The following is a 56,685-nucleotide window of genomic DNA, read 5'->3' as shown; positions in this document are numbered from 1 at the left end:
GCTCGGCCGCCGCGCCGGCGCGGGCGCCGCCCGTGAGCGGCTGATCCGCGCTCAGCTGCGCGACAGGAAGGCGGCGAGGACCTCGATGTCAGCCTCGCTCAGGCCCTGCGCGACCTCGTTCATCGCGGGGTCGTAGCCCGGCCGGGCGTTGCTCTTGTAGCCAGCGAGCGCCTTCAGCAGGTAATCCTCACGCTGCCCGCGGATGCGCGGGATCGCGTCCCGCCCGGCGAGGTCGGCGCCGTGGCAGGAATTGCACTGGTGGCGCCCGACGAGCGCTCGCGCCCGCTCAGCGAGGGTTGAGTCAAGCGCAGTCTCGCCTGGTGAGGGTGCCGGCAGTCTTGAGAGCTCCTCGGCAAAGGAACGGAGGTCATCGTCCGAGAGGCCGGCCGCCATCTCGTTCATGGGCGGCGCAACCCGCTGGCTCTCACGAAACTGGTAGAGCTGCGTGACGAGATAGTCGGCCGGCTGGCCGCCGAGGGAGGGCACGCCCGGCGTCTCGGAGCGCCCGCTCTCACCATGACAGCCGAGGCAGGGGGCGAGACGCTCACCCACGGGTTCAGCGAGCGCCGGGCTGGCGGTGCTCGCGAGCAGCGCAAGCGCAAATGGAAAGAGCCGCATCGTCTGTCCAAGTGAGAGGGGCCTGCACGCGGGCCGACCCACGTGCAGGATCGCAGTCACGGCTGGTAGCTGATCCTGTAGATGGCGCCATTGTAGTCATCCGAGACCAGCAGCGCGCCATCCTGCGCCACGAGCACGTCGACCGGCCGCCCAAGGTAGCGGTTGTCCTCGATGAAGCCGGTCAGGAATGGCTCGATCGACGCGACCTTGCCGTCCGGCCCGAGCTTCACCGCCACCACGTCGCCGCCGAGTTTTTTTGTGCGGTTCCACGAGCCGTGCCGGGCCACGAAGATCGCGTTGCGGTAGGCCTCCGGGAACTGCGTGCCGGTGTAGAAGCGCAGGCCGAGCGCGGCGGTGTGCGGCCCGAGCAGGGCCGCGGGCGCGGTGAACTCGGCGCAGGAGCGTCCCCAGCCGTATTCCGGGTCCGTGAAGGTGCCCTGATGGCAGAACGGGAAGCCGAAATGCTGTTTGCCGGGTTCGGTGAGCACGTTGAGTTCGTCCTCCGGAATGTCCTCCGAGACCCAGTCGCGGCCGTTGTCGCTGAACCACAACTGCTTGGTCGCCGGGTTCCAGTCGAACCCGACCGTGTTGCGCACGCCGCGGGCCACCACCTCGACGCCGCTTCCGTCGAGGTTCATCCGCCGGATCTGCGCGTGGGTGTCGGGTGGCATCAGGATGTTGCCGGGCGAGCCAACCGGCACGTAGAGCTTCTCGTCTGGGCCAATGGCGATGAATTTCCAGCCGTGCGCCTCGTCCTTCGGCAGGTCGTCGTAGACCAGAACGGGCTTGGGCGGCTCGTCGAGGCGCGCCTCGATGTCGTCGAAACGCCAGACCTTCGACAGTTCGGCGACGTAGAGAGCGCCCTTGTGGAAGGCGAGGCCGTTCGGCCGGTGCAGCTTCGAGGCGATGACCTTCACCTCCCGCTTCCCGTCCCGGTCACGGATGGCGTAGACCCGGTCGAGGAGCCGTGTGCCGGCGAAGACCGTGCCTTTGTCGCCCTGGCGCAGCGAGCGCGCGTTGGCGACACCGCTCGCGAAGACCTCCACTTTGAAGCCCGCCGGCACCTTGAGCCTGTCCACCGGCAGCTTCGCCGCCGGCGTCGGCAACGGCGGGCCCGCGACCGGGGCGAGCTTCGCGGCCTCCCCGGACTCTGGGCGGCCGTAGAGGGCCGAGCCTCGATCCTGTGTGGCGGCGGGGGCCGTGGTGTTTACAGGAGCGGTGGGCGCACTGCCGGGGGTTGGGGCTCCGCTCGGCTGCTGTTGCGCGGAAGCACCGTGCAGCGCAGCGACGAGCGCAGCGCCCACGAGCGTCGCACGCAGGCCGCGCGATCGATTGATCGGCATCTCTCCTCCCTGATGTTCGATACCGCCGAGGCGCGGCTTGCGGGTGGTTGTAGTGCGCAAGCGCCCGCTGTCATGGGGCTGTCATGGGGGAGTGTGACGGGCGCGCAGGGACGAGGCTCCGGCACCAGTTGGTCGAGGCACACTGGCGGCACACGCCGCCCCCGCGGCGCACTCCGTCCGCACCCGGGGCACGAGGCCGGACCATCGACACCTCACCCCCCTCCCCGCGCACCCGACACGGCTCGACCGTGTGACCTTCGCCTGAGGAGCCGGCGCCCGATCCCTTTGAGCGGACTCACGTCCCTCTTCGCCGTTGCGCCGGCCCGCGTCATGCGCGAGTGAAGTGCCGCGGTCAGCACCCGTAGCTCAGCTGGATAGAGCGTTGCCCTCCGAAGGCGGAGGACCCGTAGAGCTGGTGTTCAAGGCGCCCCCTACCCTATCAAGGACTTAGCACTTCGCGAGCTCGTCTTGAGTTCATGGAAGCACGCCAGCGGCACAATTGGGCTACATCGGGCCGCGGGCAGCGAGGCGGACGCGAAGATCTTGCTCGCGACATAGCCCGCGCCCGTAGGCGGATGTGATCGACGTCATCCCGGACGTGCGCCCCGCGACCCCGCCGCGGAACACGAAGCCCTAGGAAAACCGAGGCTGCGCGTGGGGAACGCCTTCTGTGTCCACGACGATCCTGACCCAGTCCTTGGCGACGTTGCCGTTGGCGCACACGAAGGCCTTGGAAGCCCATGGAAAGCCGCTGGCTGTGCTGGAGCATCGCCCGCCTGGGGGGGATTAGGGACAACGACTCCCGAGCCTCTACGGCGTTCTGAGCGCCCCTCAGGCTCGCGAAGGCGAGCAAACCTCGCAGGCCACGAGATTGGCCCTTACTCCTCGTCGAGCTGATCGCGTATGTCGAAGCACGGCGGGCATCTGGCGTTCCGGTTGTGGCACTTGTGGCTCTCGGCCTTGAACGAGAGCGAGCGGCTATCCGGCAGCGTCACGACGAAGCGGTCACCGACGATCTCGACCTGCGCGTCCGGGTGGAAGAAGTCTTCATAGAGCTTCATGCCTCACCTCCTCATCATCGAGGTCAGGGTTGGTCGCCCGCAGCCCCGGCGACCTCGTTCGTCCGATCGCCGCGCCGGCCGCCCGGGGTGTGCATTGAGATCTACACAGCGGCCTTCTCGCATCGGAACAACGTCTGAAGCGCCTCAACGTCGATGGGCCAGCCCCGCACCGGCATTATCTTGGCCGTATGCAAGAGCGGCCCTTCATGCCTCTCGGCACCACGCGGAAGGCGGCGATTCGGCAATCCACCTGTTCACAGTGCAGCCGGGCGATGCTGATCAGCAGCATCAGCTTCGTCGAGGCGATCACCCCGTGACTGTGAGGCTCGAGAGCTGATCGGTGTCGAAGCGCCGTCGCAAGGCCGCCAGGGTTCGTGGGTCTGGCGGTCCTGAGCCCGCTAGTCCGGCCAACTCCTCGAAGTAGGCCTCGTGACCGGGCGGGGATACCGTCATCAGCAGCCGCGCCGGCACCGCACTCGGGTTGCGGATGTCGTGCGGGACGCCGGGCGGAATGAAGAGGTAGGCGCCACGACGGGCCGTCACCACGCGATCCTCAACCTGCCATTCGCAGGCACCGTCGAGGACGTAGAAGGTCTCCTCCTGCACTCGGTGCACGTGCAGGCCAGTGCTGAAGCGCGGCGGCACCACCCAGTCGAACATGCAAGCGTAGCGGGACTCCCGAGCGGTCACCAGGACTGCCATGGGGTGGCCCGCCACCGTCAGGCGAGGTGCCTCATCAGGCAGGTGGATCACGGGGACTGCATGCATCACTCTCATCCTCTCACTGAGGGGGCGGTGGTCAGCCGCGGAAGGCAGCGTGTCACTCGCGCGCGCCCAAGTCGTGAAGGCCGTCGGAAAGAGTTGCGAAAGATCCGCTGTCTTGGCTGAATCTCGGCATGGCGCTGTGGCTGGACTTCGGGCCGTTCCGGCTCGACACCGAGATGAAGCTGCTTCTGCGCGACGGCGCGCCCGTGGCCCTCGGCCCGCGTGCGGTTGCGGTGTTGCAGGCGCTGGTAGCGCGCGCCGGCGCGCCCGTCTCGAAGGAGGAGTTGTTCCGCGTCGCTTGGCCGGACCTCGCGGTCGAGGACAGCAACCTCACGGTCCAGATCGCCGCGCTGCGCCGCGCATTAGCCGGTAGCGAGGACGGCGCCCGCTGGATCGAAACCCTGCCGCGACGCGGCTATCGCTATGTCGGGCCAGTTGGCGCCGCCCCGTCCATGCCGCCGGTGATGCCGAGGTTCCCGGACCGGCCCTCGGTCGCGGTTCTCCCCCTGCGCAACCTCAGCGGTGATCCGGCAGAGGACTACTTCGGCGACGGAATGGCGGAGGACATCACCGCCGGTCTATCGCGCATCAAGTGGCTGTTCGTTACCGCCCGTAGCTCCGGCGCAGTCTACCGCGGCCGGGAGATCGATCCGTGCGAAGCCGGGCGCGCGCTCGGGGCGCGCTACCTTCTGCTGGGTAGCCTCCGTAAGGAGACCGCCCGCATCCGGGTCGCCCTCCGGCTGGTGGAGAGCGAGGCTGGTGGTGTTGTCTGGGCCGAGGCCTACGACCGCCCCCTGGAAGGCGTGTTCGCGCTACAGGACGACATCGCGATGTCGGTGGTGGGCGCGATCGAGCCGAACCTCCGGCAGGCCGAGGCCGAGCGCGTTCGGCGCCTCCGCCCTGAGAGCCTCGATGCCTACGACCTCGTGCTGCGTGCGCAGTCCGACGTCTTCACGGGCATGCCGGCCGAGTCGTCGCGTGCCCTCGGACTGCTCGGGCGAGCTCTGGAGCTCGAGCCGCGCTACGGGCTAGCGCACGCCTTCGCGGCGATGTGCCACCACAACCTGTTCCTCCGCGCAGGTCTTTCGGAGGTGGATCGCGCGGCCTCGATCCGGCACGCGGAGAAGGCGATCGCCCACGGGCGCGACGACGCCCTCGCGCTCACATTCGCGGGTTTCTCGCTGGCGATGGACGCGCATGACCGCCGAGCTGGGTCGGCCGCCTTCGAAGCGGCACTCGCGGTCAGCCCGTCCTCTGCCACCACCTACATCCTTGGCGGGGTCGTGCACGGCTGGGCGGGGGATGCGGAGCGGGCCATTACCTGGGGCGAGCGAGCGTTGCGGCTCAGCCCCTTCGATCCCTGGGCCTTCGCCGCCTATCACGCGCTGGCGCTCGGCCACCTCGTCGCAGGTCGAGCTGAGGCCGCGGCGGCCGCGGCCTACAAGGGTGTCCATGCGAACCCGGTGCACAGCATCTCGCACATGATTCTCGCGGCGACGCTGGCGCGGCTTGGCAGTCTCGACACCGCCCGCGCCGCGGCAGCGCGCGTGATGGCGCTCCAGCCGGTGTTCCGGTTTAGCCGTCAGCTGGCAGGCGTGGATTGCGCGCCGGACCTGGCTGCGGCGCTCGGCGAGGCGCTGCGCGCCTGCGGCCTGCCGGAATAACGGCGCGTCCATCCCAGCGGGCGCCTCCTCCTTCACAATTCAATACGGTCGAATTCTCTTTGTGAACTGCCCTAGGGCGTCTCGAAGCGGATCAGCAGCACGACGCTTGTTCTCGCCCTTTGGCAGCTCCAATCCTTCCGCCATCGCCTCCCTCCAAATCAGCCTGGATCTCAATGCAGGCGGCGCCGTTCTAAGATCCGCTTAGTTGGCGCACGCGCCGCGGGAAGGGAGTCTGACGTGGAAGCGACGGCTCAGACGGCCGAGATCCGCTCCCACGTGCCGCGCTTTCCCGCGGCTCTAGGGCGTCTCTGCAAAGGGGTTCACACGGGTGGGGTGAGCGCCCATGTGGGCGGGATGCGACGCTTTGAACTGACCGATGCGCAGTGGGAGCAGATCGCCCCGCTGCTGCCGCCGCAGAAGCCACGCACGGGCCGGCCGGCCGAGGATCACCGGCAAGTCCTCAACGGCATGCTGTGGATCCTGCGCACGGGCGCGCCCTGGGAGGATCTGCCGGCGCGCTACGGCCCTGTCGGAACCGTATCGAGCCGGTTCTATGGCTGGCGCAAGGCGGGCGTGTTCGACCGGGTGCTGCAGCGCCTGCAGGCGCAGGCGGATGCTCGCGGCGACCTCGACTGGGACCTGCACGTCGTGGACGCGACGGTGGTGCGCGCCCACCCGCACGCCGCCGGGGCACGCCGGTCCGGCGCCATCGGGGGGTGAGGGGACGGTTGAGGGCGTAGGCGAGGCGCTCGGGCGCAGCCAGGGCGGGTTCTCGACCAAGCTGCATCTGCGCGCCGAGGGCGGAGGCAAGCCGATGGCGGCTGTCCTGACGGCCGGCGAGCGGCACGAGCAATTTGCGCTGGACGCGTTGATGGACAAGGGCGCCGTGCGGCGCCGGGGACGTGGCCGCCCCCGCCTGCGTCCGCGCCGGGCAGCGGGAGACCGAGGCTACTCCAGCCCACCCGCCCGCCGCCGGCTGAAACAGCGGCGGGTCGAGCCGGTCATCCCGACCCGCAAGGATCAGCCGCGTCAGCCGGACTTCGACAAGGCCGCGTACCGGGAGCGCAACAAGGTCGAGCGGCTGATCAACCGGCTCAAGCAGTATCGCCGCATCGCCACCCGTTACGAGACGCGCGCCGCCAACAACCTCGCCATGGTCACCCTCGGCATGACCATGCTCTGGCTCTCATGAGTTTGCAGAGACGCCCTAGTGGATCGCCGCCCACGTCGCCGCGGAGGTCGCCTGTGCTGCCAACCCCTCCGCCAATGTCGCCCGTGCCGCCACCGGCAACACCGCCCTGATCGGCACCGAGGTCACTCCCAAGATCGCCGGTGCCACCACCGGCGAGGTTCGTGCGACTTCCCAGCCCGTCAATCGTGGCGCAGAGCGCCTCTCGCGATAAGGAGAGCGTTCGTGCTGGCCGGCCGGTCGCTGGCGACTCGGATCAGGGCCCCACAACTCGTGACGCGAGCCTGGTCTTGCAGTTCGGCCCGCTCCATCTCGTGCGCGAACAGGAGCACGCCCATGCCGCTGACCATCTCCGTGTTCTCCGACGTGATCTGCCCCTGGTGCTACGTCGGCAAGCGCCGGCTCGAACGCGCCCTTGACCAACTCGGTATGCGCGAGACCACCGCGGTTGAGTGGCTGCCCTTCGAGCTTAACCCCGACATGCCGGTTGAGGGCATGGAGCGCGCGCATTACCGTGCCCGGAAGTTCGGGGTCGAACGTAGTGCCCAACTCGACGCGCAGATGGCCGAGCTTGGACGGCAGGAAGGCATTCACTTCGCCTTCGAGCAGATGCTCCGGACGCCGAACACGCGACGTGCCCACATGCTGATCGCGTTCGCCACGCAGCACGGACGAGCGGGGGCGGTCGTAGACGGCCTGTTCCGCGCCTACTTCGAAGCAGGCCGAGACGTCGGCGACCCTGATGAGCTCCTCAATGTCGGTGTCGCGGCAGGCCTTGATCGTGCCCTCGTCGACGAGGCACTCAACAGCGAGCAACTTGCGCAGTTCGTGGAGCACGTCGAGCAACAAGCGGCCCATATGCAGGTCACCGGCGTGCCGTTCTTCATCGTCCACCGCAAGTGGGCCGTCTCCGGTGCGCAGTCGACCGAGCAATGGATCGAGATCCTCAGCGCTGCGTGAGCAGCGGATCAGGCCGTGCGCAAGTCGATCCGGGTGCCGGACACGCCGTTGAGGAGCCGCCGCAGGTGAAAGCTCGCGAGGTGATCATCGGCGTTGAGGCCCACGAGCGAGGCGAAGGCCGGCAGGGCGCCCGGATCGCCCGCCGCGAGCTTCTCGAAGGCCTCGCCGTAGCGCGCGGTGCCGGGATCCGCGAACGCCGCCTCCGAGAGCGGCTCGAAGGTGCGCAGGGCCTCCGTCCTGCCCCGCAGGACGAGATCGCCGATCGGACGGCCGCGAAAGCCCTCCGCCCGCTCGGCCACCGCCGCGCTCACGCAGAGGCGCGTGCCCAGCACCTTATTGGCGGCCTCCAGCCGCGCCGTGATGTTGATGGTGTCCCCGTAGGCCGTGTAGTCGAAGAAGCGGCCCCCGCCGAAATTGCCGACGATGGCCGGTCCGGCGTGCACGCCGATGCGCGTCGACCCGAGCACGACGCCGCGCTCGGCCCAGCGCGCGCGGAAGGCTTCTGCCGCCGCATCGAGGGCGAGCGCGCACGACACCGCCCGCGTGGCGTGATCCGGCTGCTCGCCCGGTGCGCCGAACAGGACGTGGATCGCGTCGCCGACGATCTTCGCCACCGTGCCCTCGTGCGAAAAGACGAGGCCGGTCATCTCCGCGAGGTAGCCGTTGAGGAGTTCGGCGAGGAGAGCGGGATCGAGGCTCTCGACGAGGGTCGTGAAGCCGGCGATGTCGGTGAACAGCGAGGCCACGTCGCGCCTGTGGCCGCCAGCCAGGGCCGACGCGTCGGCCGCCAGCCGCTCGGCGAGGTTGGGTGAGAAGTAGCGCGACAGGCTCGCATGCGCCCGCTCGGCCGCGGATTGCCGCCGGCGCGCCTCGCGCAGGGTGCGGACGTGGAGCACGGTGCGGTCGACGGTGGTCTCGAAGTCGGCGAAGTCGATCGGCTTGGTGAGGAAGTCGAAGGCGCCGCGGTTCATCGCCGTGCGGATGTTGGCCATGTCGCCGTAGGCCGAGACGATCACGGTCGAGAGTTTCTCGTCCGCCTCCTGGAGCTTGGCGAGCAGCGTCAGTCCATCCATCCGCGGCATGTTGATATCGGAGACGACGAGGTCAACGTCCGGGTGTTCGGCGATGACCGCCAGCGCCTCGAGGCCGTCGCGGGCGAACAGGAAGCGGATCGCGCCCTCGCGGATGCGGCGGCGGAACTTCTGCGCGATCAGCGCCTCGAGGTCCGACTCGTCGTCGACGACGAGGACCTTCGTCGGCGAGGTCACGCCGGTCATGCGGCCCGGCCGATTTCCAACAGCCGCCGGTCGACCTCCGCCCGCAGGGCCGAAAAGTCGATCGGCTTGGTGAGCAGGCCCGCCGCCCCGCCCTCCGTCGCGCGCCTTCGCGTCTCGGCGTCGCCGTAGGCGGTGATCATGATCACCGGCACGTCGGGCCGGGCGCTGCGCACGTGCGGCAGGAGGTCGAGGCCGGTCATGCCCGGCATGTTGATGTCGGAGAAGATCAGGATCAGGGTCTCCTCGCCCGGGGCGCTCAGGCGCGCCAGCGCCTCGTCGGCCGATTGCGCGAAGGCGAGCGCGAAGCGGCCCGCCCGCAACTCGCGGCGGAACTGCTGGCGGAACAGGTCGGCCACGTCGGGTTCGTCGTCGACGACGAGGATCAGGACGCTCATGCCGGGCTCTCCGCCGCAACGGATCCGCCGCGGGGCAGGAGGATGCGGAAGACCGCGAAAGCCCCGGGCTCGGTCTCGACCTCGATGGTGCCGCCGTGCTGCTTGACCACGATGTCGTGGCTGAGCGAGAGGCCGAGGCCGGTGCCCTCTCCGGCCGGCTTCGTGGTGAAGAAGGGGTTGAACATCTTCGTCCTCACGGACTCCGGAATGCCAATGCCGTTGTCGCGAACCAGAATCTCGATTTTGTCGCCGCGGTCGCGCGTCGCCACAAAAAGGCTCGGCTCGTAGCCCGTTGGGTCAGCCTCCGCCTTGCGTTTCATCACGGCGTGGAAGCCGTTCGAGAAAAGATTCAGGAGCACCCGCGAGATCTCCTGCGGGTAGAGGTCGGCGCGGCCGGCGCCGGGATCGAGGTCGCGAGCGAGTGTCACGGTGAATCCCGGCTTCTCCGCCCGGGCGCCGTGGTAGGCGAGGTTCAGGCTCTCTTCCACGAGGGCGTTGACGTCGACAAGCCGGCGCTCGCCCGAGCCCTCCCGGGAGTGCAGCAGCATGTTCTTGACGATCGAGTCGGCGCGCTTGCCGTGCTGGACCACCTTCTCGAGGTTGCCCCGCAACAGGCCGGTCAGCGCGTCGACCTCCTCCCGGACCGGGCCGTCGAGAGCGGCTGGGGCCAGCGCCTCGTTCAGTTCGTCGATCAGCTCCGCCGCCAGGGCCGCGAAGTTGTTCACGAAGTTCAGCGGGTTCTTGATCTCGTGCGCGATGCCGGCCGTGAGCTGGCCGAGTGAGGCGAGCTTCTCGGTCGCGACAAGGCGGTCCTGGGCCGCCCTCAGGTCATCGAGTGACTGGGACAGCTCGCGCGTGCGCTCCTGGACCTCATCGAACAGGCGAGCGTTCTCGATGGCGATCACCACCTGGTCGGCGAAACTCTCCACGAGGTCGATCTGCCTCTGCCCGTAGGGTGTGGCGTCCGGCTTCGCCAAGGCGAGGACGCCGATCGCCTCGCCCTGGCGAAGCAGGGGGACTGCCAGCACCGACTGCCAGCCTCCGAGGTCGACAGACTCGCGAAGTCGGAAGTCGGCATCCTGATTGATGTCGGGCACGTGAATGGTGTGCCCCGACAAGGCGGCGCGTCCCGCGATGCTCGTTCGGTCAACCGTCAGCGGGTGGTGAGCGTGCCACGCGATGAATTCCGGTCTGCCGCCGAAGCTGGCGGTTAGGTGCAAGAGGCCTCCGTCGCGCCTAAACAGGATACAGCTTGTCGCGTCGCACAGCCTTACTGCCGATTCGGTCAGCGTTCCGAAGACATCTTTTAAACTGAATCCTGACTGACGGACAATTCTCAACCCCTCCGCCATCGCTGTTTGTTGCCGAAGCGCCTGACTAAGCTCCTCAGTTCTGGCATTAACCTCCCTAAATAGGCGAGCATTTTCGATTGCCACGAGGGCTTGATCGGCGAACAGCTGAACAAGCTTGATCTGGTTGTTCGTGAAGGGCGTCGGCTCCCGTCGCGTGAGTGAGAATACTCCCTCGATCACGCCGTTGCGGAACATAGGGATCCCGAGTAGCGCACGCGAGTTGCTCAGCCCCGATCCCAGCCGCGTTTCGCTCGCACCTGGGAAGGCGTAATCGGGATCAAGGAGCTTGTCGGGGATGTGGACGACGGATCCGGCCAGGACGACCTTCGGAACCAAGGATTTGTGCCAGAGCCGCCGCGGGTTAGCGGCCATGAAGGCCCTGAATTCGGGCGACGTGCCCCAGCTCGCGTCGGCGTAGAACGCGTCCCCGATTTCGTCGGACCTGCGGAGGAAGATCGTGCTGTCGTCGGCCTCACACAGTTCTGCCGACGACTGGGCTATAGCCTCGAGCACAACAGTGAGGTTAAAATTTGAGTTGCTGATCGCCTTCAGCACGTTGGAGAGTGCGGCCAGATGGTGAAGAGCCTGATCCCGCTCGCGGATCGCCTTCGACAGCGAATCGGGCAGTGGAGAGCCGTTGTCGGAAGAACGCATCGGGGACACAAGCGCACCTGATGGAGGCGATGTATCAAGCGGACACTTCAGTGAAGGCGTCAATAGGGAACGAGCTTCTCGAAACCGAACGCCACCTGGTCTACGTCGGCTGCACGCGCCCGTGACCGGCTGCCATCGCCGGTATGCGACCCAGTTTCGGGCTTCCTCAACGACCTTCTGGCGCACTCTGCGTGACCCGGCTCGAAGCCACGTTTAGCCTCCGCGCCGCTCCCGTCGCGCTGAATCACCGTCCGGCCTCGTTACGACGACGGCCATCGGCGCGCCCTGAAGGTGGTCTCGTCGCCGTTCCAGAAGGCGATCTCGCCGTGGATCGTGTCGGAACCGTCGAACTCAGCCCAGCCGTCGCCCCACACTTCGTCACCCTCGTCTGAGCCATGAAACCGGAAGCCCACATCCGTCTGGCTGTAGGAGCAATCGAGGCTCGCGACGACCACCCCGAAGCGGAACTCGCCCGTGCCGCCTCGTTCGAACGCGATGAAGGCCGGCTCAATCATGTCGAGATAGTCGTTGTCCCAGGTGCCGGTCTCGGTGATGCGCCACCACCCCCGAAACCGCTCGCGGATGCTGCTCATGCGACCTATCTCCTGACCGGCATGGAGGACGGACCATGGCCAATGAGCGCGCGCCGATGCTGCGGCCCGACGACGCGAGTCACTTGAACGGTCGCGTTGCACGCGTCCTGAAGTCCTACCTGGACCAAGCACTCTCCGCGCCGAGCGCGGCGATAGACGGCTTCGTCGGCATGATGATCGAGGATGCCGGAGGGGATCAATACGCGGAATTCATGGCCGATCTCGAGCGCATCAAGGTAGCGAACATGCAGTTGTCGCTCCTGATTGCAGAAGCCGGCTCGTCGGGTGTCCTGCTCACCGCGGATGCCGAGAACCGCGCGCTCGTCCTCAGCCGCCTGAAGCACGACCTTCGCACGCCCCTGAACGCGATCAAGGGCTACAGCGAGATGTGGATCGAGGACATGTCGACACTCGAAGGCCGCCCCTTCGTCGCCGATCTCACGCACATTCGGGACTGCACGGACCAGATGCTCGCCCGGATCGAGCAGCTCACCCAGGTCGGAGAGCTGCGCGGCGAGTCCGACGCCGAGGTGCCGATGGCGACCTCGGCCGCCATCGCGGAGTTCCTGCGCGCGGTCTCTCCGGCCGCAGCCGAGATGGACGCGCCCCGGCTGACCGGCCGGATCCTGGTGGTGGACGACGACCCGACGAACCGCGACCTCCTCCGGCGTCGGCTCGCCCGCGAGGGCCACGACGTCTCGCTCGCCGACGATGGCGCGACCGCGCTCGCCAAAGTCGCCGCGGAGGACTTCGACCTCATCCTGCTCGACATGATCATGCCGGGCATGTCGGGCTTCGAAGTTCTCTGCCGCCTCAAGGCCTCCGAGACGTCCCGTCACGTTCCCGTCATCGTCATCTCGGGCATCGACGACATCGGCAGCATCGTGCGCTGCCTGGAGGCCGGGGCCGAGGATTACCTCCCCAAGACGTTCAATCCAACGATCCTGCGCGTCCGAATCACAACCTCGATTGAGAGAAAATTCCTGCGCGAGCGGGAAGAACGGCTCCTGCTCAACGTTCTTCCTCGGCCGATCCTCGCGCGAATGCGCAACGGAGAGGCGGCGATCGCGGACCGCTTCGCGCAGGTCACGGTCCTGTTCTGCGACCTCGTGGGGTTCACGCCGCTGGCCGGACGGCTCACGCCCGGCGGCACCGTCGATCTCCTCAGCCGGGTCTTCTCGGCCTTCGACCGGTCCGTCGCGCGCCGCGGCGTCGAGAAGATTAAGACGATCGGCGATGCCTATATGGCGGCGGGCGGCATCCCGGAGACGACGCCCGATCACGCCCGGCGCATCGCCCTCCTCGCCTTCGACATGATGGCGGATGTTGAGGAGGTCGGGCGAGCGCTCGGCGTGGAGCTTGCGGTGAGGGTCGGCATCCACTCGGGCGAGGCCGTGGCGGGCGTGATCGGGCAGAGCCGGTTCGCCTACGACGTCTGGGGCGACAGCGTGAACATTGCTGCCCGCATGGAATCGCACGGGCAGGCCGGGCGGATCCACATCTCGGAGAGCACCCGCCGGGCGCTCGGCGGCGATTTCTTCTGCACTCCGCGCGGCGTCACGCACATCAAGGGCAAGGGCCCGATGGAGACCTACTTCCTCGATGGAGCCTCGCACGCTGGCAACACCTGACGCCGTGCGGCGTCTGGCCGACGGCGCGGCGACGGCCGCCGCGCGACGCGCCGGACAGGTGCCCCGGCCCGCGCGGGGCGGAGCCGGCGGCCGGAACGCGCCGTCCGGGAGCGCGGTCAGCCCTCCGCCGGCTTTCCGGCAGGATCGAGCAGCGCGTGCATCTTGCCGAGGAGACGGGGAAGGTCGACCGGCTTCGTGTCATAATCGTCGCAGCCGGCGGCGAGCGCGCGCTCTCTGTCGCCCGACATCGCGTGCGAGGTGAGCGCGATCACGCGCAATCCGGCCGTCTTCTCGTTCGCCCTCAGCGCCCGGGTCGCCTCGAAGCCGTCCATCGTCGGAAGGCTCAGGTCCATCAGGATCAGGTCCGGCATCTCCGCCGCCGCCGTGTCCACCGCCTGCTGGCCGTCCTCCGCGAAGAGAACCTCGAAGCCGCTGCGCTTCAACCGCCGACTCAGCATGTCGCGGTTCAACTCGTTGTCCTCAACCAGCAGGACGCGGGTCATGTGACCTCCTCTGCCGCAGGTCGCTCGCTAACCGCCCCGGCTGCCGGCGGCCCGTTATGGCCGAACAGCGTCTCGTGAAGAACCCATTTCAGATCGAGCCTCCCGGCATCCGCCTTCGACACCACGCCCTCGGTCATGGTGACGAGCTCCGCACGCTCCGCCTCAGTCAACGACTTAGCGGTCAGGACGATCACCGGGATCTCCCGGCTGTCGGCGCAGGAGCGCAACTCGCGCAGGAACTCGAAGCCGTTCATCACCGGCATCATGAGGTCTAGGAGAACGAGCCGGGGCTGCGGGTGGGTTGCGAGCCAGTCCAGGGCCTCTCGACCATTGCCAACGATCTCCGCACGGCAGCCCAGGCGCTCGACCGTGCGGGCGGTCACGGCCTGCATGGCGCCGTCGTCCTCGACGATGAGGACGAGTTCACCCGCGCCCTGCAGCCGGTGCGTCCGGATGGCGGCGGCGAGCTGGGCGCGGTCTACGGGCTTGCTCAGCACCGCCGAGGCGCCGAGCGAGAAGCCGAGCCCGCGGTCGGCCGCGATCGAGACGAGGATCACCGGGATCGGCGTCAGGTCCGGATCGGATTTCAGCGCCTGCAACACGGCCCACCCGTCGAGGCGGGGCATCATGATGTCGAGCGTGATGGCGGCGGGCTGCCTCTCGCGAGCCACCTGAAGCGCGTCCTCGCCGGACTCGGCGTAGATCGGTCTGTAGCCCTCGCGAATCAGGAGCGAGCCGATGATGTGGCGCGAGGCCGCGTCGTCATCGACGACGAGGATCGTCGGCCCCGGCAGGTCGGCCTGCTTGCCGTCGGGCAGGGTCCTGGCGGCCGCCTCGCCCGCGCGGCCCTCCGCGGGGGGGGCCTTGACGGGCGGATGCGCGGGCAAGGTGATGACGAAGGTGCTGCCCGCGCCGAGCGCGCTCGTAACCGCGATGTCTCCCCCCAGCATGCGGGCGAAGCTGCGCGTGATCGCGAGGCCCAGGCCCGTCCCGCCGAACTTCCGCGTCGTCGAGTTGTCCGCCTGCTGGAAGGCCTGGAAGAGGCGGCCGACCTGCTCCGGCGAGAGACCGATGCCGGTGTCGCTGACGGCGAAGCAGAGATTGCCGGCCCGGTCGGGATCCGGATCGACCGACAGCGTCAACAGACCACCCTTAGTGAACTTTGCAGCATTGCTGAGCAGGTTCAGAAGACTCTGCTTCAACTTCGTGACATCCGTGACCATCCGGGACGCCCCCGCTGCACAGGCGACCACCAGCCGATTGTCGTTTCGCGCCGCAACCGGCTCAATCAGCAGGCGCACATCCTCCAGCAACTCAGGAATATTGATCTCTTCGAGGAATACCTCCATCTTGCCGGCCTCGATCTTGGAAAGATCGAGAATGTCATTGATCAGGTCGAGGAGGTGCTTGCCGGCTCCCTCGATCTTGGTGAGGTCCGCGGCCGCGCCGTCATTGCCATCGTCGGCCGCATCCTCCCGCAGCATCTGGCTGTAGCCGATGATCGCGTTGAGGGGTGTGCGCAGTTCGTGGCTCATGTTGGCCAGGAACTCCGACTTCACCTGGTTGGCCCGCTCGGCTTCCGCCCTGGCTTGGTCCAGCTCGATCTCGCGCTGCTTGAGATCGGTGATGTCCATCACGAGGGTTACCGTGCCCCCGTCGTGGGTCCGGTGCTTGGCGATCTGGAGCCAGCGCCCGCGCACCCGTGTCTCCGTCGTGCTCCCAGACCGACGATGCTCGGCGAGGCGTTGGGCGATCCACGCGTCGTGATCCAGGTCCGCCTCGGCGTCCGACTCGTCGCGCCGCGCCGCGACCTGCTGGATCAGTGTCTCGAACGGCAGCCCCATCGCGGCAGCGGCGGACTGGCCCATCAGCATCTCGCTGTAGCGCGCGTTCGCCATGACGAGGCGGTCGTCGCGATCGTAGAGGGCGAAGCCCTCCTGCATGCAGGCCACCGCGTCCTCGAGGATGAGCCGCTGGTGCTCCGCTTCGCGCGTCAGGCGCTCGCGCTCCGCCTGAGCTGTCCGAAGCAACGCGATGACCCGCACGATGCCGCGGATCTCCGCGTCCCGGGTTTCAGGCAGCGGCACGTCGAAACGCCCCTCGCTGATCGCGCTCAGGGACTTCACCACCTGTCGCAGCGGCACCAGGATGGAGTGCAGCACCAGCGCGGTCAGCCCGATCCCGAACACGATCGCCAGACCCACCACGATGAACGAGACCCGCGTCGCCGTCATCGTCCGCGCGAGCACGAGGTCGCGCGCGCTGTGGGCCTGCCCGGAGAGCTGATCGTCGAGCTGAGCGAGGATGCGGTCGACCGCGATGCCGTGACGCCGCGCCTCAGCGACCAGGGAATTGCCGATCACGCGCTGGTCGTTGGTGTAGGCGTCGACCCCCTTGTTGGCCGTTTCGGCGAAAGCCGCGACCTCCGTGGCGATCTGGGCAGCCGTGGTCGGGTCGGTCTTGGCCAGGACAGACAGCTGCGCGTCGAGCTTCTTGCGCGCCTCGGCCGCGTTGCGCTCGGATTGCGTGAGCAGGCTGACGGCGAGGTCGGTCGTCCAGTAGCGCAGGTCCGCGAAGGCATTGCGGACGTCGTTCGCGACCTCGATGCGAACCATGGCACGGTCCGCGCGGGCGGCCGCCTCGGCCGCCCGGTTCAGGGCAGTGCAGAGATAGAGGTTGGTTCCGATGATGCCGGCCATCAGGATGAAGGCGAGGAGGATCAGCCGTGTCCTGATGGAGATGTGATCGAGGAGGTGCGTCGGACTCACCGCGAGCCTCATCGTTGCGGCACTCTCCGCCGTCCCGGCGCGGCGAGCGCCGCCGTCACGAGCGCCTCAGCCTGATGCTGATGACGCTGCCGAGATCGCCCACGCGCGCGCCTTCCTTGGGGTATCCCGTGATGTCCAGGTCCCCCTTCGGGCCGCCGTGGCAGCTCAGGCACGAGGCGGTATAGTATTCCGGCACGGCGATGCGGAAGAGCGGTCCATTCTGGTCGTCCATGATCATCTCGTAAGACTTGCCATGCGGCCAGTCCGGGGCCTGGAAACGGTCCTTAATCACCTCCGCCTCCCAAGCGTCCGGCCGAACCTTGCGGTTGCGGACCAGGCTCAGGGGCGCCGTGACTTTCATGTCTGCCTCGCCTTGGGCCCGGCGCGAGAACGCCTCGCTGACGAGGCGAGCGAAGACCGCCGGGATGAACCCCTTGAAGCCGGTCCCGGCGGCGTTGATCGTGCCTTGGTTGGCGTCCACCACTTCCTTGATCGCCGCCATCTCGTATTGCAGGAGCCGGCCCTCCCGGCTTCCCGCCGGAAGCGCGCCTGGATCCATGCCCGTCGCCTGGCGGTAGACCTCGACGGAACGGGCCAGCACGGCGTCTCCGTCGAGACCCTTGTGACGAGCCGTCGGATCGTTGATCACGTCCTGGGATTGCGAGATGACCGTCCTTCCCGCGCGCAGCATGGCCGCCAGCATCTCGGCGATGCGCCGGTCATCCCGACCGGCATCGTCGATGGCCTTGGCCGAGGGAGCCGCCACGACGACCATCAGCATGAGGGCGAAACTGGTGACGGCGCGTTTGGTCCTGCCATGTTTCGCAACCATGCCATGAGCCCTCGCATCAGCTCAGCATTATCAACTGACGATCGCATGGCAAGCAACAACCTGCTCGGCCGCAAGGTTACGATACGAGGAGTCGGAGCGAGTTACGGCCGAACTGAGGGGACTGCCGGTGGAGGGCGCGGTCGGCGCTGGCGCCCGCCTCAGGAACGTGAGTTCCCGCAGTTGCACGAGCGGGCGCACTCCGTCCGCCGCAACCTTGGCCGCCGGGAGTGCATCAGCATCGCCTTCACTCGGTGCTCCGGACCCCGAACACACGGCGTGCCCACATGCTGATCGCGGCCGGGACGCACGATGGGCGAGCCGATCCGTTCGTGGACGCGCTGTTCCGCGCCTACTTCGACGAGGGCCGGGATATCGGCGACCCCGATGTGCTCATCGTCATCGGCGAAGCCGCCGGGCTCGGCCGCCCCGTCATCGAGGAGGCGCTCAGCAACGAGCAGCTGAGAGCGCTCGTCGAGGCCGTAGAACAGCAAGCTGCCGGGATGCAGATCGCGGGCGTGCCGTTCTTCATCGTCGACCGCAAGTGGGCGGTCTCTGGCGCGCGGCCGACCGAGCAGTGGCTCAAGGTGCTTGGCTCTGTCGGCTAATTTCTCAACGAAAGCGGCGGCCCTATTCGGCACCGCGACGCCCCTGGTCTCAACCTCGCTCATCAGCGCTACCGGCGACAAGGCCGCCCCAGCCTACTGGCTGATGCTTGCCGCTGCATGCGGGCTTGGTGCCGCCCTAACATTCTACCGCGGCCACACGGCTGTGCGGCCCGCCGCGGCCGACCATCATGGAGAGATCCCCCATGCAGACCGAGTGGGACATTATCGTCGTCGGCTCCGGCAACGCCGCGATGAGCGCGGCCATCGCGGCGCGCGAGCAGGGCCGCCGCGTGCTGATCATCGAGAAGGCGGGGCCCGATCTCGCCGGCGGCAACACCGCCTACACCGCGGGCGCAATGCGCTTCGTCTACGAGGGCAAGAATGACCTCCTGCCGCTCCTGGAAGATCCGCACGACCCGCGCCTGGCTCGCACGGAGTTCGGCGCTTACACGGCCGAGCGCTTCGCGGCAGACCTCCTCGGCTTCAATGATGGGCGCCCGCTCAGCCGTGAGCAGCAGACGCTGATCGCCGAGAGCTACGACGCTGTGCGCTGGCTCGCCTCGAAGGGTGTGAAATTCGAGCCGATCTACGCCCGCCAGTCCTACGAGAAGGACGGGCGTTTCGTGTTCTGGGGTGGCCTGACGCTCGCGACCCGCGACGAGGGCCTGGGCCTCGTCCAGGCCGAGCGCGCCGCGTTCAAGGCACTTGGCGGCGAAATCCGTTTCGGCTGCGCGGCCGAGGACCTGATCGTCGAAGATGGGCGCGTTTGCGGCGTGCGCACGCACGCCGCCGGCGAGGCCGGGACGATCCGGGCGCGTGCCGTAATCCTGGGCTGCGGCGGCTTCGAGTCGAACCCCGAATTGCGTGCCGAACTCATCGGCCCAGGCTGGGAGGACGCCAAGGTGCGCGGCACGCCCCACAACCGCGGCGACGGGCTCGCCATGGCGTTCCGGCTCGGGGCGCGGCGGCACGGCTTCTACGGCGGCTGTCACGCCACGCCGATGGACCTCTACACACCACCCTACGGCAACCTCGCCCTGCCCCACCTCGAGCGCAAGCACTACCGCAAGATCTGTTACTTCCTCGGTGTCATGATCAACGCCGAGGGGCGCCGCTTCGTCGACGAGGGCCGCGACTTCCGCAACTACACCTACGCGCAGTTCGGCCGCGCGATCATGGAGCAGCCGAAACACATCGCGTGGCAGATCTTCGACTCGAAGGTCGATTCCCTGCTCTACAGCGAATACCGCTTCCACGACGCGCATTACGTCGAAGCTGACACTCTCGACCGGCTGATCGACAAGCTCGACGGACTCAACAACAAGGAGCAGGCCCGCGCCACGCTGGCCGCTTTCAACGCCGCCGTAGACGAGAGCGTCCAGTTCAACCCGGCCGCCAAGGACGGCCGCGGGACGAAGGGCCTCGATCTCCCGAAATCGAACTGGGCGCAGGCCCTCGATACCCCGCCGTTCAAGGCCTATCCGGTCACCGGCGGCATCACCTTCACTTATGGCGGCCTGGAGGTGGACGAGGCCGGCGCAGTGATCGCCGAGAACGGTGCGCCGATCCCCGGCCTTTACGCCTGCGGCGAGATCGTCGGCGGGGTGTTCTTCAACGGCTATCCGGGTGGCTCCGGCCTGACCTCCGGCGTCGTGTTCGGCCGGCGAGCTGGAGCCGGCGCAGCCGCTCAGACCGGCCGCGGAGCATCTTGAGCTCCACGGCGTGTCAGCCGGGCCGCGATAAGCCCGCTACTATCAATCCGGGCACGCGCCATGGCGTCGCCCGGGACGGCGTCCGGGAGGCAGCACTGCGGCACACCCGCGGTGCACGCGCCTCAACCGCGGCGCAATCCGTCCGCACCCGAGGCACAGCGCCGGCCCCTTCCTGCCCCTGCCTCCCCTCCCCGCGCACCCGACACGGCTCGACCGTGTGACCTTTGCCTGAGGAGCCGGCGCCCGATCCCCTTGAGCGGATTCACGTCCCTCTTCGCCGTTGCGCCGGCCCGCGTCATGCGCTAGTGAAGTGCCGCGGTCAGCACCCGTAGCTCAGCTGGATAGAGCGTTGCCCTCCGAAGGCGGAGGACCCGTAGAGCTAGTGCTCAAGTCGCTCCCTAATCGATCAAGGACTTAGCGCCTCGCGAACTCTTCTTGAGCTGAGCGAAGCGCGTCCGCGGCACAATTGGGCCACATCGGGCCGCGGAGAGCGACCCGGACGTGGAGATCTTGCTCGCGACCTAGCGCGCACCCGCGGGCGTGATCGGCGGTCTTCCGGACCTATGCCCTGCGACCCAGCAGCGGAACGTGAAGTCCTAGTGATTTCCACCCAGCGGCTGAGGGATGCCTTCTGCGCTCATGACGTCCCCGGCCCGATCCTTGGCGGCGTCGTCCTTGGCGCACAATGCTACTTCAAAGCACGTCGAGGCGACGCTGGCAGCCGGAGTGCCCTCGCCAGGAAGGCACCCTTAGGCTGAGCGCCGAACCAGTCAGCCTACGCCCGCCAGCACCTCGACGACCTTCTCGGGCATCGGCACCTCGACATCGTGCGGCACGGCCAATTCGCGGTAGTTCCAGCCTGCCTTGGTTCGGGCGCGCTGCCGGCTCGGCTCGATCGAGGCCAGGGCCGGGTTCGTGTAGGCGACGTAGGTCACGGGCAGGCCGGCGCCGGCCGGCTTCGCCAGCCGCATCGCGCTCTCGTAGGTGCCAATCGGGTGCGGGCGCAGGCGCTGCATGAACCAGTCCTTGGCCGGGCCAGCCGGGATCGGGAAGGCGTCCGGGCCGGGCACCGGCAGCGCCACGCCCGCGCCCTGGTCGAGCGCCGTCTTGCGCCGGGCGTCCGCCATGCCAGAGGGCAAGATGGAGAAGGCGCTCTCGCCGTTCTCCGGGATCAGTGCATCGAGGTAGACGATCTGGCGGATGCGGTCGGTCATGCGATCCGCGACGCCGGTGACCGCCATGCCGCCGTATGAGTGGCCGACCAGGACGACGTCGTGCAGATCCTCCATCTCGATGACGCTCGCGACATCCTGGATGTGGGTATCGACCGTGATCTGGCGCGATAGAAGGTGACTGCGCTCGCCGAGGCCGGTCTGCGTAGGCGTCCAGACCCGGTGGCCCTGCTGCCGCAAGCCCGCCGCGACATCGCGCCAGATCCACCCTCCCCCATACGCGCCGTGCACCAGCACGTAAGTCTTGGACGCGCCTTGTGTAGGCGTCTGCGCGACGGCGCGCGTTAATGGGACTGCAGCCCCGAGCGCGGAAAGGCTTGTCAGGACGTTCCTGCGGCTGACTCTCACGTTCGGCTTCCTCCCGAAATTGTTCTGGCGCTGCCGATCTAGCGCACTCCCTGCCGATGGGGATGGTGCGGTGCCCTTGGCGATCCGCATGATTCTTAGATCCACACCTTCTGCGCTCACAACCATCCCGGCCCCGTCCTTTGCGGCGCCGATCCCCTCGTGTCGGTTACCTCTCTCGCCACAGCGCGCCCACGAGCAGCAGGTTGATCACCGCCAAGCCGGCCAGCACGGTGAGGGTGGCGTGCGTCCCTCCTTGCGCGAGCACGACTGCACCCAGCGACGGGGCGAGAGCCGAGGCGACGAGGTTCGGCTGCGCCAGCCGCCCCAGCAGCGGCGCGTAGCGCGCCGGGCCGAACAGCGCGAGCGGCAGGGTGCCGCGTGCGATCGAGTAAACGCCGTTGCCGGCCCCGTAGAGCACCAGCGCGGCGGCGAGGATCGGGAACCCGGTCCACAGCAGCACCAGCCCGAGGGCGATCAGGCCCATGGCGGCGGTGAGCGTCCAGATCGGATGGTGCCGGCCCCTGTTCGCCATCTCGATCACCCGCGCGGCGACCTGGGACGGGCCGACCAGGGCGCCGAGCGACACCGCGGTCGCGAGGGACGCGCCCTGCGCCTGCAGCAGAGTGAGCAGATGCACGGAGATGATAGCCGTCGTCGCGCCCGACAGGGTCAGGATGCCCGCGAGCAGCACGAACGCCCGGCGCTCGCGCCCGCGCAGCGGTGACGCCCCGGCCGAGCCGGCTGCGGCGCCCGGATCCGGCAGGAGCGACGCAGAAGGAAGGACGAGCAGGACCAGCGGCAGCGCCAGGGCGAGCAGCAGGCCCGCGTAGGCGAAGCAGGTCCCCCGCCAACCCATGTGTTCGACGAGGTAGGCCGAGAGCGGCCAGCACACCGTGCTGGCGAATCCGCCCCACAGCGTCAGCGCGGTGATCGCCGGTCTCGCGCCGGCCCCGAAGAGACGCCCGAGCGTCGCGAAGGCCGCATCGTAGAGGCCGGCCGCCATCCCGACGCCGAGCACCAGCTGGACTTGCTTCGGTTTAGTAGAGAGCGGTTGAACAGGTGCCCCGCCTCTCGAACCGGACAGGGCTGACGAAGCCGAGCGCGGAATGGCGCCGGCAGGGATTGTAGAAGCCATCGATGTAGCGGGCCAGGGCTTCGGTCGCCTCGGCACGCGTGTAGAAGACGGTGCGCCAGACCATCTCGCTTTTCAGCGTCTTGAAGAACGTCTCGACCATCGCATTGTCATAACAGTTGCCCTTGCCAGACATCGAAATGGTGATCCCGCGGCTTCGTAGTTCAGCCTGGTACTCGTTCGAGCAATACTGACTACCTCGATCCGAATGATGCACCAGACCAGCTGCCGGCCGTCGCACAACCAAAGCGCGACGCAAGGCAGTCAGGGCCAATTCCTTGTGCAGCCGGTCGCCAGCTGCCCAGCCGACGACCCGCCGGGCATAAAGATCGATCACCACCGCCAGATAAAGCCAGCCCTCCCGTGTCCAGATGTAGGAGATGTCAGCCCCCCACTTCTCGTCGGGCTCTGCGGCGGTGAAATCCTGGTCGAGCCGGTTGGGCGCGACCGGGAAGGCATGCTGGCTGTCGGTGGTGCGCCGAAAGCGGCGCGGCTGGCGAGCCTTGAGCCCGCTCTCCCGCATCAGCCGCGCCGTGCGGCGCCGGCCCACGCCAAGCCCTTGCTCGCGCAGCTCGTGCGTCATGCGCGGGCTGCCATAGGTCTCGTGTGAGAGCGCGAAGGCCGAGCGGACGTGGGCGAGCAGCACGAGGTCCTCGCGCTGACGGCGCGACGCGGGCCGGTTCTTCCAGGCGAAGTAGCCGCTCGGGCTGACATCCAGGAGCTTGCACAGACGCGCGACCGGGAAGTCCTTCTTCGCCGCATCGATGAGCTGGAACCTCATCGACTTCCCTCCTTGGCGAAAAAAGCCGTGGCCCGCTTCAGGATCTCGCGTTCCTGGCGCAACACCTCGTTCTCCCGCCGCAGCCGCTTCAGCTCGGCGGCCATGTCCTCCTGGCGGTCGGAGGGCGGCGCCTCCATCTCGCGATCGCGCTGTCCGTCGATCCAGTGGCGCAACGTCGAGAGGCCGATGCCGAGATCCTCGGCGACCTCTCGGCGGCTGCGCCCGCTCGTGTGAGCAAGGCGCACGGCTTCGGCGCGAAACTCAGGGGTGAAGCGCTTCTTCGGTTCTCGCATCGGGAACCTCCTCCCTCACGGAAAGAGCTCTCCACTTTCCCGAAGCAAGTCCACCAGCCAGCCGAGGACGAACACCGGCAGGCTCGGCGCTGAGCCGATAACGACGAGCCCGAGCGCCAGCACCACCGCGGCGAACGCCAGCACAGGCCGGCCGCCGTGAGTGCCGATCGCGCGCCCGACTCGAGGCGAGGCCAGCCCCGAGACCAACAGGCCGGCCGAGAGGCCGCCGACGATCCAGGGCAGCGGCCAGCCGGTATCCCGGGCGATCGGTGGAGCGAGCACGGTCAGGAGGTAGTAGGAGCTGCCCCAGGTCAGGATCTGCACCACGCCCAAGGCCGAGATCACGGCCGGCCCGGACCGAGCCCTCATGTTGTCCGGCCTTTCGAGAGCGGGGCTGTGTGCGCCGATGGCGAGTGGCGCGACCACCACAGGGCGACCGGCCCGAGCACGATGCCGAGGCTAAGCAGCGCGAAGCCAGCGAACCACGCGCGACCGCTTCCCGGACCGCCGGCCACGTCGAGCGCCACCCCGAAACCCCAGCCGCCGAGCGCCGAGAGGCCGAACCCCACCGTAGAGTGTAGCGCCATGGTCGCGCCCTTCGCGCCGGGAGTCGCGCTCTGCGCCATGCCCGCGGTCAAGGCGCCGCTGTCGGCCGGGATGGTGATGGCGTAGATCAGGATCAGCGTGAAAATCACCCACGGCGCGGCGTCCGCGGCCAGCCCCAGGCTGAGGCCGACGCAAGCCGACGCGATCTGCACCACCGAGATCGCGCGATGCCGTCCGGCCCGCAGCGCGAGTTCGTTGCCCAGCACGCTCGAGGGCATCGAGAGCAGGGCGAACAGCACGCTGATCGTGACGGGACCGACCGGCACGCTGCCGCCTCGGCTCGCCGCGACGAAGGTCCAGAAGGCCACGATCCAGGTGCGCATCCCGTAGAGCTCGAAGCAGTGCGCGCCGTAGCCGAGGATGTAGCCGAGGGCCGGCCGGTTCCGGAACACGGCCCCGAGGCTCGCGAGCAGGCCGGTCTGCGCCGGCGGCGGAACGACGGGGGCCATCAGCGCCACCGCGACCAGCATCGCCGCCGGGCCGAGACCGGTGGCCAGGAACGCCGCCCGCCAGCCGAACCGGTCCGCCACGACCTGCGCGACCAGAAACGACAGGGCGACGCCGAGCGAGAAGCTGGAGGTGTAGAGGGTGACGCTGCGCGACGCGTCGCCGGGATCGAGCCGGTCGGTCAGTGCCTTGAGACCCGGCATGTAGGCCCCGGCGAAGCCCAAGCCGGCCAAGCCCCACATCAGCGAGGCGGTGACGAGATCCTGGGCGACGAACGGGAAGGCCAGGACCGCCGCCATACTGACGAACGTGCCCGCGCCCAGGATCATGCGGGCATCGATCCGGTCGGAGAGGGTCGCGAGAACCGGGACGGCGAGCATGTAGCCGAAGGCGTAGGCGCCGGCCATCATCCCGGCCTCGCTGGCGCTGAGGCCCCAGAGCGGGATCAAGTGCTTGGCCATGATCGCCTGCACCACGACGTGGGGTAGCAGGTTGCCGACCTGACCGACGCACATGGCGGCCACGAGCCGGCGACCGGTCAAAGGCATGGTCCCATCTCCGTCAGCGACGCGCACACCGCGCGATGCCGGTGCTCACGCGACCGCCTTACCGCAGCAGGAGGATGCCGTCTCGATGACAGACACGGGGGAACAGCCACACCCCGTGCCGGTCTCGGCCTTAGCCACCGCGTCATCGGCGCAGCAGGCATCGACCCCGACCGGCGCTGGACCGCCACAGCACCCACCCGCGCTGCTCTCGGCGCCGCGTGAGGTCGAGCACACGCCGGTTTCCGGGAGGACCAGCTGCACGGAGTCGGCCGCCGCGAAGTCGCCGGCCAGCGCCGCCGCGATCGACCGAACCTGCTCGTAGCCGGTCATCATCAGGAAGGTCGGAGCCCGCCCGTAGCTCTTGATCCCGGCGGTGTAGAAGCCTGGTTCCGGGTGAGCCAGCTCACGGTGGCCGTGCGGCGGGACTGAGCCGCAGGAGTGCAGGTTCGGGTCGATCAGCGGGCCGAGCGCCCGAACGCTCTCCAGCCAGGGATCGAGTTCCAGGCGCAGCTCACGCGTTAGAGTGAGATCCGGGCGCTGGCCCGTGGCGGTCACGACCCGATCGACGGGGCCGAGCGTGCGCGGTCCGCACGCCATCTCGCCGTCCACCAGGAGGCCCTCGCTGTCCGCCCGCACGGCCGTGACCGCGAAGCCCTTCGCCAAGCGCACCCGTCCGCTCTCGACCAGCGCGCGGAGCCGGAGACCGAGATCGCCCCGTGCGGCCAGCTGGTCGGCGGCTCCACCGCCGTAGACGCGCGACAGGTCCTTGCCGCGGGTGGTCCAGATCAGTGTTGTGCCTTCAACTTCCTCGGCCAGCTGCGCGAGCTCGAGGAGCACGTTGGCAGCCGAGTGACCGGCACCCACGACCAAGGTGGTTCGTCCGGCATAGGCGCTGCGGTCACGGCCGAGCACATCCGGGATGCCCGCGACGATGCGGTCAGCCAGGACGAGTTCGCCTTCAGCTGGCAAGCCGCCGGCACCGAGCGGGTTGGGCGTCGCCCAAGTCCCCGAGGCGTCGATCACAGCGCGGGCGAGGTCGCGCCGGGTGCGCCCGTCGTGAGCCTCGACGGTCAGGACGAAGGGCTGCTTCTCTCGGTCGCGGCTCACGACCTTGTCGATGCCGAGGCGGCCGAGCGCCGTGACCCGCGCTCCGGTCTCGATCACAGATGCCAGGGCGGGCGTGGCGGCGAGGGGCGCCAGATAGTGGTCCACCAGCTCATGCCCGGTCGGGTAGACGTTGTCGGGCGGTGCCTGCCATCCTTGGACCTCCAGAAGCGCCCGCGCGGCCGGATCGATGTTGAACTCCCAGGGCGAGAACAGCTGCACGTGCCCCCAGGCACGCACGTGGGCGGCGATTGTCTCGCCGCTCTCGTAGACCCTCACGGTCAGGCCGCGTGCGACCAAGTGGGCGGCAGCGGCCAGACCGACTGGGCCCGCGCCGATCACAGCGACCGGCAGCGAGGTTCTGCTCTCACTCATCGTCTCCTCCGCTAGTTCCAGAAGTATCGAAGTATAAGGCCCAAAAAGTCAGGCAGCGGCGTCCTTGCTGGCGCACCCCGCGTCGGCGCAGCACTCGTCCGTCAGGAAGCCGAGCAGGGCGTTCATGGCCGGATAGACTGCTCGGCAGATCAGCGTGGTGGCTTGGCGCTCCTGGGAGACCAAGCCGGTCAGGATCAGCCGGTGCAGATGGTGTGAGAGCGTCGAGGCGGCGGCGATGCCGACCCGCTCCTGCAACTGGCGAACCGGCAGGCCGGCGTGCCCGGCGCGCACCAGCATCCTGTAGACCTGCAAGCGGGTCGGGTTGCCGAGTGCTTCGAGCTGCTTGGCGGCTTGTTCGATGTTCATCGAAATAAATTGACCCGCCAAGGGCGGCAGGTCAATGCCTTATTCGAGAATTCTCGAAGAATGCGACGCAGCCTCTCTGACGAGCGGGTGCGAGGGAGGTGTCGCGTGTCGCGCCGCGCTTATACCAGCCCCGGCTGCGGCTCACGATCCGGAACACATTGAGCATGAGCGGCACGACGCACGTCCGCGTTGCGTTAGGGCTTGGCGAGCGACATCGTGATGGGCTGGGTGCTGACCCTGCCTGTCACGGCCGGATGTTCTGAGTATCGCTGTGCCCAAGCCGAAGAAGCCCCGTATCAAGTCGACGGTGAAGAAGGCGGCTCAGTCAAAGGCGACGAAGAAGCCTAGCCTGTCGAAGCCGCTGCAGCAGGTGGCGGCCCTACCGGTGCGCCAAGCGGCGGACGGCGGCCTTGAGGTGCTGCTGGTGACCTCGCGCGAGACCCGGCGTTGGATCGCCCCGAAGGGCTGGCCGATGAAGGGGCGCAAGCCCCACAGGGCCGCGGCCATCGAGGCGCGGGAGGAGGCCGGCGTCACTGGGCAGATCAGCAAGACGCCGGCCGGCCACTACACCTACGACAAGCGGCTGCCGGACGGCAGTGCCGTCCCTTGCCGAGTGGCTGTCTACGTGCTGACCGTCACGCGGGAGCTGCCCAGCTGGCGCGAGCAGGGCCAGCGCGACGTGCACTGGGTCAGCAGCGAGGCCGCGGCAGAGCTGGTCCAGGAGCCGGAGCTGGCCGCGCTGATCCGCGATCTCGCCCGCTCGATGAGCGCGGAGGATGTGATCGTTCCTTAGATCCAGCGGACTACGGCTGCATCAGCAGCATAGCTGAATGGTGCCTGATACTTTGGACAGCGTCAGTGTCACAAATTTGAGCAGATCAAGCTACTAATCGTTAAATGTCTATCAACTATCTGCAGGAGAAATATCGGGCACCAAATAATTACTGGTGATCTGATGGCCCCCGCCCGCCTCGCTCTGACCCTCAACAAGCGCCTCGGCCTGCTCACCCTCATCGGCATGGCCGGCGTGGTCGCAGTCGGCACAGTCGATCACCTCGCTAATCGCCACCTCGACGACCTTGAACAGCGCTCCGACCAGATGGCCAACGGCGCGTTGCTAACCGCCACGCTCAATGCCGACCTGCTCGACCAGCGCAGGAACGAGAAGGACTTCCTGCTGCGCGCCGACGACGGCTCCGTCTCACGGCACGCACAAGCCGCCGAGCGCGTCAGCGCCGACCTGAACGGCCTCAAGGCCCTCATCGCCAGCGGCAGCATGGACGCGCAACTCGCCCCGAAGCTGAGCGCCATCCGGGCGGGCTTCAGCACCTACCAGACGGCCTTTGCTGAGCTCGTGCGCACCTCCAAGCTCCTCGGCCTGGACGAGAAGTCGGGCCTGCAGGGCACGCTGCGCACCTCCGTCCACGAGGTCGAGACCAGGCTCGGGCAAGCCGACGAGCTGCGCCTGTCCAACCTCATGCTGATGATGCGCCGGCACGAGAAGGACTTCATGCTCCGTCTCGACCCCAAATACGCCCAGGACCTCAAGAGGCGGGCAGCCGAGTTCGATGTGGCTCTGAATGCGTCCGCTCTGCCGCAAGCATCCAAGGCCGAGATCGGCGCTCGTATGACAGCCTATCAGCGCGATGTAAGCGCCTACATCGAGGGCCGCCTGCAGTTGGTAGAGGCAACCAAGGTGCTGTCGACCAACTACGCCGACCTCAAGCCCTTGGTGGACAGCGTCAGCGCTGCTGTCCTGCAAACGCGCGAGGAGGTCGAGGCCGAGATCAAGCAGGCCCGCTCCACGACGGATTGGCTGCGCTGGTGCTTGGCCGGACTGGTGCTGGCGATCTCCGGGGCCGCCTCCATCCTGGTGGGCCGGAGCATCGCCAAGCCGCTCGCCGGGATGACGACGGCCATGCAGCGCCTCGCTGCTGGAGACGTGCACAGCGAGGTGCCCGGGCTGGCGCGCCGTGACGAGATCGGCGCGATGGCAGGCGCGGTGCAGGTGTTCAAGGACAACCTGATCCGCACCAGGCAGCTGGAGGAGGAGACCGCGCTGGCTCGCGCCGGGGCCGAGGTGCAGCGCAAGGCTGCGATGCAGCAGATGGCCGACAGCTTCGAGCAGGCGGTGGGCGGCATCATCGCCTCCGTGACCGCCTCGGCAGGCGAGCTGCAGGGGACGGCACAGACCATGGCTGGCACCGCACAGGAGACGGCCAGCCAGTCCACCACAGTGGCAGCGGCGGCCGAGGAGGCGTCCTCGAACGTCAACACGGTAGCCGCCGCGGCCGAGGAGCTGGGCTCGTCCGTGCAGGAGATCGCCCGACAGGTCAGCGGGTCAGCAACCCTGGCGCAGACGGCCGTCCAGGAGGCTGATAGGACTCGTGCCCTGATGCAGGACCTGAGCGCAGCGGCAACCAAGATCGGGGAGGTCGTCGACCTGATCTCCGGCATTGCCGGGCAGACGAACCTGCTGGCACTGAACGCGACGATCGAGGCGGCGCGCGCGGGCGAGGCGGGGCGCGGCTTCGCGGTTGTCGCCGCCGAGGTCAAGGAGCTCGCCAACCAGACTGGGCGGGCGACGCAAGACATCGCGGGTCAGATCGGCCGGATCCAGGGCTCGACGGAGCAGGCCGTGGCGGCGATCGGCAGCATCGGCGGGCGCATCGAGGAGATGGCGCGGGTCGCGACCGGGATCGCCGCTGCTGTCGAGGAGCAGGGCGCGGCGACGCAGGAGATCGTGCGCAACGTCTCTCAGGCGGCGATGGGCACGGGCGAGGTGACGAGCAACATCGTCGGCGTGGCGAGCGCGGCCGAGATCACGGGGGCGGCAGCCAATCAGGTCCTGGCTTCGGCCTCCGAGCTGTCGCACCAGTCTGCGCAGCTCAGCGTGGAGGTGGCGCACTTTCTCTCGACCGTGCGCGCCGCGTGAGGTGATGATGTCGGAGGTTCAGTTTATCAACCAGCCGCAGACCGCCGACGCTCTGCGGCAGCAGTATTAGGCTCTGGCCCGCTCGGCCGAGGCCGGTGTGGATCTCGGCCCGCGCGGTGCGCACATCGCGGCGCAGCGGGACTGCCTGGCACAGATGCTGGTGCAGCTTCAGCGCCATCTAGAAAGGCTGGAGGGCGACTCCAGTGTCCAGTTGCTGAGCCTTGAAGACATGCTGGCCAAAGCCGCCGCAGTGAGCTGCGCCTTGGCCCGCATGCTCTCCCTGGTCGTGACACTTGATGCGTGAACCGCTGGCCCGAGGCGACGGGGTTCGCCCCGGGCCTATCGCTTAATCATAGACTTTCTTGGCGTGCGCAGCTGCCATAACTGGCGCCCCCCGCGACGTAGTGCGCCAGCTGCCGCCCGGCCAATGGCCTGCGGTAGACGGACTCATCCGAGGCGGTCGAGCACGCACGAGACTTGCGCGGCCGACCATGCGCTCCTGCGCCGCGGCGTGGGAACGCCGCACTTTGTGAGATCCGCCGCGATCTCCCCCAGTAACGCGGCTCGGGCGGCCCGCACCTCCGCGATCGTCACGACGAGATCGGCCGCCCCCGGCGGACGCCGACTGCAGCCGAGCTGGAGGTGAGCATCCGGGAACGAGTGGCAATGCTGATTGCCACTCGTTCCCGAGCACGCCTCACGATGTTCCCAATGCCCGTGATGATTATGCTACACAGCGCCGCTGTCTCTGCAATATCCAACGCACGTGTCCGCCGCAGCCTAAGCGGCAGATTGCGGCTGAACAGCGGCTTTCGTATCCGTTCAGCACTGAGCTAGACCTGATTAGGTCTAAGAACTTTCGGTGCGTTGAGGGAAACCGATGGTGGCGCTGCGCCGCAGTCTTCTGGTCACGACCGTTCTGGTGCCGTGCGCGATGCTCGCCTCAGGCCACCGCGCGGTGGCGCAGGGGGACACGATCGCCCTCGACACCATCGACGTCGTGCCCGTCACCCCCGTCGGCGGCGCGAGCAGCATCGGGCGTGCGGCCGGCGCCGAGGGGCTCCCGTCCAGCGGCGCGCTGCCGCTCGCCAAGGTTCCCTTCACGGTCGAGACCGTCTCGGCGCGCAAGCTCGAGGAGGACCGGGCGACGCTCGACCGGACCTTCACGCTCGCCCGCACTACCCCGGGCGTGAACGTCTCTGACGCACAGGGCAACGGCTTCCGCCAGACCGTGACCTATCGCGGCTTCGACGCCTCGCCCGTGCAGGGCGCACCTCAAGGCCTCGCCGTCTACCAGAACGGCACCCGCATCAACGAGGCCTTCGGCGACGTGGTGAACTGGGACCTGATCCCCTCCGTCGCCATCAACCGCATCGACATCGTCACCGGCAACCCGCTCTTCGGCCTCAACGCGCTCGGTGGGGCGGTCGCCATCGAGATGAAGAACGGCTTCACCTGGCAGGGCACCGAGATGTCGGTATTCGGCGGCTCGGACGGGCGCATCGGCGGCAGCCTGCAGCACGGACAGGTGATCGGCCCCTGGAGCTTCTACTTTGCTGGCGAGGGCCTGAAGGACGACGGCTGGCGCTTCAAGTCGCCCTCCGAGATTGGCCGAGTCTACGCCGATCTCGGCTACCGCGCGCCGGACTCCGAGTTCCACGTCATCGCCTCAGGCGCCAAGACCTTCTACGGCGCGGCGTCCGCCACGCCAGTCGACCTCATCCGCCTCAACGAGCGGGCGATCTTCACCAATCCCCAGACCACCAGCACCGAGGTCGGCCAGCTGCAGGTCACCGGAAAGGTGAGCATCACGCCGACCTGGGACCTCTCGGGCAACGCCTACCTGCGCCGCTTCAGCCAGCAATACGTCGACGGCAACGACGGCAACTTCGAGAACTGCAGCACCCGCTCCAACTTCCGCGGCTTTCTCTGCTACGAGGACGACGGGTTCTCGCCCGCCCCTGGCCAGACCCAGGCTCAGTTCCGCAACCAGTTCCGCATCCTCGGGCCGCAGAACCAGCTGATCCCGTTCCGGGCGGGCATTCCTTACGCCACGCTCGATACCACGAAGACGGAGGCGACGGGCTGGGGTGGCTCGCTTCAGGCGACCAACCGTGACCGCATCCTCGATCACGGCAACACTTTCATCGTCGGCGGCAGCATCGACCTCGCCGACTACACCTTCAAGTCGTCGAGCGTGCTCGGGGTCATCAACCCGGATCTGAGCGTCACCACCAACCCGCTCAACCCCGCCTACGGGCTGGTCCCCGGTCTCGGCACTGGCCCGCTGCGCACCGCCGCGGCGCTCGGCATCGCGCCGAGCAACGTTACCGGCTCGAACCTCTACATGGGCCTCTACGCCCTCGACACCTTCGACGTCACCGACCAGCTCTCGCTGACGGCCGGCGCGCGCCTGAACTTCGCGCGCATCACCACCCAGGACCAGACCGGCTTCTCCCCTGACGTCACCGGCACCCACTACTACACCCGCGTCAACCCGCTCGCCGGCCTTACCTACAGGGTCGCGCCCTGGCTCAGCCTCTACGGAGGCTATTCCGAGTCGAACCGGGCGCCCACGCCTCTCGAACTCGCCTGTGCCAATCCGGACCGGCCCTGCCTGTTGCCGAACTCGCTGGTCGCCGACCCGCCGCTCAAGCAGGTCGAGGCCCATACCTACGAGGCGGGCATCCGCGGCACGGTGCCGGACATCTACGAGGGCGGGGTGTTCAGCTACAAGCTCGGCCTCTTCCGCACCGACCTGACCAACGACATCCTGCAGGTCGCGGTGCCCGGCAACGCGGCGCGCGGCTACTTCGTCAACGTGCCGGCTACCCGGCGTCAGGGCATCGAGGTGGCGGGCGAGTATGCCAATGAGCGCTGGAGCGTCTACGCCAACTACGCGCTGATCGACGCCACCTTCCAGTTCAACGGCCAGCTCTCCTCGCCCAACAACCCGCTGTCGGACGACGGGCTGATCACGGTGCGGCCCGGCAACAAGGTGCCGCTGGTGCCCGAGCACCAGATCAAGGCCGGCTTCGAGGTCGCGATCACGCCCGAGTGGAAGTTCGGCATGAACGTGGCGGCGTTCTCGTCTTCTTATTTCCGCGGCGACGAGTCGAACCTGAATCGCAAGCTGCCGCCCTACGCGCTCGTCAACCTGAACACGAGCTACCAGGTGACCAAGGAGGTGCAGCTCTTCGCCTTGGTGACCAACCTGCTCAACACGCGGGTGCCGACCTTCGGCACGTTCCTCGAGACGAACGCCAATTTCGCCAACACCTACGCGCTGAACGACCCGCGCACGGTGACGCTGGTGCAGCCGCTCTCGGTCTACGGCGGCATGAAGGTGAGGTGGTGAGCGTCCACTGAGGCAGCGCACCAATCATGACCAGCGTGCTGATCATCGACGATGATCTGGTTGTCATCGACACGCTCCGTGGGCTGCTCGCACCCACGGGCGTCACCACTCACGGAGCGACTAGTCCGGCTGAAGGTGAGCGCCTCGCCTACGAGCTTGCGGTGACGCTCGTGGTGACCGACCTGGCCTTTCCCGGAGCGCCCTTGGGCGGACTGACACTGATCCCCCGCTTGCGTAGCTGCCCTCCCGCCCCACGCGTGCTGGTGTTCAGCAGTCACGACGAGGCTTCTTTCGCCCGTGAGGCTTTGCAGGCGGGCGCGCAGGGCTACGTTTGCAAGACCGCGGGCCTAGAGGAGTTCGCAACGGCCTACCGCCTCGTGCAGGCCGGCAAGAGCTATCTCAACGCCGACCTGGTGTTCGCCCTCGCGATGCCCCCGCCCCCATCGACGAATCCGCTCGACCGGCTCACCGTCCGTCAGCTGCGCATGTTGAAGCTCCTGGCCGAAGGCCGGTCCTACCAGCGGATCGCGGACGCTCTGCTGTTCAGCATCAAGACCATTTCCAACGAGGCCGCTGCTCTCAGTCAGCAGCTACATGCTGCCGGTAAGGCCGACCTGATCCGCTTTGCAGTCCGCCACTACGATGCCATTTGTGCCCGGCTGACCTCGGACTGAGGTCTTGCTCAGCCTCTACGCGCTATGAGGCGCTACACCTACGCGGCCGACCCCGTTATCCCCCTACGGCGTCAGAGCTCCAGGGGCTATGAGACTGGTCGCGATCTCTCGTAGCGACGAGGCCCTGGAGGCACACACCTCCTTGATCCTCCCCCAGAAGTCGGCTGCCGAGGAGGCGCGTAGTCGTGCGCGCGCAGCCCGCCCGCGCCCTCATGCGAGATCCTGGTTCCGCAGGTTAGCCGGGGTGCCGAGCCGCGTGATGGGCTACGGACGCGAGCTGATCGAGCGAGCGCTCCCGTATCAGCTCGGTGCCGAGACTACTTACGAGCTGAGGCCTGACGGCGTGTGCTGCACGATCACCTTGCCCGTCTCAACGAGCAGATGGGCTCTCGAGCGCTCTCCAGCTTGATAAAGTGATCCGCAAGCTAGGCGCAGACGGCCAGAAACGCTGCTTGCCGTCTGGCTGCCGCTGGGCAGGGCGGCGGGTCATCGTCGTCATCCTGGCGCCGCAGCCGATACACGGACCGGTGTGACCTCGGCGTGAGCCGACGATGCGTCCATCGACGCTGATTGGAGCGCGGCGCTCGATGAGCAACCACACCGTCCAGCTGACCGAGAGCGGCCAGAATGTCGTCTACCGGGACGATCGCACCACTATCGGTCTGCCTAAGCGCGGGTGCGTTCTCGAGTGCGTTCGCGTCCGACGCCCAGGACGCCAGGATGGCGCGCTTCTCGCTCGCGCAGAGGCCCGGGTGATCGAGCACGTCGTCCGGGTGGCAAAACAGCCCTCCCGGCCCGGCCAGCGGGTCCCGCGCGTCGATCGACTTGGGTTGCAAGGTCGAGGCCGCCACCACGGTTGCAGGCTGATGGCCGTTCATCTCGGTCGTCTGCATACAGCATCCTCTCCCCAAGGCCGAGGACGGGACGACCAGGGCATCCCATGAGGCATGCCCTAGCCGCCGTCTCACGCGTTCAGTTCATCTTCTCAGGTGCTCTCACACGGCTTCGCGGTTGAACGGGATGCGCCGACCCCGCTCCTCCGCCGCGCCCAGATCAGGCCGCTTTGACCTGATGCTCGACCTGCGCGGCGGGCGCGTTGTCTTGCCCGACCGCGGCCGACCCGCCGCCGATCTCGATGCGGCGCGGCTTCAGGGCCTCGGGCACCTCGCGCACCAGCTCGATCGAGAGCAGGCCGTTCTCGAGGTTCGCACCCGTGACCTTCACGTGCTCGGCCAAGTTGAAGGTCTGCCGGAACTGGCGCGCAGCGATCCCGCGATGCAGGAACTGGCGCTCGCCCTCCGGCTCCTTCTTGTGGCCGCTGACTAGGAGCATGGTGTTGTTCTGGGTGAGCTCGATTTCATCTGGCCCGAACCCGGCCACCGCGAGCGTGATGCGGTAGGCGTCGTCAGCCACCTTCTCGATGTTGTAGGGCGGCCAAGAGGTTTGGGTTTCCACACGTCCAGCCTGATCGAGCATGTCGAACAGGCGGTCGAAGCCGACCGTGGAGCGATACAGGGGCGCGAAGTCGAAGGTCCTCATGACCACATCCTCCTTGCGAGCAACGTGACGATGAGAGTCGCTGGACACCGTGTCCGGCGCCCAACCTGCGAGCCTTGACGGGCCTCGCCCGCGCGTAACGCACAGTCGGCCGTTCGGTTCCGGTCAGAAGGAGAGAATTCGAAGCTGCGAACACCACCTGGGTCCGTTCCCACCCAACACCCTCGCGCTTCAGCGTCGGCGGACATATGCTTGGCGCAGGGCAGACGGAGGGCGACCCTATGGCTTTCTTCGTGGTGTCTCAGGCGATCTTCGATGAGGGCAAGGCCGCGAAAGCCGCCGGCAAGACCTATTCGGACGATCCCTATCGCGCCGGCTCGCAGGACAGCGCCGATTGGCTTGCTGGCTTTACGGCCGATGAGGGAGTGCCCCGCGCGGCGAGATCGGACAACGCGGGTGATCATCCTGCTGTGAAGGTCACGGCGGGCAGCGATCCCCACCGCACCTAGCGGCTCGACGCCCGCCGACACGCCCGCAGCGAGCCGGCGGGTCGGCCCAGAGTCGAGCAACGTGACGATGAGAGCCGCCGAACACCGTGTGCGGCGGCCGATCTGCGAGCCCTGATGGGACCCGCACGCGTGTAACGCGCATCCCGAATCTCACCCACCAGCGAGACGGACCAGGTGCCGGTGCTGTGGCCGAAGGGGGCATGCCGGTGCGCCAACACCCTTTGACATTGCCGCCATGCCCCCACCCTTCAGCCCTCTACGGCATCGACGTCCAGTCGCCCTTCTGAGAAAACACCGGCCCGAAGAGCGCCAGAGCCGATTTTAGTTGAGCGCCTGCGGATCAGACTCCAGCAGAAAGCCTGCAACTTCACGGAAGAACTGCATCCGGTTCTTCTCCATAACCACCGTGTGCGTGCCTTCACCCAGTTCGATGAAGCGCTTGTAGGGCGCACGCGTCAGTTTGGTGAAGTATTCTTGCGCCTGATAGCTCGGCAGGTCCGCATCCCATTCCGCATGGATGAGCAGGGTTGGCACCCGGATCTCACCGGGATCGTAAAGCGCCTTTCCAGCCTGCCAGTAGTCCTTCGAGTCGGCAATGACGCCGTTCGGCGCGCGCAGCACCGGAGGCGACTGCTTGGCCCCTTCCTGGTCTGTGGCGAAGGTGGCGTCGGCCCACTGCTCGAACCATCCCGCCGGGATGAGGTCGGCCTTCTTGTCCTCTGGCACGCCCTTCAACCAGCGATCCCGAGCGCTGTCCCGGCTCACCGTCCGATAGGCGCCGAGTGGGCCGTCCCCGCCGATGAGCATCGGCGTGCGCGAGATCCACTGCGGCGCATACAGGACCAAGCGGTTGACCTTGTCGTTGTGCGTGCTGGTGTAGAGGCCCATCGTCGAGGTGCCCCAGGACCAGCCCATCAGGTTGATCTTGCTGACACTGCGACGCTTCAGGATCTCATCAACTACCTGGCCAACGACGGCGGCGGCGTCCGGGGTGCGCATGAATGGCGCGTTGTCTGCGGCCGGGCGGCTCATCTGGGCAGGTCGTCCGGAGAGCCCGTAGCCGGGCAGATCGACGAGGTAGACGTCGAAGCCCTTGCCGGCGAGATAGTCCATCATCGACAAGCCGCCGAGCGGCAGGTCAAAAGCGGTCGAGGCCGGGTAGGTGGCGCCGTGCACGTAGAGAAGGATGCGGTCGCTCCCGAACTTGGTCTCCCCTGCCGGATGCTTGTTGCGCACATAGATGTCGACGCCTTGCTCCGCGCTCGGCAGGCGGAACTCCTCGGTCTGGATCTGGGCCGATGCGGCCTCTGCCGCCACGGCGGGCAGCGAAGCGGTCGCGAGGCCGAATGCCGCGAGACCTTGTAGCAGTGCGCGGCGAGGCAGGACGCCCCAGGAGCGTGGGTGTTTCCGCGATGATCGTTGCATCGTCTCTCTCCCTCCCGTCGACCCGGCGGGATGGGAATAGAAGCCTGACGGCGCTCGTCGCGCAACGCCTCAGCGGATCGGAACTGCGTTCGCGAGAGCCGCTATGGGGCCGTCTTCTTCGAACGGCTCGGGCGGACTCAGCACCAGCTCGACCTGGATCACGACGCGTTGGGTCGAGAAGGCCGGCCTGCGCGTCGGCGCCTCCCTCCGGCCCCTCCGTTAAGATCGTGATGAGCAGCAGAGAGTGCTCGCCCTCTCACGCTGTTCCGGGTGAGTGATCTTGTATCACAGTGCCTCAACCTGCTCGGCAGGTCGGGAAGCGGGCGGACGCAGGCTCCCGACCCTGCGCCGGATCAAGGAGCTGAACGGCATGGCGTCCAAGAAGACAGTGAGCGTTGCCAACCTGACGGCACTCGGCGCCGAGCGCCTCGCGACGATCCTCATCGAACTCGCGGAGGAGAACGCCCACCAGGCCAAAATTGATGGTGGTGATGCTGATCAACAGCATCGACGTCGTCGAACCGCCAACTCAGGCCAATACTGAGGTCGAAACTCAATCAGCTTGACTCTGCTGGTGCCCGCTTTCGACTCCCAGCGGCTTCCGCCGAGCTCGACTTGAGCGAACCTCCCCATAACGTGCGCGCTTGGCAGCACGAGACCCGCGAGTATTATCCGTCGTTACTCATGTGGCGCTCGGATGTGGAGCCGGCCTGCGGGTCCGGGGCATCGGGTGTCTTCTCGATGATGGCGCCGACCCGATCGGCCAGCGCGTCGAGCGGGAAGGGCTTCGCAATCGCGGCCATGCCCGGCGGCAACGCCCCCTCGAGCGCCAGGCCTGCATAACCCGTGATGAACAGCACCGGCAGGGTCGGCCGCTGCGCCCGCGCATCCTCCGCGAGCTGGCGACCGTTGAGGCCAGGCAGCCCGACATCGGTGAGCAGCAGATCGACCCGCGCCGCGCCGGCTAGGATAGCGAGCCCGGCCGGACCGTCCCCCGCCTCCAGCACGTCGTAGCCCGCGTCGCGCAGCCGTTCGGCAATGGTCGACCGCACCGATCCCTCGTCCTCGACCAGGAGCACGGTGCGTCCCACGCCGTCGTCTTTCCTGGCCGTGCGGCCCGGTGCCGGCTCACCGCCGCGGTCGCCCTCGCCGCAATGGCGCGGCAGGAAGAGGCAGACCCGCGTGCCCGTGCCGACCGCGCTGGCGACCCGCACGAAGCCGCCGGACTGGCGGACGAAGCCGTAGAGCTGCGACAACCCGAGCCCCGTGCCCTGGCCCTGCGGCTTCGTCGTGAAGAAGGGCTCGAAGACACGGGCCAGGACCTCGGGCGGCATGCCCGACCCCGTGTCGGAGACGGTGACGAGGACGAAGTCGCCGGGCGCGACCTCCCGCTCCGGGCCGAGCGCCTCCGCCGTGAGCGTCACCTCCTCGGTCTCGAAGGTGAGCAGGCCGCCTTCCGGCATGGCATCGCGCGCGTTGATCGCCAGGTTCAGCAGTGCGCTCTGCAGGCCGCTCGGATCGAGGCGGACACGCCAGCTCCCGTGCTGCTGGCGGGCCCGGACTTCAATGCCCGGACCCACCGTGCGCCGGATGAGGTCGGTCATGCTCGTGACGAGGTCGTCCACCACGACCACCTTCGGGTCGAGCTGCCCGCGACGCGCGAAGGCCAGGAGGCCGCGGGTCAGGGCAGCCGCGCGTTGCACCCCTTCCTCCGCCATGCGGAACAGGCGCGGCAGCTCGTCCAGCCGTCCGCCGGCAATCCGGCGTTCCATCATCTGCAGCGCGCCGCGGATGCCCTGAAGCATGTTGTTCACATCATGCGCGAGCCCGCCCGTGAGCTGGCCGACCGCCTCCATCTTCTGGCTCTGGCGGAGCGCCTCCTCCGCTTGCGCCAGCGCCTCGGCCTGCGCCCGCTCCGCCGTCACATCGCGCGTTGTGCTGTAGAGCTTGTCCCCTTCTGGCACCGCGGACCAGGATAGCCGCCGCCAGCTCCCCTCCCGGCTCCGGTAGCGGTTCTCGAAGTGCAGCATGGGATCGCCGCGTCTCACCGCCTCGAAAGCCGCGGCGCTCGCCGCGAGATCGTCCGGGTGGACGAACTCCGCATAGGGACGGCCCTCCATCTCTCTAGCCGTCCAGCCGAGCAAAGTTGTCCATGCCGGGTTGACCCGCTCGAAGGTCGCCGAGGGCAGGTCAATGACGGAGAGGAGGTCCAGGGTGTGCTGCCACAGCAGGCTGCGCTCGCGCGACCGCGCCGCCACCTGGCGCTCGAGGTCGGTGTTGAGCCGCCGCAGGTTCGCCTCGCTTTCTCGGGCCGCGGCAAGCGAGGCGGTGGTCTGCGCTATCGCGCCAGCAAGCCGGCTCAGGCTGAGGAGCAGCCGCGCATCCTCCCGGTCGAAGCGTCGCGCTGGGTCGTGCGCGATGGCCCACACGGTGCCGATCGGGCGCTCGTCGGCACGCAGCGGCACCAGCAGGATCTCGGAGATGAGCGGCTCGACCTTGGCCGCGGCGAAGTGTTGTTCGGGATGAGCGAAGAGCAACGTGGTGTTGCGCGCAACAACCACGCCGCAAGGGCTGGCATCAATCGGCATCCTGCCGCCGCGCTTGTCTGCCCAGGTGCCGGCAACCGCTACCCAGCGGAAGATAGGTGTGGCGCCGGCCTCTTGTTCGGCGAGGCTGATCCCCGCCGAACCGGCGTCGCAAAGCTCGACGATGACCTCGACCAGTTCCTGGAGGGCATCGCCGGGCGTCTCGGCAAGAGCGGTGGCGAGGACGTCGAGCGCCCGGGCCTGCCGCTCGTAGTCGGGCGGCCGGCTAGGGCGCCCCTCTAGTTCGGGTGTGATGAGCACACTCTCTAAGGAGCTGAGGGACTCCTGTCCGGCGCCGATGTGATCTCTGGCCATGCTGTGATCGGCCCCTAGCACGTTAAGCGGGTATAGTGGAACCGCGCTGCGGCGGCCGCAGACCGACGCCAGGGCCGATTGGCCGCATGACCGATGTTCCCGGGCTGCTCACCGTTAGCATTGTTTACGTAGCAGCAGACGCTCTGTCCTCTGTTGCGCTCGCTTAATCGATCGTGCGGCGTTCATCCGTTCCGCATGAATGCACGTCCGCTTGCTGCGGTCACGTCAAGGTCGGCTCCACACCCTTCTCGGCCCCTTACACAGCCAAGCTGAATGAGTCAGACCCTAGGCGAAAGCAGGCTGCCTGGCATTCGATTCAGGATCGGCCGCCCGACCTCCCATTCCCCTCGTTGCAGGCGTCGCTCGATCAGGAAGGCTTCGGCCGGGCTCGCCACGGCGAGGAGCCGGAAGTCCAGCTCGGCGCGATGAACTCCCGCCTGAGCAGGTCGAGCGACCGTCCTTGGTGCACACGCTGATCTTCCGGCCTTAATAGGCAGCACTGACGGGCCTTGGAGCACTTGGCCCATCGCACTCTTCGACCAGATCCTCCTCGACCGCGATCTCGATCTCGGCGAGCAGCGTATCGAGGTCGTCGCCTGCGACCTGCCCTTGGCGAACGAGCTCACCACCCACGCCATGGCGGCAATGGTCGAGCGCGAGGCCGAGCTGATCAGCCAGCGCACCAAGGCCGTGATACCCATCTTCTCGTGGAGATCGGAGCGGCCCGTTCTCCGAAACTGCACAGCGCTCCGTCACGATCGAGTCTATATAGTAAACGGCTAGTTTTCTGGTAGTCCAGACCTGCGCAGCCCCTCAACCATGCGCTTGTATTCCGCGATAAAGGTCGGGTTGTTTGACCAGTCAGCATTTGCCCACTTCTTCACGGTATAGCCTGGAGAAATTTTCAGTAGACCTTCTACAGCTTCTTTCGCCTCAACTGTGCGGCCAGTCCAAGCGTATGCCGTAGCTAGATCAATATAAGCCATGTAATATGGTGCGACAGCAAGAGATTTGCTGCACCACTTGATTGCCTCATCCCAGTTTGCTAAGTGTGAATGAGCATGACAAATATCAAATAGGAAATTGTGCAGGGTTGGATCTTTAGGGCTTAAACGTATTGCCTTGTCGAAGTAAGGAAAAGACTCCATCGAACGGCCAGCAAAAATCCTCAGCAACCCTGCAAAAGCGTGCGCATCAGCGAAGTTCGGGTCGCTCGCGATTGCAGCATCGAGCTCTAAAATCGCGCGGTCGAACTGCTTCCGGAACGCTAATGCTTGCCCTTTGGACCAGTGCGCCATCGCGTTGTTGGGCGAGACAGAGAGGATCGGCGTGAGTAACTCGTCGATCCTATTCGCGTCGGCAGCCGAGTCGCTGCTCCAACCGGCTCGCGCTCGGATCGCAAGCCCCCGTGCTAGACCGATCACGGCTTTTGGTGAATGGGGATCAAGTTGCAGAGCTTGCTCGAAAAGGCCGATGGCTTCGACAGTATTCGAGGGGCTACGCGGCCTGTTCAGGGCCGCCCAGCCGCGAAAGGTCAGGTCCGCGGCGTCGGGGTTGTTCGGCCGCTCCCGCAGAGAGCGCAGGCTCTCAGCATGGGTTAGCGCAACGTCGAGGGAGCGCGCGAGTCGCGCCACGAACTCGGCCTGCAACTCGCCGAGCCGCGACCACTCGCCCTCGAAACGGTCCGCCCAGATGTGGGCCCTGGTCTCCGCCGAGATCAGCTGCGCGTTCACGATCACGCGGTCCACCGTGCGGCGCACGCTGCCCTCCAGGACGTAGCGCACGCCGAGGTCACGCCCGAGCTGCTTCACGTCCACGGACTTGCCTTTGTAGGTGAAGGCCGTGTTCCGGGCGATGACGAAGCTGCCGTCGAGGTGGGAGAGGTCCGTGGTGAGATCCTCGGTCAGCCCGTCCGCGAAGTAGTCCTGCTCGGGGTCGCTGCTGAGGTTCGTGAAGGGCAGCAGCACCATCGAGAGCCGCGGTGCCGGCCGCGCCTCCCCGATCATCTGCGCAGCGAGCGTCTGAGCCGGCGTAGGCGCTGGCGGCGAACGCCAAGTCCACCAGCCGAGGCCGCCCACGCCAAGGAGCGCCACGACACCTGCCGCCACTGCTGTCCCGGTCCGCCATCGCCCTCCCGCCGCTCGCCCCGGCGCGGCGTCGAGGAGTTCCTGCTCGTCGCCGAGCCCGACGATAACCCCAGGCCCAAGCGCGTAGACACCTACCGGCCGAGCGATGTTCTTCAGCTCCTGCTTGCCGCGATCCTCGAACGGGTAGCGCAGCTTGTCCCGCACCTGCTCGTAGACGCTGCGCGAGATGCAGATCCCGCCGGGCTCCGCGAGCGGCTCCAGCCGCGCCGCGACATTCACCCCGTCGCCGTAGAGGTCGCCGTCTGGCTCCGCGACCACGTCCCCGAGATTGATGCCGATCCGCAGCCGCAAGGCCTTGTCCGGCACCACCGAGTCGTCGCGGACTAGCATCGCGTGCTGGATCGCCACCGCACAGAGCACCGCTCGCACGGGACTGGGGAATTCAACGATCAGCCCATCGCCTGTCGATTTCACGACTCGTCCGCGCGCAGCCGCAATCCGCGGCTCGATGAGCTCGCGCCGGAGCTCTTTCAGTCGCCGCAGCGTGCCAGTCTCATCCACACCGACAAGCCGGCTATAGCCAACAAGATCGGCTACAAGAATAGCGGCGAGTCGGCGCTCGACGGCTTTGTCCATGCTCGTCCCCTCCAGCTCTCTTATAACCGGCAGTGCCGGACCTGTTGAGGACTGAGAAGCCGCACTTGGAGGTAAATTTGGGCGAGGAGCTGGCTTTGCGGCATGCAGCGCTCCTCGCAAGAGAGGTTGTGGGTGCGAGATCTCACGATGCGTCTGTGGCAGCGAGATGGAGGTCCGCCAACGCTTGCGCATGATCCCTGAGGTCGGGCTCGGGACCAGCTTTACAAGCTGACGTCCAATGCAATCATCCACCAGGACCGGTAGGGTTCGCAGGTATCACCGACGCGCTGAACGCCCGCGGCGTCAGGACGGCGCTGAGTGGGGAATGGTCCGCGACGCAGGTCAGCCGCGTCCTCGCGGCGTGATATAGATCTGTAACACCCACCCCTCGTGGGGATTGAAGCGGGGCGGGCGGGGCACCCTCTCCGAAATTGTCAAGCGCTCCTCTGTAGGCGTTTGCTGAAACGTCGTTAGTTCTCGGGTAGACCAGCTTTCCGAAGACCGTCAATAATATATTTGTATTCTTCAAGAAAAATCGGATTATCAGACCAGCCTGCGTTCGCCCACTTCTGAACTGTGTAGCCAGGCATGAGCTTCAGGACCTCAGCGACGGCTGCTTTAGCTTCGGCTTGTCTTCCAAGCCAACCATAGGCAGCCGCAAGATCGATATAGGGAAGCCAGTTGGGTGAGATAGCCACCGATTTGTTACACCAAGAGACCGCTTCTTCCCAATGTCTCTGATGCGTATGCGCATGACAGATATGATAATACCATACATCCAAAAGAGGATCGCGCGGGCTTAGGCGAATAGCCTGAAGCACATTCGGGATAGCCTCGTGTGCTTTGCCAGTCAATGTCGAGACGTGCCCTTTCAAGTCGTGCGCTACTGCATAATTTCGATTGCTGGCGATTGCAGCTTCATACATAGAACGTGCTGAATCAAACTGACGGCGCGCTCGATAAACATCGCCTTTAATAACCAGAGCTACGGCATCATTTGGGTATAAGGCCAGGTATTTATTGATAAGATCATCTGCCTCTTGAATATCTTTATTTCTGTCGACGCTCCAAGCCATTGCTGGTCTAATGATTATCGCGCGAGAGAGGCCCAAGACTGCACGAGGGAGATTTGGATTGAGTGCAAGTGCGCGCTCAAAGTAATTCTGCGCCTCGTTGTTGTTGGCAATCTGCCGAGGTCTATATAATGCCGCCCAGCCGCGCAAACTTAGATCGATCGCGTCCGGGTTGTTCGGCCTCTCGCGTAGTGACCGCAGGCTCTCTGCTTGTGTGAGCTGCACGTCGAGAGAGCGAGCGAGGCGGGCCACGAATTCCACTTCTAGCTCGCCGAGCCGCGCTCGGTCGCCCTCAAAGCGATCCGCCCACAGGTGCGCGCCCGTCTCCGCCGAGATCAGCTGCGCGTTCACCACCACTTGCTCGCCCGTGCGACGCACGCTGCCCTCAAGCACGTAGCGCACGCCGAGGTCGCGCCCGAGCTGCTTCACATCGACCGACTTGCCCTTGTAAGTGAAGGCAGTGTTCCGGGCGATGACGAAGCTGCCATCGAGGTGTGAGAGATCCGTGGTGAGATCCTCGGTTATACCGTCGGCGAAGAAGTCCTGCTCTGGGTCGTTGCTGAGGTTTGCGAAGGGCAAGACCACGATCGACAGTCGCGGCGCGGGCTGCGCCGTCCCGATCATCTGCGCGGCGAGCGTCTGTGCCGGCGCTGGAACCTGGCCCGGCCGGAATGCCCACCAGCCGAGCCCGCCCGCTGCAAGGAGGGCCGCAGCGCAGGCCGCGACGATCCCTGCACGCCGTCCTGTTCGCGCGGCCGGCGCCGGATCGAGTTCGTCCTCCGGGTTGAGCCCCGCGATCGCGGTGGCCCCCAGCGCGTAGACGCCGATCGGTCGGGCGATGTTCTTCAGCTCCTGCTTGCCGCGGTCCTCAAAGGGGTAGCGCAGCTTGTCCCGCACCTGGTCGTAGACGCTGCGCGAGATGCACAAGCCGCCGGGCTCCGACAGCGGCTCAAGCCGTGCCGCCACATTGACCCCGTCCCCGTAGAGGTCGCCGTCTGGCTCCGCGACCACGTCCCCGAGGTTGATGCCGATGCGCAGCCGCAGTGCACGATCCTCAGGCTCCCCGGCGCTCCGACCCGCCATCGCCTTCTGGATCGCCACGGCGCACGACACTGCCCTGACGGGGCTCGGGAACTCGGCGATCAGCCCGTCGCCGGTCGACTTCACGATGCGACCACGCGCAGCCGCGATGGCAGGATCAACCAGCTCGCGCCGAAGCGCTTTCAGTCGACGCAGAGTGCCGGCTTCGTCAGCGCCGATCAGGCGGCTGTAGCCGACGACGTCTGTGACCAGGATGGCAGCGAGGCGGCGCTCCGTGCTCTTCTCGTGCATGTGCTCCCTCCGCCCCTACCCTACACCGGTGCGCAAGGCACCTGCGAGACCAGCATGAGTGATGCCGGCCGTAGTCGGATAAAGCTGTGCTCGCCCTTGTGAGTGAGCGCTCTGATCGCTCTCTTCCCCGACACCGAAGTCCTAGGCGGGTCTGACCTTGCCGGAGGGGGTGAGTGCTGTGTTCACACCCACCCCGGCATGGATCCTTCCCTGTCGGCTCGCCTCAGCCGCAACTCGGCCGGTGGCTGACGTTCGCTCTTTCGTGCCTCCCGGGCTGCCTCGACGACAGAAACGCCGCCAGCTGGGGCCTGATTTGGGTGCAGAGGCATCGTCGCGGAGGCGGTGCTCGCCGCGCGCCAGCTCGTCGAAGGGCGCTTGCGCCAGCTGGACCTGACAGCACCATGCCCTCGCCGGTGGTGCGTTCCAGTTGGTGAAGAAGCGGAGCACTGCCGAAAACCACGGGCTCGCCCGAATGAACAAAAATCGCTCTTCCCGCCGCAGCCTCGTCCGCTTCACGCGGTCAGCAGAAATCCGGTCCTTCCCCTCCGCCTAAGCCACTGGATACAAAGGACTACGGCACGCCCCCCTCGTTGCAGAAATTGAAGTTCGTGCCGTTGCTGCTCAATCCGGCGATCCTCAGCGAGAGAAGCGGTTGCTGAAAGTTCATTTAAGTCACACTTGGGAGGGTCGAATTTTTATTTTGAACTGGCCTGAGCTACTCAACGAGAACGCCATAGGGGGCGGGCAAGGCCGATACTGATGATGGTGCTGACTGACCGAAAGTCGATCAGCACGCCGTGCACATTCGGCCCGGATGGAGATCAGGCAGTGACAGCCTTCTCGTCCTGCAAGCGGGCAAGTGCGTCACGAGCCATCGTCTCGTCGAACTCGCCGGCGAGCTTCGCGGTCACCACAGTCGCGACACTGTTGCCGACCACGTTAGTGGTGGCGATCGCAATCGACATGAAGCGGTAGACCCCGAACAGGATCGGCAGGCCCTCCAGGGGCAGCACGCCGGTTGCAGCGACCGTCGCGGCGAAGACCACGAAGCTCCCGCCCGACACCGTCGCGGCACCCTTCGACGTCAGCAGCATGATCGCCAGGATGCCGAGCTGCTGCCCGAGGTCGAGCGGCACGTGGTAGGCGTTGGCCAAGAAGATCACGCCCATCGACATGTAGATCGACGTGCCGTCGAGGTTGAAGGCGTAGCCGGTCGGCAGCACCAGGCCGACCGCCTGCCGCGAGCAGCCGAACTGCGGCAGCTTCTCCAGCAGACGTGGCAGCACGCTCTCCGAAGAGGCGGTGCCGAGCACGATGTAGATCTCCTCCTTAATGAAGGCGAGAAAGCGGAACAGGTTGATCTTGAACAGGGCCGAGATCGTCCCGAGCACTACGATGATGAAGATGATCACCACCGCGTAGAAGCTCAGCACGAGGTAGATCAGCGACAGCAGCACACTCGTGCCGCTCGACCCAACCGCAAAGGCCACTGCCCCGAAGGTGCCGATCGGCGCACACCACATGATCAGGTGGATGAACTCGAAGAACGCGTCCGAGATCGTGTTGAGGCCCCGCTCGATCGGCTGGCGCTTCTCGGGCGAGAGGTGCAGCAGGGCGGCGCCGAAGATCAGCGCGATCACGAGCACCTGGAGCAGCTCACCCCGGGCGAAGGCGCCGATGAAGTTGTCCGGAAAGACGTTGAGGATGAAGTCCAGCGTCGAATGGGGCGCGGCGGCGCCGGTCGGTGCCTTGCCCTGGGCGAGCGTCGCCTTCGTCGACTCTGCCATGCCCTGGCCGACGCCGAGCAGGTTCCCGGCGAGCAAGCCCACCGCCAGCGCGATCGAGGACACGATCTCGAAATAGAGCATGGCGATCAGCCCGACCTTGCCGACGCGCTTGAAGTCGCCCGCCGAGGTCACGCCGACTACGACGCACAGGAAGACCAGCGGCGCCACCGCCGTCTTAATCAAGCGCAGGAAGATATCGCCCAGGATCTTGAGTTGTGTCGCCACGTTCGGGAACAGGAAACCGACCGCCGCACCCAGAATCATGGCGACGACAATCTGAAAGCCCAGGTTCGTCCAGATTGATTTACGCGGTTTAGCACCAGATACAGGCGGCGGATGAAGATCGGCGGCGTTGCTGACGGTCAGCGACATAGTTTCCTCTAAGGAGCGTAGGCAGCCGGGGACCGCGCGCTCTTGTTGCCGCCGCGGGCGGTCAGCCCTGCGGCGCGGCGCTTGCGGTGATCGGGATCGGGGTGGGGTCAGTGGTCGCGCGGCGCCGAGGCCAGCACGCGGTCGACCATTTGCGGAGCGGAGCCGAGGTAGTTCGCTGGGTCGGTCAGCCGGTCGATTGCGGTCCGGTCGAAGTAGCGAGTGACCTCCGGCACGCTGGCGAGCGCCTCGGCCAGCGTGCCGCCCTGCTCGTTCACGACACGGCAGGCGGCGTAGACCAAATCGTGTGCTTGCTGGCGGCCGGTGTGGGGCGCGAGCGCCATCATCACGGCCTCGGCGACGATCAGGCCCCGGCTGATCGCGAGGTTCTTGCGCATCTGCGCCTCGTCGACGATCAGGCCGCCCAGCGCGAACTTGGCCTGATGCAGAGCGCCCGCCGTGAGCACGAAGCTCTCGGGGATCGCCATCCACTCGGCGTGCCAAGGGCCGGTTGCACGCTCGAAGTCTTGGATCATGGCGTCGAGCATCAGTCCGGCCTGCTGGCGCACCCCCTTCGAGGCGGCGAGCATCAGTTCGGAGGAGATCGGGTTGCGCTTCTGCGGCATGGTCGAGGAGGCGCCACGCCCGGTGACGAAGGGCTCGTAGACCTCCGCAAACTCGGTCGAAGCCATGATCATCACATCGAGGGCGATCTTGCCGAGCGAGCCGGTGATCAGGGCGAGCAGGTTGACCACCTCGGCGAAGCCGTCGCGGGCGACATGCCAGGTCGAGACTGGCACACCGAGGCCGAGTTCGCGGCAGAAGGCCTCCTGCACGGCGAGGCCGTGCTCGCCCAGCGAGGCAAGGGTCCCCGCCGCGCCGGCGAAGGAGCCGACCAGGACCCGTGGGCGGACCTGGGCGAGGCGCTCGGCGTGCCGATCGAGGGCAGCGAGCCAGATCGCGGTCTTATAGCCGAAGGTGACCGGCAGGGCCTGCTGCAGGTGGGTGCGGCCGGCCATAGGCGTGTCGCGGTAGCGGCGCGATAGGTCGGCCAAGATCGCCCGCAGGGCGTCGACCTCGGCCGCCACGAGATCGAGCCCGGCGCGGACCTGGAGCACGTTGGCGGTGTCCATGATGTCCTGGGTGGTGGCGCCCCAGTGGACGAACCGCCCGGCCTCGCCGCACTGCTTTACCAGTTGGTGGACGAGCGGCAGGATCGGGTAGCCGACATTGTCGGTCTCGTGGCGCAGGAGGTCGAAGTCGAGCGCGTCGAAGCTGCAGTTCGCGGCGATCTGCTCGGCGGCTTCGGCCGGAATGACGCCGCAGGCCGCCTCGGCCTTGGCGAGTGCGACCTCGACCTCGATGTAGCGCTGGACTAGCGCGTGGTCGGAGAAGATCGCGCGCATGGCCGGGGTGCCGAAGGCGTCGCGGAACAGCAGGGAGTCGATAACGGTGGTGGCAGCAGGGGGCAGCAGGCGGCTCATGTTTCCTCCGAGCGCAGTGTGGCGGGCGCTATTATGTTCGGACATTAAGCGTGGTAGATTATGTTCGGACATAATGTCAAGAGGGGTAGCGGGCGGGAGCGCGCGAGCGTGCGAGAAGGACTGATGAGCGAGACGCTGTGGGCGCAGGTGGCGCGCGATCTGACGGGCGGGATTGCCTCAGGCCGGTTCCCAGTCGGGTCGCTGTTGCCGACCGAACTGGAACTCTGCGAGCACTACGGGGCGAGCCGGCACACGGTCAGAACCGCGATCCGCCAGTTGCAGGACCAAGGGCTGATCTCGCGCAACAAGAAGGCGGGGACGCGGGTCGAGGCGGCGGTGCCGACGAGTGGCTACCGGCAGTCGCTCGCCTCGTTGGAGGACCTGATCCAGTTCGGCGTCGCCCACATGCGTTCCGTGCAGGAGACGGCCGAGGTCGTGGCGGATGCGGGCCTCGCGGCAGATCTCGGCTGCGAGGAGGGAACGCGCTGGTTCCGGATCTCCAGCCTGCGCGTGGACGGCCGGCCGGGTGGGGCCCCGATCGGCTGGACCGACGTCTACGTGGAGCCGGCCTATGCCGAACTTGGCGAGGTTGTGCGGGCCTCACCCGACTTGCTGATCAGCACGTTGATCGAGCAGCGCTATGGCCGGCGCAGCGCCGAGATCCGACAGGACGTTGATGCGATCCCGCTGCCGCCCGCCCGCGCCGAGGCTTTGCAGGCCCAGGCCGGCATGCCAGCGCTGCGCATCCTCCGGCGCTACGTGGATGATAAGGGCAAGGTGTTCGAGATCTCGTCGACTATCCACCCGGCGGGGCGGTTCACGGTCTCACAGCGCATGCGGCGCATGAGCGAGAACGGAGGAGCTTGAACTGCTAAGTTCCCGTCCTGGATCCCGGTCCGGAACCAGGCTGAGCTTCTCCTTCACAATTCAAAACGGTGAGCAGGCATTGTGACGCCCTGTTCGAAGACAATTTTTCGGGCGTTGAACGTTTGCGACACGCCCCGCGCAGCGGGGGCAGACGTCGCGCTGATCCGCACGGCACCGCAATCCAATCCTGGCCGTCATCTTCCGGGCGAACAGTCCCGCGACAGTCTAGGCTGGCCGGATGGGGTAGAGCACACCTTGACGTTTCGCCACGGCGGCCTGATCCTCTTTCCGCCACGCCGTCGACACTGACCGGCCGAGCAGGGAGGATGCCATGCTGACACGCCGCAACTTCGCGGGCTTCGTCTCGTGCGCGATCTGCACCGCGACGGGGTTCCTCGCCACTGACGTCTCGGCCCAGAACTCGCCCGCCGCGACGCCGGGGCTGAAGCGCAAGCTCCTGAAACAGACCGAAGGGCCGATGCCGGGCTACGTCACGCTCCTCATGGAGGTCGAGATCGACGCCGGCACGACGGTGGCCCGCCACACGCATCCGGGCATCGAGTCGAGCTACGTGCTGGACGGCGAGATCGAGGTGCCGATCCAGGGCCAGGAGACCAAGACCTACAAGGTCGGCGAGGGGTTCCAGGTGCCCCCGAACACGCCGCATGCCGGGTCCAAGGTCGGCCCGAAGTCGGTGCGGCTCGGCATCACCTACATCGTCGAGAAGGACAAGCCGCTTGCCTCGCCGGCCTGATCCGGCGTCCCGCTGCCCCTCATGCGCGCCATCAGGCGTTGGACCTGCGCGGCCGACCACGTCGTCCCACCCCGCGCCGTGAGAATACCGTGCGCCGTAAGACCCGTCGCGATCTCCCGCAGTGACGCGGCCCCGGTGGCCTGCACCTCAGCGAGCGTCTCGCTGAGGTCGGCCGCCCAGGCATCGGCAAGGCGCGTGCGCGCGGCTCGCCCGCGCTCTCGCCCGACGTTCTGGTCTTCAGGTTGGCCGGGGTGCCGAGCTTCTTCCCGCGCGCCTTCGCGGCCAGCAGCGCCTTGCGCGTGCGGTCACCGATCAAGCCGGCCTCGAGTTCGGCGACAGCAACCATCTGCTGCAACACACCAGAGAGCACGCACCAGCGACGGCTCCATCATGTGGGTTGGTATAAATCGATGTGCTTGTCGAAAGCGATCGTGCCGTTCTCGTTCTTCACAATGTTGTATCCGTGCAGGCCATCGCCGTTCTTGTCGAAGTTGTAGGTGCCCTCTGCGCCCTGGTGGCCGCGCACGGCGAGCAGCGCCTCACGGATCGCCTGCGAGTCGGTCTTGCCGGCCTTGTTGATGGCCATTGCCAGCACGGTGACCGCGTCGTAAGTCCAAGATGATTGCCCATCCGGTTGAAGGTTTGTCTTTTCTCGATAAGTTTTGCCGTAGGCGCGAGCTGCCTCACTCGAATCTTCTACGAAATCCGCGACGCCGTAGGTGCCGAACAGCGCAGGTCCACCTAGTTTAAGTGCCGTCAGGGTCACGATCGAAGCGGAACCGACCCACGGCACCGTGACGCCGAGCTGGCGCAGCTGCCGGGCGAAGATGCCGAGGTCGTTCTCGAAGGGAAAATAGGAGCCGATCACCTCGGCGCCTGACTGGCGGATCGCCAGCACCACCGGCGTGAAGTCCTGGCTCTGGTTGGCGTAGCCCTGGTCGAGCGCCACGCTCGCGCCCAACCTACCCAGGGCCTCGGTGAGCGCCTTTGCGCCGCTCGTGCCGAAAGCGTCGGTCGAATGCACCACCGCCCACTTCTTCTTCTGCAGCGTGGTAACGCCGAAATCCGCGATCACCCGGGCCGAGAAGCTGTCGTTCGGCCGGAAGCGGAACATCCAGGGATTGCCCATCTGGGTCAGCACCGGGTCGGTGCCGCCGAAGCAGACCGGCTTTCCGGTCTTCAGGATGTCGGGCGCCATGGCGTGGTTCTGGGTCGAGCGGATCGACCCGATGAACCCGACGAGATCGGGCTGCGAGGCGAGCTTGGAGAAGGCGAGCACCGCGCCGGGATTGGTGGTCTGGTCGTCCTCGGTGGCGATCTCGAGCGGCTTGCCGAGCACGCCGCCGGCCTTGTTGACCTGCTCCAGAGCGATCTTGGCGCCATTCAGGGCGTAGCGGCCTTGATCTGCCGCAGGTCCCGTAACTGGGAGGACCATGCCGATGCGCACCGTCGAGCCCGTTCCCTGCGCGCAGGCCGAGCGGAGCACGCCCGGCGCAGCGAAACTCCCCGCAGCCGCGCAGGCGGCACCTCTCAAGAACATGCGGCGCGTCTTCATTGGTGTGGTCATCCCTTCATCAGTTCACGGATCTGACGTTGGTGAGAATGCTGCATGAAAATCGCACAGCCGTCCATTTAGTTCTGCTTAATTCGTCATCTGTCGTTGCCAGGACTGGCTGAGGCGTGGTGTTGAGGGGGTGTATGCACAAGTGCGCCCCTATCGTGCCCGGGCGACATCTCGTTCTACGCTGGTGGCAAAAGCAAGCTGCTTGAGCCGATCGGGTTCAGGATCGGTCGGCCAGCCTCCCATTCCCCTCGTTGTAAGCATCGCTCGATCAGGAAGGCCTCGGCCGGGTCCGTCACGGCGATGAACCGGAAACCCAGCTCGGCGCGAATGAACTCCCGCGTGAGCAGGTCGAGCGACAGACGGCCCTCGGCGATCTCGGTGATGCGGTTGTGCACGCGGGGCAGCACGAAGCGGTCGCAGATGTAGACGTTGAACTGGTCGCCGCTGCGCCGGCCGTTCGCATGGCTCTCAAGGCGGCCGAACGGCCCCTTGCTCTTGGCTGAGGTCGATGTGCTCCGGCCCGCCATGCCGACGTAGATGAAGGCGCCGGCTCGGTCCCAGATCGTGTAGACGATCGAGCCAGAGGTCGGCACGTGCCGCACTGGCCAGTCCGCGAACCAGTGCAGGGTGCCGTCTGCCAGCTCGGAGACGTCATGCACCAGAGGCGGTCTCCTTCCGGCCAATCGTCGCGATGAAAGCTTCGTTCTTCGTCGACCCGTGAAGCCCGTGGTGGATCTCGCGATGGCAGTTCGGGCAGACCGCTGCCACGCACCGGGGGTCATCTGGACCTCCGTCACTGAGGCGACGGGTGTGATGCGGTTCGAGGTAGGGCTCGCCCTGCATGGTGACGAATGGGGCAGGCTCATTACAGCTCTCGCAGACTCCGGCGGCTCGGGCGAGGACGTATCGTCGGACGACCTCTGAACGCCGATACAGGCTCCGGCGAGCCTCAGTGCCAGTGACCTGCGGGGTTGTTCGAGCCGCCTCCAAGGCGCGCTTGCGCAGCCCGACCAGATCAACCTGGAGTTCTGACTTGTCGAGCGGCTGCCCCTCCTCAATTCGCTTCTCGGCGATGCCAGTGGGAACGAGCTCGAAGATGATCGCGGAACGCTGGTTGCCTTCGCGGTCCGGGGCAGCCTCGATGCTGTAGCCGGCGCACTCGAACTGGCCGAGGAAGCGCACCCCCTCTCGGCCGCGCGTCTGGAACACCAGCAAGTCCTTGCCGTCGATCAGGTGATCCCGAATGGCGCGGTTACCACGCTCGAACACCATATCGCCGACCTGGCCCTCGCCGAAGTAGCGGAACACGCCATCCGGCGACCAGCCGTCGGCGTAACCGTGCTGCTCACCGCTCGAGCCCGTGAAGACGATGATGACCGGGTGCTGGCTCGGGGTGCAGATGCCGCCCTGCTGCTGGCCGCCGTAGAAGGCGTGGATGTCGCGTCGCCGATTGTAGACGCGCTGCTCGTGAAAAGGCCCCTAAGGCATTAATCGCTCACCCTCGATCCAGAGAGCTTACCTCGGCTATATCGTGAGGTGCATCCCGCAACTTCGTCGAGGGCCGGGGCAGAGAGATCCTCGCCACCTACACGAACGTGCTCATGGGTGTGTTCGAGCATCGCGATTACGGCCCGCGCGGGGCAGCCCAGAACCGACGGACGTGGTGGGCCGACGTCCTTTCGGATCCGCTCCAAACAACTCCGCCGCGGAACACGAAGTCCTAGAAAATCCGACCCTGCGCGTGGGGGATGCCTTCTGTGCCCGCTACGATCCCGGCTCAGTCCTTGGCAATGGAGTCCTTGGGCCGCACGATGCCCTTCAGAGTCCCTCAGAGCCGAGCCGGCGGCCTCGGAGCCCTTGGTCCGCCGCACCACTCTCGGGGCAGCTCCTCCTGAGTCTCCTCGATCTCGATGCCCGCGAGCAGCGTGTCGAGGTCGTCGGCCGCGATCTCCGAGCCGACGACGTTGGTGTTGAGCGTGCCCGTCATGTTCAGCCTCCTCTGCAGTGCGCTGTGTGCTGCGGAAATCATCGCCGACTCGTTCTGTATAGCGTCACGAACTCGGCGAGTCGGCTGGAATGTGACGCAAACTCGATGGCAGTTTAGTGCCGAGGCCAGTTGCGGATGATATTGTCCCAGCCGATCTCGTCGATGCACGACTTGGCGCCATACCAGATGCGACGCACATCCTCTTCAGGTCCGGGCTCGTCGGGTGCGTAGGCGTCCATCGCGCGCACGAACATGATCCGCATCTCGGTCGCCGGAACCTGGAGCTCCTTCATCATCTTCGGCCACACCTCAAATGGAAGTGCCGCATGCCCATTGACGAAGTTGGAGAACCAGCTCTGAGCCTTGCCAAACTCGGCGGCGATCTCGCGTTGGGTCTTGCCCGTCTTCAGCCACCTCTTGTGAAGCTCCTTGACGAAGGCGGTCCCGGCAAATTGTCCTGCCATGTGTCACTCCTTGCTGATGGGCGCGATGTCGCGGACCTCGATGGCGGTCGGCCGGATGGTCGAGCCAATCACCGACAGGACGATGTTCTGGCCCGCCGCATCTGGCGGCGCTACTGGATCGTGATCGACAGCCAAGTCAGCACTGGCTGCGCTCACGACTGTCGCGGCCCGGTCCTTGGCGCCGCTGTGCTTGGCGATCCTGATGCCCGCGGGGACGCATCAGGGCTTCAACGGCAGCCTTGGCACTTGGGTCCCTAGGGGGAGGCCTGCTCTGACTCGCTCGCGTCTCTACGAGCTTCTGTGAGCCGCGCCTTCCCGGTTTCGCGGAGTCGGGCTTTCACGAAGCGCACCCGGGCCCTGGCTTAGGTCGTGCTTGTCCAACGCTGAACCCACCCAACGATCTCCGGGAGGCCATGCTCGTCCAGCTCGCCGGCCTTGATCGTTGCGGAAGGCCTCCGACACTATCCAGAACTGCGGCCCGCCGCCCTAAAACCCCCTCTTGGCCATGAGGTCGAGGATCTCGTCCGCGAGGGCCCGCACGCCGTCCCAACCCTGCACCTTCTCCACGACCGCCTTGTGGTAGAGGAGGTCGCTGAGGCGGTGTCGCAGGACCTACTTGCGGTCGTGGAGCTGATCCTCCTCGTCCTCACGCATGATGCGCTGGTTCTCGGCGGAGTCCGGATGCTCGAAGCCGGTGATGACCTCGATCAGCCCGCCGTCCGACAGCTCAAACTGGCCCTTGCGGGGCTTGGTGAACGGGATGACGTTGTTCTTGTCGCGCACCGCTTCCGGGGACCTCTCCACAACCGAGACCTTGTAGGAAACCGACTGGAGTGTCTCCGCACGGATTTCGCCGATGATCGCGTCGATGACGCGGGCCCGCGTCTGCTCGTCGGGCACGTCGGCGTCGATCGTGACGGTCTTGCGGCTCTTCCACAGACGGATCGCGGTCTCGAAGCCCCACGAGATCGCCTTCCTCTCGTCCGGCGTATGCCAGGTGCTCCCGTTGATCGTGACGGTGATCATCCTTTCCAGCCCCTCTCCGCCTTCATCGGCCCCAGGAAGTCGTCCATCGCCGTCTTCATTGGGCCGCGCCAGTTCTTCAGCTCCGTGTGGTTGAGCTCAGGCTCGGGCTCAGGCTCGAGAGGCGGCTCCGGCTTCCAGCCCTTCTCCGCCTTCATCGGCCCCAGGAAGTCGTCCAACTCCGTCCTCATTGGGCCGTGATAATCGAGCGGGACACGCGGCTTGGGCTTTGCAGGCTGCAGCAGCTTTCGGATCAGGCGCCGCAGCCCCACGAGGGACAGCAGGAGTAGGCCGCCGATGATCGCCACACACCAGATAGCTTCGGAGTCTCCATCGATCGCCGCCCCGAGCACCTTCACGCCTCCGAAGACAAGCAACAGGAGGACGAGCATCAACACGGACGACAGGACCCACATCAGGATCGCCAGGATCAGCCGTAGTAGAGGCCAGATCAGACCTGTCTGAACCAGCGCTTCAAGCGCGAACCCTGCCGCAAACCATCCAGCGTCCGACGCGAGACTGTGACGCTTCCTTCTGCTCATTCGTTCTTCCCGGCGACCAAGATGCCCTGAGAGGCGCATTCAGCGTCGCTGGTAGCCGTGGTGCCCTTGCTCGGTGGTAACCAGCGTCCAGGAGCAGGGGGGCGCCTACGAGCTCCTGAGCGGTTCGCGAAAGCGCGAAAATCAGAATTCGCCCTTCTCTCAGTTGCTTCTGGCTCCTCAGGACGTCCGCCAGCTAGATGATGTAACGGGCGCGCCGAACACCGGAGCGCTTGAGGTTGGGTGGTCGTCCCTCAGAATGATGGT

Annotated in this window: 48 protein-coding genes and 3 pseudogenes; 15 read left to right on the top strand and 36 right to left on the bottom strand. The window is 66.7% G+C overall.

What is annotated here, in order from left to right:
• Positions 1-51: 51 nt before the first annotated feature.
• The 4 genes from MET2598_RS0110020 to MET2598_RS0110000 form a co-directional block, all read right to left on the bottom strand.
• Entirely contained in the window at positions 52-678 is a 627-nt protein-coding gene (locus MET2598_RS0110020) for a c-type cytochrome (RefSeq protein ID WP_018260746.1), read from the bottom strand.
• Complete coding sequence (locus MET2598_RS0110015; RefSeq protein WP_236728700.1) at positions 675-1,961, bottom strand: PQQ-dependent sugar dehydrogenase; 1,287 nt, start codon at positions 1,959-1,961, stop codon at positions 675-677. Before MET2598_RS0110015 ends, MET2598_RS0110020 begins: the two co-directional genes overlap by 4 nt.
• Positions 1,962-2,839: 878 nt before the next feature.
• Complete coding sequence (locus MET2598_RS0110010; RefSeq protein WP_018260744.1) at positions 2,840-3,022, bottom strand: hypothetical protein; 183 nt, start codon at positions 3,020-3,022, stop codon at positions 2,840-2,842.
• A 306-nt stretch (positions 3,023-3,328) separates the two neighbouring features.
• Positions 3,329-3,790 carry a cupin domain-containing protein gene (locus tag MET2598_RS0110000; protein ID WP_012332631.1) on the bottom strand — a complete coding sequence of 154 codons (462 nt, stop codon included), beginning with the start codon at positions 3,788-3,790 and terminating at the stop codon, positions 3,329-3,331.
• Positions 3,791-3,918: 128 nt separating this feature from the next.
• Between MET2598_RS0110000 and MET2598_RS0109995 the strand changes: the two genes are divergently transcribed.
• From MET2598_RS0109995 to MET2598_RS0109970, 3 genes are all read left to right on the top strand, one after another.
• On the top strand, positions 3,919-5,451 hold the full coding sequence (locus tag MET2598_RS0109995; RefSeq protein WP_012332632.1) for a winged helix-turn-helix domain-containing protein: 1,533 nt from the start codon (positions 3,919-3,921) through the stop codon (positions 5,449-5,451).
• A 354-nt stretch (positions 5,452-5,805) separates the two neighbouring features.
• Positions 5,806-6,643, top strand: a protein-coding gene (locus MET2598_RS38955) for an IS5 family transposase (RefSeq protein WP_085984613.1) whose coding sequence is annotated in 2 segments (ribosomal slippage) — positions 5,806-6,162 and positions 6,164-6,643 — 837 coding nt in all. Because the reading frame shifts where the segments join, the coding sequence is not laid out codon by codon here.
• A 333-nt stretch (positions 6,644-6,976) separates the two neighbouring features.
• Positions 6,977-7,600, top strand: coding sequence for a DsbA family oxidoreductase (locus tag MET2598_RS0109970; RefSeq protein ID WP_018260739.1), 624 nt, complete (start codon positions 6,977-6,979; stop codon positions 7,598-7,600).
• An 8-nt stretch (positions 7,601-7,608) separates the two neighbouring features.
• Here MET2598_RS0109970 and MET2598_RS0109965 read toward each other — a convergent pair whose 3' ends face one another.
• The 4 genes from MET2598_RS0109965 to MET2598_RS0109950 form a co-directional block, all read right to left on the bottom strand.
• Positions 7,609-8,877 (bottom strand): adenylate/guanylate cyclase domain-containing protein, encoded by a 1,269-nt coding sequence (locus MET2598_RS0109965; RefSeq protein WP_018260738.1) that lies wholly within the window; start codon positions 8,875-8,877, stop codon positions 7,609-7,611.
• The gene (locus MET2598_RS0109960) at positions 8,874-9,272 is read right to left on the bottom strand and encodes a response regulator (protein ID WP_012332636.1); all 399 of its coding nucleotides are present in this window, start codon (positions 9,270-9,272) and stop codon (positions 8,874-8,876) included. Before MET2598_RS0109960 ends, MET2598_RS0109965 begins: the two co-directional genes overlap by 4 nt.
• Complete coding sequence (locus tag MET2598_RS38945) at positions 9,269-11,278, bottom strand: GAF domain-containing protein (RefSeq protein WP_084673813.1); 2,010 nt, start codon at positions 11,276-11,278, stop codon at positions 9,269-9,271. Before MET2598_RS38945 ends, MET2598_RS0109960 begins: the two co-directional genes overlap by 4 nt.
• 260 nt (positions 11,279-11,538) lie before the next feature.
• Positions 11,539-11,871, bottom strand: a complete 333-nt coding sequence (locus MET2598_RS0109950) for a hypothetical protein (RefSeq protein WP_018260735.1) — start codon at positions 11,869-11,871, stop codon at positions 11,539-11,541.
• A gap of 35 nt (positions 11,872-11,906) precedes the next feature.
• Here MET2598_RS0109950 and MET2598_RS0109945 point away from each other — a divergent pair, with 35 nt between their 5' ends.
• Complete coding sequence (locus MET2598_RS0109945; RefSeq protein ID WP_018260734.1) at positions 11,907-13,502, top strand: adenylate/guanylate cyclase domain-containing protein; 1,596 nt, start codon at positions 11,907-11,909, stop codon at positions 13,500-13,502.
• A gap of 116 nt (positions 13,503-13,618) precedes the next feature.
• Here the strand turns inward: MET2598_RS0109945 and MET2598_RS0109940 are convergent, their stop codons facing one another.
• The 3 genes from MET2598_RS0109940 to MET2598_RS0109930 are packed head-to-tail and all read right to left on the bottom strand — an operon-like array spanning position 13,619 to position 17,605.
• Positions 13,619-14,005, bottom strand: coding sequence for a response regulator (locus MET2598_RS0109940; RefSeq protein ID WP_012332639.1), 387 nt, complete (start codon positions 14,003-14,005; stop codon positions 13,619-13,621).
• Positions 14,002-16,785 carry an ATP-binding response regulator gene (locus MET2598_RS0109935; RefSeq protein WP_018260733.1) on the bottom strand — a complete coding sequence of 928 codons (2,784 nt, stop codon included), beginning with the start codon at positions 16,783-16,785 and terminating at the stop codon, positions 14,002-14,004. Before MET2598_RS0109935 ends, MET2598_RS0109940 begins: the two co-directional genes overlap by 4 nt.
• A 43-nt stretch (positions 16,786-16,828) precedes the next feature.
• Positions 16,829-17,605: a Tll0287-like domain-containing protein gene (locus tag MET2598_RS0109930; protein ID WP_026190636.1), complete on the bottom strand. Its 777-nt coding sequence runs from the start codon at positions 17,603-17,605 to the stop codon at positions 16,829-16,831.
• 284 nt (positions 17,606-17,889) lie between these two features.
• Here MET2598_RS0109930 and MET2598_RS36275 point away from each other — a divergent pair, with 284 nt between their 5' ends.
• Positions 17,890-18,210 (top strand): DsbA family oxidoreductase, encoded by a 321-nt coding sequence (locus tag MET2598_RS36275; RefSeq protein ID WP_018260731.1) that lies wholly within the window; start codon positions 17,890-17,892, stop codon positions 18,208-18,210.
• Positions 18,211-18,413: 203 nt separating this feature from the next.
• Positions 18,414-19,922 (top strand): FAD-dependent tricarballylate dehydrogenase TcuA, encoded by a 1,509-nt coding sequence (gene tcuA, locus MET2598_RS0109920; RefSeq protein WP_018260730.1) that lies wholly within the window; start codon positions 18,414-18,416, stop codon positions 19,920-19,922.
• 770 nt (positions 19,923-20,692) lie between these two features.
• On the opposite strand, the gene MET2598_RS0109915 is transcribed toward tcuA, so the two are convergent.
• The 7 genes and pseudogenes from MET2598_RS0109915 to MET2598_RS0109880 form a co-directional block, all read right to left on the bottom strand.
• A complete protein-coding gene (locus tag MET2598_RS0109915; RefSeq protein WP_084673812.1) occupies positions 20,693-21,592 on the bottom strand; it encodes an alpha/beta hydrolase in 900 nt (299 codons plus the stop codon).
• Positions 21,593-21,668: 76 nt separating this feature from the next.
• Positions 21,669-22,523: pseudogene (locus tag MET2598_RS36270) on the bottom strand (MFS transporter); the annotation flags it as partial.
• Positions 22,524-22,539: 16 nt separating this feature from the next.
• Positions 22,540-23,708 (bottom strand): IS3 family transposase gene (locus MET2598_RS0109905; RefSeq protein ID WP_085984595.1). Its coding sequence is split into 2 segments (ribosomal slippage): positions 22,540-23,441 and positions 23,441-23,708, totalling 1,170 coding nucleotides; the frame shifts between segments, so codons are not numbered across the junction.
• Positions 23,709-23,759: 51 nt separating this feature from the next.
• Positions 23,760-24,077, bottom strand: a pseudogene (locus MET2598_RS0109895) (MFS transporter); the annotation flags it as partial.
• A complete protein-coding gene (locus MET2598_RS36265) occupies positions 24,074-25,309 on the bottom strand; it encodes an MFS transporter (protein WP_236728699.1) in 1,236 nt (411 codons plus the stop codon). The gene MET2598_RS36265 and the pseudogene MET2598_RS0109895, both read right to left, overlap by 4 nt.
• Before the next feature lie 45 nt (positions 25,310-25,354).
• Positions 25,355-26,788: an FAD-dependent oxidoreductase gene (locus tag MET2598_RS36260; protein ID WP_018260725.1), complete on the bottom strand. Its 1,434-nt coding sequence runs from the start codon at positions 26,786-26,788 to the stop codon at positions 25,355-25,357.
• Positions 26,789-26,836: 48 nt separating this feature from the next.
• Complete coding sequence (locus MET2598_RS0109880) at positions 26,837-27,154, bottom strand: ArsR/SmtB family transcription factor (RefSeq protein ID WP_026190634.1); 318 nt, start codon at positions 27,152-27,154, stop codon at positions 26,837-26,839.
• A 271-nt stretch (positions 27,155-27,425) separates the two neighbouring features.
• Here MET2598_RS0109880 and MET2598_RS0109875 point away from each other — a divergent pair, with 271 nt between their 5' ends.
• The 5 genes from MET2598_RS0109875 (at position 27,426) to MET2598_RS0109855 (ending at position 34,121) form a co-directional block, all read left to right on the top strand.
• Positions 27,426-27,947, top strand: a complete 522-nt coding sequence (locus tag MET2598_RS0109875) for an NUDIX hydrolase (RefSeq protein ID WP_018260723.1) — start codon at positions 27,426-27,428, stop codon at positions 27,945-27,947.
• A 162-nt stretch (positions 27,948-28,109) separates the two neighbouring features.
• On the top strand, positions 28,110-30,089 hold the full coding sequence (locus tag MET2598_RS0109870) for a methyl-accepting chemotaxis protein (RefSeq protein WP_018260722.1): 1,980 nt from the start codon (positions 28,110-28,112) through the stop codon (positions 30,087-30,089).
• Between the two features lie 97 nt (positions 30,090-30,186).
• Positions 30,187-30,393: a hypothetical protein gene (locus MET2598_RS0109865; RefSeq protein WP_018260721.1), complete on the top strand. Its 207-nt coding sequence runs from the start codon at positions 30,187-30,189 to the stop codon at positions 30,391-30,393.
• Between the two features lie 576 nt (positions 30,394-30,969).
• Entirely contained in the window at positions 30,970-33,447 is a 2,478-nt protein-coding gene (locus MET2598_RS0109860) for a TonB-dependent receptor (protein ID WP_018260720.1), read from the top strand.
• Between the two features lie 26 nt (positions 33,448-33,473).
• Entirely contained in the window at positions 33,474-34,121 is a 648-nt protein-coding gene (locus MET2598_RS0109855) for a response regulator (protein ID WP_018260719.1), read from the top strand.
• 425 nt (positions 34,122-34,546) lie between these two features.
• On the opposite strand, the gene MET2598_RS40960 is transcribed toward MET2598_RS0109855, so the two are convergent.
• Positions 34,547-35,014, bottom strand: coding sequence for a hypothetical protein (locus MET2598_RS40960; RefSeq protein WP_084673811.1), 468 nt, complete (start codon positions 35,012-35,014; stop codon positions 34,547-34,549).
• Positions 35,015-35,174: 160 nt separating this feature from the next.
• A complete protein-coding gene (locus MET2598_RS0109845) occupies positions 35,175-35,660 on the bottom strand; it encodes an Hsp20 family protein (RefSeq protein WP_018260717.1) in 486 nt (161 codons plus the stop codon).
• A 239-nt stretch (positions 35,661-35,899) separates the two neighbouring features.
• Here MET2598_RS0109845 and MET2598_RS36255 point away from each other — a divergent pair, with 239 nt between their 5' ends.
• Positions 35,900-36,127, top strand: coding sequence for a hypothetical protein (locus MET2598_RS36255; RefSeq protein ID WP_018260716.1), 228 nt, complete (start codon positions 35,900-35,902; stop codon positions 36,125-36,127).
• 321 nt (positions 36,128-36,448) lie between these two features.
• On the opposite strand, the gene MET2598_RS0109835 is transcribed toward MET2598_RS36255, so the two are convergent.
• Positions 36,449-37,552: an alpha/beta hydrolase gene (locus tag MET2598_RS0109835; protein ID WP_084673810.1), complete on the bottom strand. Its 1,104-nt coding sequence runs from the start codon at positions 37,550-37,552 to the stop codon at positions 36,449-36,451.
• A gap of 370 nt (positions 37,553-37,922) precedes the next feature.
• Here MET2598_RS0109835 and MET2598_RS40955 point away from each other — a divergent pair, with 370 nt between their 5' ends.
• Positions 37,923-38,096 carry a hypothetical protein gene (locus MET2598_RS40955; RefSeq protein ID WP_157182124.1) on the top strand — a complete coding sequence of 58 codons (174 nt, stop codon included), beginning with the start codon at positions 37,923-37,925 and terminating at the stop codon, positions 38,094-38,096.
• 124 nt (positions 38,097-38,220) lie between these two features.
• Here the strand turns inward: MET2598_RS40955 and MET2598_RS36250 are convergent, their stop codons facing one another.
• From MET2598_RS36250 to pcaB, 6 genes are all read right to left on the bottom strand, one after another.
• Positions 38,221-40,452: an ATP-binding protein gene (locus MET2598_RS36250; RefSeq protein ID WP_018260713.1), complete on the bottom strand. Its 2,232-nt coding sequence runs from the start codon at positions 40,450-40,452 to the stop codon at positions 38,221-38,223.
• Positions 40,453-40,938: 486 nt separating this feature from the next.
• Positions 40,939-41,208: a hypothetical protein gene (locus tag MET2598_RS40950; protein WP_157182123.1), complete on the bottom strand. Its 270-nt coding sequence runs from the start codon at positions 41,206-41,208 to the stop codon at positions 40,939-40,941.
• A 23-nt stretch (positions 41,209-41,231) separates the two neighbouring features.
• Positions 41,232-43,175 (bottom strand): adenylate/guanylate cyclase domain-containing protein, encoded by a 1,944-nt coding sequence (locus tag MET2598_RS0109825; protein WP_026190632.1) that lies wholly within the window; start codon positions 43,173-43,175, stop codon positions 41,232-41,234.
• 470 nt (positions 43,176-43,645) lie between these two features.
• Positions 43,646-45,580 (bottom strand): adenylate/guanylate cyclase domain-containing protein, encoded by a 1,935-nt coding sequence (locus tag MET2598_RS0109820; protein WP_018260711.1) that lies wholly within the window; start codon positions 45,578-45,580, stop codon positions 43,646-43,648.
• An 821-nt stretch (positions 45,581-46,401) separates the two neighbouring features.
• Complete coding sequence (locus MET2598_RS0109815) at positions 46,402-47,739, bottom strand: cation:dicarboxylate symporter family transporter (RefSeq protein WP_084673809.1); 1,338 nt, start codon at positions 47,737-47,739, stop codon at positions 46,402-46,404.
• A gap of 107 nt (positions 47,740-47,846) precedes the next feature.
• Positions 47,847-49,220 carry a 3-carboxy-cis,cis-muconate cycloisomerase gene (gene pcaB / locus MET2598_RS0109810; protein WP_018260709.1) on the bottom strand — a complete coding sequence of 458 codons (1,374 nt, stop codon included), beginning with the start codon at positions 49,218-49,220 and terminating at the stop codon, positions 47,847-47,849.
• A 123-nt stretch (positions 49,221-49,343) separates the two neighbouring features.
• Between pcaB and MET2598_RS0109805 the strand changes: the two genes are divergently transcribed.
• Positions 49,344-50,087, top strand: coding sequence for a GntR family transcriptional regulator (locus MET2598_RS0109805; protein ID WP_018260708.1), 744 nt, complete (start codon positions 49,344-49,346; stop codon positions 50,085-50,087).
• A gap of 331 nt (positions 50,088-50,418) precedes the next feature.
• Positions 50,419-50,841 carry a cupin domain-containing protein gene (locus MET2598_RS0109800; protein ID WP_018260707.1) on the top strand — a complete coding sequence of 141 codons (423 nt, stop codon included), beginning with the start codon at positions 50,419-50,421 and terminating at the stop codon, positions 50,839-50,841.
• Here MET2598_RS0109800 and MET2598_RS43545 read toward each other — a convergent pair.
• The 9 genes and pseudogenes from MET2598_RS43545 to MET2598_RS0109755 all read right to left on the bottom strand — a co-directional run.
• Positions 50,799-51,032, bottom strand: a pseudogene (locus MET2598_RS43545) (hypothetical protein); the annotation flags it as partial. The gene MET2598_RS0109800 and the pseudogene MET2598_RS43545 overlap by 43 nt on opposite strands.
• Before the next feature lie 197 nt (positions 51,033-51,229).
• Positions 51,230-52,381, bottom strand: a complete 1,152-nt coding sequence (locus MET2598_RS0109795; protein WP_051086574.1) for an ABC transporter substrate-binding protein — start codon at positions 52,379-52,381, stop codon at positions 51,230-51,232.
• Between the two features lie 200 nt (positions 52,382-52,581).
• Positions 52,582-53,064, bottom strand: coding sequence for a hypothetical protein (locus MET2598_RS0109790; RefSeq protein WP_018260705.1), 483 nt, complete (start codon positions 53,062-53,064; stop codon positions 52,582-52,584).
• Positions 53,057-53,713, bottom strand: coding sequence for an HNH endonuclease (locus tag MET2598_RS36245; RefSeq protein WP_018260704.1), 657 nt, complete (start codon positions 53,711-53,713; stop codon positions 53,057-53,059). Before MET2598_RS36245 ends, MET2598_RS0109790 begins: the two co-directional genes overlap by 8 nt.
• 520 nt (positions 53,714-54,233) lie before the next feature.
• Entirely contained in the window at positions 54,234-54,392 is a 159-nt protein-coding gene (locus MET2598_RS40935; protein WP_018260703.1) for a hypothetical protein, read from the bottom strand.
• A 113-nt stretch (positions 54,393-54,505) separates the two neighbouring features.
• The gene (locus tag MET2598_RS0109775) at positions 54,506-54,856 is read right to left on the bottom strand and encodes a helix-turn-helix domain-containing protein (protein WP_018260702.1); all 351 of its coding nucleotides are present in this window, start codon (positions 54,854-54,856) and stop codon (positions 54,506-54,508) included.
• Between the two features lie 3 nt (positions 54,857-54,859).
• Positions 54,860-55,012 (bottom strand): hypothetical protein, encoded by a 153-nt coding sequence (locus MET2598_RS40930; protein ID WP_157182121.1) that lies wholly within the window; start codon positions 55,010-55,012, stop codon positions 54,860-54,862.
• Positions 55,013-55,468: 456 nt separating this feature from the next.
• Positions 55,469-55,882 carry a hypothetical protein gene (locus MET2598_RS0109760; protein ID WP_018260700.1) on the bottom strand — a complete coding sequence of 138 codons (414 nt, stop codon included), beginning with the start codon at positions 55,880-55,882 and terminating at the stop codon, positions 55,469-55,471.
• A complete protein-coding gene (locus MET2598_RS0109755; protein ID WP_018260699.1) occupies positions 55,879-56,421 on the bottom strand; it encodes a hypothetical protein in 543 nt (180 codons plus the stop codon). Before MET2598_RS0109755 ends, MET2598_RS0109760 begins: the two co-directional genes overlap by 4 nt.
• Positions 56,422-56,685: the final 264 nt, after the last annotated feature.

This window comes from Methylobacterium sp. WSM2598 (assembly GCF_000379105.1).
Classification (GTDB): Bacteria; Pseudomonadota; Alphaproteobacteria; order Rhizobiales; family Beijerinckiaceae; genus Methylobacterium.
The sequence above is the reverse complement of the archived record's forward strand: the minus strand, read 5'-3'. Positions and strand labels throughout refer to the sequence as shown.

Excerpts from the sequence above, each read along its gene's own strand:
- MET2598_RS0110015 (WP_236728700.1), bottom strand. The coding sequence starts at position 1,961 with ATGCCGATCAATCGATCGCGCGGCCTGCGTGCGACGCTCGTGGGCGCT.
- MET2598_RS0110010 (WP_018260744.1), bottom strand. The coding sequence starts at position 3,022 with ATGAAGCTCTATGAAGACTTCTTCCACCCGGACGCGCAGGTCGAGATC.
- MET2598_RS0110000 (WP_012332631.1), bottom strand. The coding sequence starts at position 3,790 with ATGCATGCAGTCCCCGTGATCCACCTGCCTGATGAGGCACCTCGCCTG.
- MET2598_RS0109995 (WP_012332632.1), top strand. The coding sequence starts at position 3,919 with ATGGCGCTGTGGCTGGACTTCGGGCCGTTCCGGCTCGACACCGAGATG.
- MET2598_RS0109970 (WP_018260739.1), top strand. The coding sequence starts at position 6,977 with ATGCCGCTGACCATCTCCGTGTTCTCCGACGTGATCTGCCCCTGGTGC.
- MET2598_RS0109965 (WP_018260738.1), bottom strand. The coding sequence starts at position 8,877 with ATGACCGGCGTGACCTCGCCGACGAAGGTCCTCGTCGTCGACGACGAG.
- MET2598_RS0109960 (WP_012332636.1), bottom strand. The coding sequence starts at position 9,272 with ATGAGCGTCCTGATCCTCGTCGTCGACGACGAACCCGACGTGGCCGAC.
- MET2598_RS38945 (WP_084673813.1), bottom strand. The coding sequence starts at position 11,278 with ATGCGTTCTTCCGACAACGGCTCTCCACTGCCCGATTCGCTGTCGAAG.
- MET2598_RS0109950 (WP_018260735.1), bottom strand. The coding sequence starts at position 11,871 with ATGAGCAGCATCCGCGAGCGGTTTCGGGGGTGGTGGCGCATCACCGAG.
- MET2598_RS0109945 (WP_018260734.1), top strand. The coding sequence starts at position 11,907 with ATGGCCAATGAGCGCGCGCCGATGCTGCGGCCCGACGACGCGAGTCAC.
- MET2598_RS0109940 (WP_012332639.1), bottom strand. The coding sequence starts at position 14,005 with ATGACCCGCGTCCTGCTGGTTGAGGACAACGAGTTGAACCGCGACATG.
- MET2598_RS0109935 (WP_018260733.1), bottom strand. The coding sequence starts at position 16,785 with ATGAGGCTCGCGGTGAGTCCGACGCACCTCCTCGATCACATCTCCATC.
- MET2598_RS0109930 (WP_026190636.1), bottom strand. The coding sequence starts at position 17,605 with ATGGTTGCGAAACATGGCAGGACCAAACGCGCCGTCACCAGTTTCGCC.
- MET2598_RS36275 (WP_018260731.1), top strand. The coding sequence starts at position 17,890 with ATGCTGATCGCGGCCGGGACGCACGATGGGCGAGCCGATCCGTTCGTG.
- tcuA (WP_018260730.1), top strand. The coding sequence starts at position 18,414 with ATGCAGACCGAGTGGGACATTATCGTCGTCGGCTCCGGCAACGCCGCG.
- MET2598_RS0109915 (WP_084673812.1), bottom strand. The coding sequence starts at position 21,592 with ATGCGGATCGCCAAGGGCACCGCACCATCCCCATCGGCAGGGAGTGCG.
- MET2598_RS36265 (WP_236728699.1), bottom strand. The coding sequence starts at position 25,309 with ATGCCTTTGACCGGTCGCCGGCTCGTGGCCGCCATGTGCGTCGGTCAG.
- MET2598_RS36260 (WP_018260725.1), bottom strand. The coding sequence starts at position 26,788 with ATGAGTGAGAGCAGAACCTCGCTGCCGGTCGCTGTGATCGGCGCGGGC.
- MET2598_RS0109880 (WP_026190634.1), bottom strand. The coding sequence starts at position 27,154 with ATGAACATCGAACAAGCCGCCAAGCAGCTCGAAGCACTCGGCAACCCG.
- MET2598_RS0109870 (WP_018260722.1), top strand. The coding sequence starts at position 28,110 with ATGGCCCCCGCCCGCCTCGCTCTGACCCTCAACAAGCGCCTCGGCCTG.
- MET2598_RS0109860 (WP_018260720.1), top strand. The coding sequence starts at position 30,970 with ATGGTGGCGCTGCGCCGCAGTCTTCTGGTCACGACCGTTCTGGTGCCG.
- MET2598_RS0109855 (WP_018260719.1), top strand. The coding sequence starts at position 33,474 with ATGACCAGCGTGCTGATCATCGACGATGATCTGGTTGTCATCGACACG.
- MET2598_RS40960 (WP_084673811.1), bottom strand. The coding sequence starts at position 35,014 with ATGCAGACGACCGAGATGAACGGCCATCAGCCTGCAACCGTGGTGGCG.
- MET2598_RS0109845 (WP_018260717.1), bottom strand. The coding sequence starts at position 35,660 with ATGAGGACCTTCGACTTCGCGCCCCTGTATCGCTCCACGGTCGGCTTC.
- MET2598_RS36255 (WP_018260716.1), top strand. The coding sequence starts at position 35,900 with ATGGCTTTCTTCGTGGTGTCTCAGGCGATCTTCGATGAGGGCAAGGCC.
- MET2598_RS0109835 (WP_084673810.1), bottom strand. The coding sequence starts at position 37,552 with ATGCAACGATCATCGCGGAAACACCCACGCTCCTGGGGCGTCCTGCCT.
- MET2598_RS40955 (WP_157182124.1), top strand. The coding sequence starts at position 37,923 with ATGGCGTCCAAGAAGACAGTGAGCGTTGCCAACCTGACGGCACTCGGC.
- MET2598_RS36250 (WP_018260713.1), bottom strand. The coding sequence starts at position 40,452 with ATGGCCAGAGATCACATCGGCGCCGGACAGGAGTCCCTCAGCTCCTTA.
- MET2598_RS0109825 (WP_026190632.1), bottom strand. The coding sequence starts at position 43,175 with ATGGACAAAGCCGTCGAGCGCCGACTCGCCGCTATTCTTGTAGCCGAT.
- MET2598_RS0109820 (WP_018260711.1), bottom strand. The coding sequence starts at position 45,580 with ATGCACGAGAAGAGCACGGAGCGCCGCCTCGCTGCCATCCTGGTCACA.
- MET2598_RS0109815 (WP_084673809.1), bottom strand. The coding sequence starts at position 47,739 with ATGTCGCTGACCGTCAGCAACGCCGCCGATCTTCATCCGCCGCCTGTA.
- pcaB (WP_018260709.1), bottom strand. The coding sequence starts at position 49,220 with ATGAGCCGCCTGCTGCCCCCTGCTGCCACCACCGTTATCGACTCCCTG.
- MET2598_RS0109805 (WP_018260708.1), top strand. The coding sequence starts at position 49,344 with ATGAGCGAGACGCTGTGGGCGCAGGTGGCGCGCGATCTGACGGGCGGG.
- MET2598_RS0109800 (WP_018260707.1), top strand. The coding sequence starts at position 50,419 with ATGCTGACACGCCGCAACTTCGCGGGCTTCGTCTCGTGCGCGATCTGC.
- MET2598_RS0109795 (WP_051086574.1), bottom strand. The coding sequence starts at position 52,381 with ATGTTCTTGAGAGGTGCCGCCTGCGCGGCTGCGGGGAGTTTCGCTGCG.
- MET2598_RS40935 (WP_018260703.1), bottom strand. The coding sequence starts at position 54,392 with ATGACGGGCACGCTCAACACCAACGTCGTCGGCTCGGAGATCGCGGCC.
- MET2598_RS0109775 (WP_018260702.1), bottom strand. The coding sequence starts at position 54,856 with ATGGCAGGACAATTTGCCGGGACCGCCTTCGTCAAGGAGCTTCACAAG.
- MET2598_RS0109760 (WP_018260700.1), bottom strand. The coding sequence starts at position 55,882 with ATGATCACCGTCACGATCAACGGGAGCACCTGGCATACGCCGGACGAG.
- MET2598_RS0109755 (WP_018260699.1), bottom strand. The coding sequence starts at position 56,421 with ATGAGCAGAAGGAAGCGTCACAGTCTCGCGTCGGACGCTGGATGGTTT.